The sequence below is a fragment of the Streptomyces sp. NPDC127106 genome, from assembly GCF_042677605.1.
In the GTDB taxonomy this organism is placed as follows: domain Bacteria; phylum Actinomycetota; class Actinomycetes; order Streptomycetales; family Streptomycetaceae; genus Streptomyces.
Window position 1 is genome coordinate 367334 of the sequence record NZ_JBHXTC010000002.1, and the last position, 49718, is coordinate 417051.

The 49718-nt window shown below is 73.0% G+C and carries 49 protein-coding genes; 28 read left to right on the forward strand and 21 right to left on the reverse strand.

The features are described 5' to 3' along the window. Positions 1 to 115: 115 nt before the first annotated feature. From ACFVGY_RS04340 to ACFVGY_RS04350, 3 genes are all read right to left on the reverse strand, one after another. Positions 116 to 1561 carry a glyceraldehyde-3-phosphate dehydrogenase gene (locus ACFVGY_RS04340; protein WP_385670716.1) on the reverse strand — a complete coding sequence of 482 codons (1446 nt, stop codon included), beginning with the start codon at positions 1559 to 1561 and terminating at the stop codon, positions 116 to 118. 651 nt (positions 1562 to 2212) lie between these two features. Beyond that, the gene (locus ACFVGY_RS04345) at positions 2213 to 3424 is read right to left on the reverse strand and encodes an aromatic amino acid transaminase (RefSeq protein WP_385670718.1); all 1212 of its coding nucleotides are present in this window, start codon (positions 3422 to 3424) and stop codon (positions 2213 to 2215) included. A 44-nt stretch (positions 3425 to 3468) separates the two neighbouring features. Continuing rightward, positions 3469 to 4458 (reverse strand): EamA family transporter, encoded by a 990-nt coding sequence (locus ACFVGY_RS04350; protein WP_385670720.1) that lies wholly within the window; start codon positions 4456 to 4458, stop codon positions 3469 to 3471. Between the two features lie 122 nt (positions 4459 to 4580). On the opposite strand from ACFVGY_RS04350, the gene ACFVGY_RS04355 reads away from it, so the two are divergent. Beyond that, positions 4581 to 5039 carry an Lrp/AsnC family transcriptional regulator gene (locus tag ACFVGY_RS04355; protein WP_360633737.1) on the forward strand — a complete coding sequence of 153 codons (459 nt, stop codon included), beginning with the start codon at positions 4581 to 4583 and terminating at the stop codon, positions 5037 to 5039. Here the strand turns inward: ACFVGY_RS04355 and ACFVGY_RS04360 are convergent. Together ACFVGY_RS04360 and ACFVGY_RS04365 are read right to left on the reverse strand one after the other, a co-directional pair. Continuing rightward, on the reverse strand, positions 5021 to 5665 hold the full coding sequence (locus tag ACFVGY_RS04360; RefSeq protein ID WP_385670722.1) for a hypothetical protein: 645 nt from the start codon (positions 5663 to 5665) through the stop codon (positions 5021 to 5023). The genes ACFVGY_RS04355 and ACFVGY_RS04360 overlap by 19 nt on opposite strands. Beyond that, positions 5662 to 7443 carry a hypothetical protein gene (locus tag ACFVGY_RS04365; protein ID WP_385670725.1) on the reverse strand — a complete coding sequence of 594 codons (1782 nt, stop codon included), beginning with the start codon at positions 7441 to 7443 and terminating at the stop codon, positions 5662 to 5664. The genes ACFVGY_RS04360 and ACFVGY_RS04365 overlap by 4 nt, the downstream gene beginning before the upstream one ends. Positions 7444 to 7855: 412 nt before the next feature. Here ACFVGY_RS04365 and ACFVGY_RS04370 point away from each other — a divergent pair, with 412 nt between their 5' ends. The 3 genes from ACFVGY_RS04370 (at position 7856) to ACFVGY_RS04380 (ending at position 11182) form a co-directional block, all read left to right on the forward strand. Further along, complete coding sequence (locus ACFVGY_RS04370; RefSeq protein ID WP_385670728.1) at positions 7856 to 8002, forward strand: hypothetical protein; 147 nt, start codon at positions 7856 to 7858, stop codon at positions 8000 to 8002. A gap of 313 nt (positions 8003 to 8315) precedes the next feature. Beyond that, complete coding sequence (locus tag ACFVGY_RS04375) at positions 8316 to 10427, forward strand: discoidin domain-containing protein (protein ID WP_385670731.1); 2112 nt, start codon at positions 8316 to 8318, stop codon at positions 10425 to 10427. A gap of 125 nt (positions 10428 to 10552) precedes the next feature. Next, entirely contained in the window at positions 10553 to 11182 is a 630-nt protein-coding gene (locus tag ACFVGY_RS04380) for a TetR/AcrR family transcriptional regulator (protein ID WP_385670734.1), read from the forward strand. Between the two features lie 141 nt (positions 11183 to 11323). Here ACFVGY_RS04380 and ACFVGY_RS04385 read toward each other — a convergent pair whose 3' ends face one another. Continuing rightward, the gene (locus ACFVGY_RS04385) at positions 11324 to 11605 is read right to left on the reverse strand and encodes a hypothetical protein (protein WP_360633720.1); all 282 of its coding nucleotides are present in this window, start codon (positions 11603 to 11605) and stop codon (positions 11324 to 11326) included. A 118-nt stretch (positions 11606 to 11723) separates the two neighbouring features. On the opposite strand from ACFVGY_RS04385, the gene ACFVGY_RS04390 reads away from it, so the two are divergent. Both ACFVGY_RS04390 and ACFVGY_RS04395 read left to right on the forward strand, forming a co-directional pair. Beyond that, a complete protein-coding gene (locus ACFVGY_RS04390) occupies positions 11724 to 13013 on the forward strand; it encodes a VWA domain-containing protein (protein ID WP_385670737.1) in 1290 nt (429 codons plus the stop codon). Continuing rightward, positions 13013 to 13849: a hypothetical protein gene (locus ACFVGY_RS04395; RefSeq protein ID WP_385670740.1), complete on the forward strand. Its 837-nt coding sequence runs from the start codon at positions 13013 to 13015 to the stop codon at positions 13847 to 13849. The genes ACFVGY_RS04390 and ACFVGY_RS04395 overlap by 1 nt, the downstream gene beginning before the upstream one ends. A gap of 94 nt (positions 13850 to 13943) precedes the next feature. On the opposite strand, the gene ACFVGY_RS04400 is transcribed toward ACFVGY_RS04395, so the two are convergent. The 3 genes from ACFVGY_RS04400 to ACFVGY_RS04410 all read right to left on the reverse strand — a co-directional run bounded on the left by ACFVGY_RS04400 (position 13944) and on the right by ACFVGY_RS04410 (position 16619). Continuing rightward, positions 13944 to 14621 (reverse strand): DUF2278 family protein, encoded by a 678-nt coding sequence (locus tag ACFVGY_RS04400; protein ID WP_385670743.1) that lies wholly within the window; start codon positions 14619 to 14621, stop codon positions 13944 to 13946. Between the two features lie 85 nt (positions 14622 to 14706). Next, the gene (locus tag ACFVGY_RS04405; RefSeq protein WP_385670746.1) at positions 14707 to 16275 is read right to left on the reverse strand and encodes a hypothetical protein; all 1569 of its coding nucleotides are present in this window, start codon (positions 16273 to 16275) and stop codon (positions 14707 to 14709) included. 149 nt (positions 16276 to 16424) lie between these two features. Then, positions 16425 to 16619, reverse strand: coding sequence for a hypothetical protein (locus ACFVGY_RS04410; protein ID WP_385670749.1), 195 nt, complete (start codon positions 16617 to 16619; stop codon positions 16425 to 16427). A 367-nt stretch (positions 16620 to 16986) separates the two neighbouring features. On the opposite strand from ACFVGY_RS04410, the gene ACFVGY_RS04415 reads away from it, so the two are divergent. Both ACFVGY_RS04415 and ACFVGY_RS04420 read left to right on the forward strand, forming a co-directional pair. Beyond that, positions 16987 to 17946, forward strand: coding sequence for a fibronectin type III domain-containing protein (locus ACFVGY_RS04415; RefSeq protein WP_385670752.1), 960 nt, complete (start codon positions 16987 to 16989; stop codon positions 17944 to 17946). 84 nt (positions 17947 to 18030) lie between these two features. Then, positions 18031 to 20130 carry an ATP-binding protein gene (locus ACFVGY_RS04420; protein WP_385670755.1) on the forward strand — a complete coding sequence of 700 codons (2100 nt, stop codon included), beginning with the start codon at positions 18031 to 18033 and terminating at the stop codon, positions 20128 to 20130. A gap of 156 nt (positions 20131 to 20286) precedes the next feature. Here ACFVGY_RS04420 and ACFVGY_RS04425 read toward each other — a convergent pair whose 3' ends face one another. Beyond that, on the reverse strand, positions 20287 to 20472 hold the full coding sequence (locus ACFVGY_RS04425; protein WP_385670758.1) for a DUF5999 family protein: 186 nt from the start codon (positions 20470 to 20472) through the stop codon (positions 20287 to 20289). Positions 20473 to 20627: 155 nt separating this feature from the next. Here ACFVGY_RS04425 and ACFVGY_RS04430 point away from each other — a divergent pair, with 155 nt between their 5' ends. Both ACFVGY_RS04430 and ACFVGY_RS04435 read left to right on the forward strand, forming a co-directional pair. After that, positions 20628 to 21065 carry an SRPBCC family protein gene (locus ACFVGY_RS04430; RefSeq protein WP_385670761.1) on the forward strand — a complete coding sequence of 146 codons (438 nt, stop codon included), beginning with the start codon at positions 20628 to 20630 and terminating at the stop codon, positions 21063 to 21065. Positions 21066 to 21127: 62 nt separating this feature from the next. Beyond that, a complete protein-coding gene (locus ACFVGY_RS04435) occupies positions 21128 to 21955 on the forward strand; it encodes a hypothetical protein (protein WP_385670764.1) in 828 nt (275 codons plus the stop codon). On the opposite strand, the gene ACFVGY_RS04440 is transcribed toward ACFVGY_RS04435, so the two are convergent. Next, positions 21952 to 23181, reverse strand: coding sequence for an acyl-CoA dehydrogenase family protein (locus ACFVGY_RS04440; protein ID WP_385670767.1), 1230 nt, complete (start codon positions 23179 to 23181; stop codon positions 21952 to 21954). The genes ACFVGY_RS04435 and ACFVGY_RS04440 overlap by 4 nt on opposite strands. A 192-nt stretch (positions 23182 to 23373) precedes the next feature. Here ACFVGY_RS04440 and ACFVGY_RS04445 point away from each other — a divergent pair, with 192 nt between their 5' ends. Continuing rightward, positions 23374 to 24018, forward strand: coding sequence for a TetR family transcriptional regulator (locus ACFVGY_RS04445; protein ID WP_385670770.1), 645 nt, complete (start codon positions 23374 to 23376; stop codon positions 24016 to 24018). 90 nt (positions 24019 to 24108) lie between these two features. Here the strand turns inward: ACFVGY_RS04445 and def are convergent, their stop codons facing one another. Then, positions 24109 to 24672: a peptide deformylase gene (def, locus tag ACFVGY_RS04450; protein WP_385670772.1), complete on the reverse strand. Its 564-nt coding sequence runs from the start codon at positions 24670 to 24672 to the stop codon at positions 24109 to 24111. A 123-nt stretch (positions 24673 to 24795) separates the two neighbouring features. Here def and ACFVGY_RS04455 point away from each other — a divergent pair, with 123 nt between their 5' ends. The 6 genes from ACFVGY_RS04455 (at position 24796) to ACFVGY_RS04480 (ending at position 30189) form a co-directional block, all read left to right on the forward strand. Next, complete coding sequence (locus tag ACFVGY_RS04455) at positions 24796 to 26034, forward strand: MurT ligase domain-containing protein (protein WP_385431801.1); 1239 nt, start codon at positions 24796 to 24798, stop codon at positions 26032 to 26034. Positions 26035 to 26065: 31 nt separating this feature from the next. Further along, the gene (locus ACFVGY_RS04460) at positions 26066 to 26794 is read left to right on the forward strand and encodes a type 1 glutamine amidotransferase (RefSeq protein WP_385670775.1); all 729 of its coding nucleotides are present in this window, start codon (positions 26066 to 26068) and stop codon (positions 26792 to 26794) included. Positions 26795 to 27002: 208 nt separating this feature from the next. After that, complete coding sequence (locus ACFVGY_RS04465) at positions 27003 to 28028, forward strand: 6-phosphofructokinase (RefSeq protein ID WP_385670778.1); 1026 nt, start codon at positions 27003 to 27005, stop codon at positions 28026 to 28028. Positions 28029 to 28122: 94 nt separating this feature from the next. Then, entirely contained in the window at positions 28123 to 29082 is a 960-nt protein-coding gene (locus tag ACFVGY_RS04470) for a cytochrome c oxidase assembly protein (protein WP_385670781.1), read from the forward strand. 32 nt (positions 29083 to 29114) lie between these two features. Beyond that, the gene (locus tag ACFVGY_RS04475; protein WP_360633659.1) at positions 29115 to 29273 is read left to right on the forward strand and encodes a hypothetical protein; all 159 of its coding nucleotides are present in this window, start codon (positions 29115 to 29117) and stop codon (positions 29271 to 29273) included. Between the two features lie 205 nt (positions 29274 to 29478). Beyond that, on the forward strand, positions 29479 to 30189 hold the full coding sequence (locus ACFVGY_RS04480) for a lysophospholipid acyltransferase family protein (protein WP_385670893.1): 711 nt from the start codon (positions 29479 to 29481) through the stop codon (positions 30187 to 30189). A gap of 87 nt (positions 30190 to 30276) precedes the next feature. On the opposite strand, the gene ACFVGY_RS04485 is transcribed toward ACFVGY_RS04480, so the two are convergent. From ACFVGY_RS04485 to ACFVGY_RS04515, 7 genes are all read right to left on the reverse strand, one after another. Further along, positions 30277 to 31938 (reverse strand): alpha/beta hydrolase, encoded by a 1662-nt coding sequence (locus tag ACFVGY_RS04485; RefSeq protein WP_385670784.1) that lies wholly within the window; start codon positions 31936 to 31938, stop codon positions 30277 to 30279. A 205-nt stretch (positions 31939 to 32143) separates the two neighbouring features. Further along, positions 32144 to 32968, reverse strand: coding sequence for an urease accessory protein UreD (locus ACFVGY_RS04490; RefSeq protein WP_385670787.1), 825 nt, complete (start codon positions 32966 to 32968; stop codon positions 32144 to 32146). Further along, positions 32965 to 33660 carry an urease accessory protein UreG gene (ureG, locus tag ACFVGY_RS04495; protein ID WP_385670790.1) on the reverse strand — a complete coding sequence of 232 codons (696 nt, stop codon included), beginning with the start codon at positions 33658 to 33660 and terminating at the stop codon, positions 32965 to 32967. The genes ACFVGY_RS04490 and ureG overlap by 4 nt, the downstream gene beginning before the upstream one ends. Positions 33661 to 33692: 32 nt before the next feature. Next, on the reverse strand, positions 33693 to 34367 hold the full coding sequence (locus ACFVGY_RS04500) for an urease accessory protein UreF (RefSeq protein ID WP_385670793.1): 675 nt from the start codon (positions 34365 to 34367) through the stop codon (positions 33693 to 33695). Next, positions 34367 to 36088, reverse strand: coding sequence for an urease subunit alpha (locus ACFVGY_RS04505; protein ID WP_385670794.1), 1722 nt, complete (start codon positions 36086 to 36088; stop codon positions 34367 to 34369). Before ACFVGY_RS04505 ends, ACFVGY_RS04500 begins: the two co-directional genes overlap by 1 nt. Further along, positions 36081 to 36392 carry an urease subunit beta gene (locus ACFVGY_RS04510; protein WP_385670797.1) on the reverse strand — a complete coding sequence of 104 codons (312 nt, stop codon included), beginning with the start codon at positions 36390 to 36392 and terminating at the stop codon, positions 36081 to 36083. The genes ACFVGY_RS04505 and ACFVGY_RS04510 overlap by 8 nt, the downstream gene beginning before the upstream one ends. A 14-nt stretch (positions 36393 to 36406) precedes the next feature. After that, entirely contained in the window at positions 36407 to 36709 is a 303-nt protein-coding gene (locus ACFVGY_RS04515; RefSeq protein WP_385670799.1) for an urease subunit gamma, read from the reverse strand. 313 nt (positions 36710 to 37022) lie between these two features. Here ACFVGY_RS04515 and ACFVGY_RS04520 point away from each other — a divergent pair, with 313 nt between their 5' ends. Further along, positions 37023 to 37406: a VOC family protein gene (locus ACFVGY_RS04520; RefSeq protein ID WP_385670802.1), complete on the forward strand. Its 384-nt coding sequence runs from the start codon at positions 37023 to 37025 to the stop codon at positions 37404 to 37406. Between the two features lie 38 nt (positions 37407 to 37444). Here the strand turns inward: ACFVGY_RS04520 and ACFVGY_RS04525 are convergent, their stop codons facing one another. Further along, on the reverse strand, positions 37445 to 37894 hold the full coding sequence (locus tag ACFVGY_RS04525; protein WP_385670804.1) for an ATP-binding protein: 450 nt from the start codon (positions 37892 to 37894) through the stop codon (positions 37445 to 37447). 196 nt (positions 37895 to 38090) lie between these two features. Between ACFVGY_RS04525 and ACFVGY_RS04530 the strand changes: the two genes are divergently transcribed. Continuing rightward, a complete protein-coding gene (locus ACFVGY_RS04530; protein ID WP_385670806.1) occupies positions 38091 to 38975 on the forward strand; it encodes a helix-turn-helix domain-containing protein in 885 nt (294 codons plus the stop codon). A 12-nt stretch (positions 38976 to 38987) separates the two neighbouring features. Next, positions 38988 to 39209 carry a DUF397 domain-containing protein gene (locus tag ACFVGY_RS04535; RefSeq protein WP_385670809.1) on the forward strand — a complete coding sequence of 74 codons (222 nt, stop codon included), beginning with the start codon at positions 38988 to 38990 and terminating at the stop codon, positions 39207 to 39209. A gap of 4 nt (positions 39210 to 39213) precedes the next feature. Here the strand turns inward: ACFVGY_RS04535 and ACFVGY_RS04540 are convergent, their stop codons facing one another. After that, the gene (locus ACFVGY_RS04540) at positions 39214 to 40377 is read right to left on the reverse strand and encodes an 8-amino-7-oxononanoate synthase (RefSeq protein WP_385670812.1); all 1164 of its coding nucleotides are present in this window, start codon (positions 40375 to 40377) and stop codon (positions 39214 to 39216) included. Positions 40378 to 40531: 154 nt separating this feature from the next. Here ACFVGY_RS04540 and bioB point away from each other — a divergent pair, with 154 nt between their 5' ends. The 8 genes from bioB to mug all read left to right on the forward strand — a co-directional run bounded on the left by bioB (position 40532) and on the right by mug (position 49454). Then, complete coding sequence (gene bioB / locus ACFVGY_RS04545; protein ID WP_385670815.1) at positions 40532 to 41803, forward strand: biotin synthase BioB; 1272 nt, start codon at positions 40532 to 40534, stop codon at positions 41801 to 41803. Continuing rightward, positions 41796 to 43109: an adenosylmethionine--8-amino-7-oxononanoate transaminase gene (locus ACFVGY_RS04550; RefSeq protein ID WP_385670818.1), complete on the forward strand. Its 1314-nt coding sequence runs from the start codon at positions 41796 to 41798 to the stop codon at positions 43107 to 43109. Before bioB ends, ACFVGY_RS04550 begins: the two co-directional genes overlap by 8 nt. Further along, positions 43109 to 43831 carry a dethiobiotin synthase gene (gene bioD, locus ACFVGY_RS04555; RefSeq protein WP_385670821.1) on the forward strand — a complete coding sequence of 241 codons (723 nt, stop codon included), beginning with the start codon at positions 43109 to 43111 and terminating at the stop codon, positions 43829 to 43831. The genes ACFVGY_RS04550 and bioD overlap by 1 nt, the downstream gene beginning before the upstream one ends. Before the next feature lie 377 nt (positions 43832 to 44208). Next, complete coding sequence (locus ACFVGY_RS04560) at positions 44209 to 45549, forward strand: hemolysin family protein (RefSeq protein WP_385670824.1); 1341 nt, start codon at positions 44209 to 44211, stop codon at positions 45547 to 45549. Continuing rightward, positions 45546 to 46571 carry a hemolysin family protein gene (locus ACFVGY_RS04565; protein WP_385670827.1) on the forward strand — a complete coding sequence of 342 codons (1026 nt, stop codon included), beginning with the start codon at positions 45546 to 45548 and terminating at the stop codon, positions 46569 to 46571. Before ACFVGY_RS04560 ends, ACFVGY_RS04565 begins: the two co-directional genes overlap by 4 nt. Positions 46572 to 46600: 29 nt before the next feature. After that, the gene (locus ACFVGY_RS04570) at positions 46601 to 47392 is read left to right on the forward strand and encodes an SGNH/GDSL hydrolase family protein (protein WP_385670830.1); all 792 of its coding nucleotides are present in this window, start codon (positions 46601 to 46603) and stop codon (positions 47390 to 47392) included. A 71-nt stretch (positions 47393 to 47463) separates the two neighbouring features. Next, the gene (gene purB, locus ACFVGY_RS04575; protein WP_385670833.1) at positions 47464 to 48897 is read left to right on the forward strand and encodes an adenylosuccinate lyase; all 1434 of its coding nucleotides are present in this window, start codon (positions 47464 to 47466) and stop codon (positions 48895 to 48897) included. Next, complete coding sequence (gene mug, locus ACFVGY_RS04580) at positions 48894 to 49454, forward strand: G/U mismatch-specific DNA glycosylase (protein WP_385670896.1); 561 nt, start codon at positions 48894 to 48896, stop codon at positions 49452 to 49454. Before purB ends, mug begins: the two co-directional genes overlap by 4 nt. Positions 49455 to 49718 lie beyond the last annotated feature (264 nt).

The following is a 49718-nucleotide window of genomic DNA, read 5'->3' on the forward strand; positions in this document are numbered from 1 at the left end:
CTCGCCGCGACCGCCTCCGCGGCGCGCGGGGCCCCCCCGGCCCCGCGCGCGGGCGCCCCCCCCACAGACCCCGCCGGCGCCCCCCCCCCCCGTCGATCGTCCTGCTGCCGGACCGTCAGGCGCGCGGCGCCGGGAAGGTCGGGTACTCGACGCCCGAGACGTGCTGGACGACGCGGATGACCTGGCAGGAGTAGCCGAACTCGTTGTCGTACCAGAGGTACAGGATCGCGTTGTCGCCGTCGACCTTGGTGGCGCCGGCGTCCACGATGGAAGCGTGGCGCGAGCCGACGAAGTCCATGGAGACGGCGTCGGGGGCGGTGGTGAAGTCGATCTGGCGCTTCAGCGGCGAGTGCAGCGAGACGTTGCGGAGGTAGTCGAGGACCTCCTCGCGGGTGGTCTCGCGGCCCAGGCGCAGGCTGAGGATGGCGATCGAGACGTCCGGGACGGGGACGCGGATCGAACTGCCGGTGATCGGGGCCTTGAGGTCCGGCAGCGCCTTGGCGACGGCGGAGGCGGCACCGGTCTCGGTGATCACCATGTTGAGCGGCGCGGAGCGGCCGCGACGGTCGGCCTTGTGGTAGTTGTCCAGCAGGTTCTGGTCGTTGGTGAACGAGTGGACGGTCTCCACGTGGCCGCGCAGCACACCGTACTCGTCGTCCATGGCCTTCAGCGGCGGGACGATGGCGTTGGTGGTGCAGGAGGCGCAGGACAGGATGCGCTCGTCCGGCTTGATCATGTCCTGGTTGACGCCGTGGACGATGTTCGGGACGTCGCCCTTGCCCGGGGCGGTCAGGACGACCTTGTCGATGCCGGGGCGCAGGTGCTTGGAGAGGCCCTCGCGGTCGCGCCACTTGCCGGTGTTGTCGATGAGGATGGCGTCCTTGATGCCGTACGCCGTGTAGTCGACCTCGGAGGGGTCGTTGGCGTAGATCACGCGGATCGCGTTGCCGTTGGCGACGATCGTGCTGTTCGCCTCGTCGACGGTGATCGTGCCCTGGAACTGGCCGTGGATGGAGTCGCGGCGCAGCAGCGAGGCGCGCTTGACCAGGTCGGCCTCGCCACCCCCGCGGACGACGATGGCGCGCAGGCGCAGGCCGTTGCCGGAGCCGGCCTTCTCGATCAGGAGACGGGCGACGAGGCGGCCGATGCGGCCGAAGCCGTAGAGGACGACGTCGCGGCCGGTGGAGCGCTCCAGCTTGTTCTCACCGGTGGCGCCGGCGACGGCCTCGGCGGTGAAGTCGGCCACCGACAGACCGCGGTCGTCGGTCTTGTAGGTCGCGGCGAGCATGCCGATGTCGATCTGCGACGGGCCGAGATCGAGGGTGGTGAGAGCCTGCAGGAACGGCATCGTCTCGGTGACCGAGAGCTCCTCGCCGTCGATCTGCCGGGCGAACCGGTGGGTCTTCAGGATGCTGACCACCGACTTGTTCACCAGGGAGCGGCTGTGCAGCAGGATCGTGACATCCCGCTCGCGGTGCAGCTTCCCGATGATCGGGATCATCGACTCCGCGATCTCCTCGCGGTGGTTCCAGTTGGTGAACGAGTCGTCGTTGACAGTCACAGGCTTATCTTTCGAGCTAGGCGGCGCTCATATGCTAACCCCCTCATAGTTTGATCATTCAAGAGGTACCCCTGTGGGAATCGACCACCCGGCGGTACGAGTGCACCCGGCGGGCCGATTGCCCCGCTATGTCCGCCTGGAACGCGACTTTCATCCGGTTTGTTCGCGAGCACTGATTCCGCGGTGCGGCGGAGGCCCCGCTCGGTCCGTGGAACGCCGCAGGCAGTCCAGAGCCGCGACGGCGCCTCCCGCCGGCCGCCGTCGACGGTCAGGGGCCCGTGGCAGCGGCTCCGCGCGGGGCTGTCGGCCCGGGGCGGTGGAGCAGGGCCCGGAGGCCGGGCCGCTGCCGGACGCCCCCGAGGGCGGCGACGGCGGCCCACGAGACGGGCCGGGGCGTGGGGCCGAGGAGGGCCTCGGCGGAGAGGCGGCCGGGGCCGGTGAGGGAGGGGCGAAGGCGAGGAGTGCGGGGCGGACACGGCGAGGAGCGGCCCGAGGGCGCCCGACACCGTGCCGACCCCGTGCGCGACGGTCAGGCCGTACGCGGGGCCGACGGCGGAGCGGGCACCGCGACGCACGGCACAGCCACAGCGCCCGCCCGCGGCCGGGCCACGCTCGCCGTCAGCACGGCGAACAGGAGACCCCGTTGCGGTCCTAGCCGGCGTGCACGGCGGACTCGGGCTGCTCGGCGAGGACGGCTGCGATGCCGTTGGCCAGGCAGGGGATGCGGTCCGCCGGGATGCCGGCGATGTTGATGCGGCCCGCGGTGGTGCCGTAGATGGCGAAGCCGTTGCGCAGGCGGAGCATCTGGTGCGGGCTCAGCGGAAGCATCGAGAACATGCCCTTCTGCCGCGCCAACGACGCGGCCCGGTCGGCCCAGCCGAGCGACGCCAGCTGCCGGGCCAGACCGCTGCGGTTGGCCTCGATGCGGCCGCGCATCTCGTCCAGCTCGGCCCGCCACAGGGCCCGCAGCCCGTCGTCCTCCAGGACCGTCGCGACCACCGCGGCCCCGTGCTCCGGGGGCATGGAGTACAGGGTCCGGGCCGCGTTCTGCAGGGCCGTCTCCACGTGGCGCAGCGACTGCCGGGAGGAGCCGATGACGATCGCGCAGCCGGTGCGGTCGGCGTAGAGCCCGAAGTTCTTCGAGCAGCTGATGGCGACGAGCATCTCCGGCACCCGCTCCGCGAGCATCCGGGTGGCCGCCAGGTCCGCCTCCAGGCCGTCGCCCAGCCCGTGGTACGCCAGGTCCACGAACGGCACCCACCCGACCTGCACGGCCAGGTCGGCAAGGGCCTGCCAGGTTTCGGGGGTCGGGTCGACGCCGGTGGGGTTGTGGCAGCAGCCCTGGAGCAGCACGACGTCGTCGCGGCGGGCCTGCCCCAGGTCCCGCAGCAGGCCCTCGGTGTCGGGCCGGCCCTCCGCGTCGAGCCAGGCGTAGGTGCGCACGGTCAGCCCCGCGGCCTCCAGGATGGGCCGGTGGTTCACGTAGGCGGGGTCGCTGATCCACACCGTCGTGCCGGGCCGGGTCCGGCAGACCAGGTCGGCCAGCAGGCGCAGCGCACCGCTGCCCGCGACGGTCTGGACGGCGACGGCCCGCTCGGCGGCGCCGCCCTCGCCCAGCACCATGGACAGCATCGCGTGGTTGAAGGCCAGGTTGCCGGAGAGCCCGCGGTACTCCTTGGAGAAGGAACGTTCCGCCAGCCGTATCTCGGCCTCTCGCACCGCCGCCATGACCGGGGTCCCCCCGGTGTCGTCGCGGTAGACGCCGAGGACGAGGTTCAGGCGCTCGGGCCGGACGTCGGCGCCGTACGCCTCGGTCAGGTCCCACAGCGGGTCGACGGGCGGCGGGAGGAGGAGCTCAAGCATCTGCGGGAACCTCGGACGGGGATCGGCGGGTCGGGGGGCTGGGGTCAGCGGGCGGAGACGGGGTGGGGCAGGGTGCGGGGCCGCCGGTTGGCGAGGAAGACCCCCGCGGCGATGAGCGGCACTCCGAGGAGCACGGCGAGCGTCGGCGATTCGCCGAGCAGCGGAACGGCGAGCAGGACCACGAGGACCGGGCTGAGGCTCCCGACGGCGGAGCTGCGCTCCGCGCCCAGCCGGCGGATGGCGAAGGCGTACAGCAGGCCTGCGCACAGCCCGACCCCCAGCCCCTGCACGACCAGGAACAAGGCGATGTCGGAGCCCGCAGCGGACGGCAGGCCGCTGGGCAGCACCCCGGTCAGCACCAGCAGGGCCATCACCACGAACGAGGGCAGGCAGAGCAGGCCGATCGAGCCGACCGGGTCGAGCTCCACCTCCTTCAGCCCGACGGTGTACAGCGCCCACAGCCCACTGGCGGCGAGCAGGATGCCGGCTCCGGCCAGGACCGAGCCGTTCACGGGGAACACGTGGCGCCAGACGAGGGCGATCACACCGGCCGCGATCAGCGCGAGCCCGGCCGCCTGGGTGCCGCGGGGGGCACCGCGCCCGCCGGCGATCATGAGCGCGGCGACGAACAGCGGGACCATGCCGGGCACGATCGAGCCGACGAACGCGGCCGAGGTCAGGGAGCCGCCGTACATCGCGGCCAGGAAGAACGGCACTCCCGCCCCGCAGGCGATCTTGAGCGCGGCGGCCGGGCGCACCGCGGCGAGCGCCCGCCGCCGGCGCCACAGGGCGGGGGCCAGGACGACGAGCGGGACGCCGAAGCGCAGCAGCGCGGCGTCAGCGGGCAGCAGGGAGGAACTGCTCAGGGCCCGCGCGCTCAGCGCGAAGGCGGCCCAGATCAGCACGGTCAGGACCAGCGCGATCATGCCCTGCCCCTGCGGGGAGAGCCCGCGGAGGCCCGCGGTGCGCTCTCGCGGGGCTGCGGCTGCCGGCGCGGGCACGGCGGGCACGGTCTTCACGGCGACCACGGTCATGTCCTCCAGATCCAGGGGCCGGATCCGGCCACATGGCAACGCTAGAGCTTTTGCCGGGGCAGCCGATTGCCAGTTCTGCCGCTCAGGAATAGCTTGGGGGCAGAATCTGCCAAGGAGTGACCATGGACGCAGTCGATCTGCAGATCATCCGCGAGTTGCAGGCAGACGGCCGCCTGTCCAACCAGGAGCTCGCCGACCGGGTCCGGCTGTCGCCTTCGCCCTGCTTGCGCCGGGTGAGGAGGCTGGAGGAGGCCGGTCTGATCCGCGGCTACACGGCCATGGTCGACCAGGTCGCGTACGGCCTGCCGATCACCGTGTTCGTCCGGATACGGCTGGAACGCCACACCGCGGAGGCCGTGCGCGTCTTCGAGGAGCACGTCGCCGTCATCGAGCACATCCAGGACTGCTACCTGATGGCCGGCAGCAGCGACTACCTGCTGAGGGTCGTCATCGAGAGCCTGGAGGCGTACGAGGCCCTCGTCCGCCACCGGATCCACGCCATCCCGGGCATCGCCTCGATCGAGTCGAGCTTCGCCTTCGGCAGCGTCAAGCAGTCCAGGGTCTACCCCGCCCCGAAGTGAGGTGGCTGCGCGGGCGGCGGCGGCGCCTGCGGCGGCAGCAGCTCGATCGGGGAGCGCAGGCGCCGGCCCAGGGGCAGCGCCAGCCGCCCCTGCCGGGTGGCGACCGGGATCCCCCGGACGGCGAGCTTCGCCTCGATGTCGCACTGCCCGCTGTGCAGCTCGGTCAGCCGCGCGCTCTCGACGGCCGCGACCAGGGCGCGGAGGTGGAAGACGACGGTCAGCTCCACCTCCACCGTGCTGACCGGGGCGCCGTCCACCAGCACCTCGACGCTGGGGCGGTGGGTGGAGGTGATGCTGTGCGTGGCCAGTGCGACCAGTTCCGGGGCCTCCGGGGACAGCCGGGTCCGGTGGGCGGCGGCCCGCAGCTCGGAGTGCTTGGCCCAGCCGTGGGCCAGCAGCGAGAACAGGTCGAGGTCGAGGAAGCCGTTGACGACGCGGGCGAGCTCGGACTCCACGGCCCGGTCCGCCGCACCCGTGAGGCCCTGCCGGTCGGGCAGCGTGCCGGCGGCGGCGTGGTGGTCGTGCAGGGTGCCGGCGATGGTCTCGACGGACTCCTCGGACTGCTGCCCGAGCAGGAACACCCGCACGGTGAGGGGCGCGACGTCGGGCGCGGGGGCGGCGGTCATGTGTCGTCCTCCTTCTCCAGCACGGTCTGCTCGCCGGGATCCGGGTGCGGCTCCAGCCGGATCGTGTGCGAGCCGGCCGCGTCGTCCTCGTCGGCGAGTTCGGCCAGGGAGGTCACCGCCGGGGCGGGCCGCAGCCGGGTGCTGACGTGGCCCCCCACCCGACGCGGGCTGCGGCGGCGGTGGTACAGCCGCGAGACTCCGAAGGCACCGATCAGGGCGACGCCGACGAGGCCCGTGCCGACGACCAGGCCGACGGGCACGACCCCCTCCGCGTTGGGCGGGCCGTCCGACGACGTCGGGTCGGGCGACGGGCGGCCGTCTGTGGGCGTGGGCCCGTCCGTCCCCTCGATGGTGAAGGTGGGCGTCAGGGCGGATTCCGGTGTCGGCTCCGTGGGGGGTGGCAGCGGAGGCGGGGTGTCCGTCACCCGGAACGGGGCCTCGTCAGCCACGCCCGGATCCGACTGGCACTCGGCCCGCACCGTGTAGTCGCCCTCGGGCACGTCCGCCGCCAGGACGAGCTCCATGGTGAACCCTCCGTCGCCTGAGGCCTTGACCGGTTGTCCTGTGGATCCGCGGTCCCACAACACGTTCACCAAACGACAGTTGAACCCGGAACCGGTCACGATGACGGGATCCCCGCCTGCCGGCCCCGCGGTGGGAGTGAGCACCACGTCCGGTGTCTCAGGCGGTTCGACGGTCGGTCCGGCTGTACGGCTCGGCTCGGGGGACTTGCCCGGCTCGGCAGACTCGGACGGCTCGGGGGAGTCGCTCGGCTCGACAGACTCGGACGGCTCGGGGGACTCGGACGGCTCGACAGACTCGCTCGGCTCGACAGACTCGGACGGCTCCACAGACTCGCTCGGCTCGACAGACTCGGACGGCTCCACAGACTCGCTCGGCTCGACAGACTCGGACGGCTCGGGGGACTCGGACGGCTCCGCAGACTCAGACGGCTCCACAGACTCAGACGGCTCGGCAGACTCGCTCGGCTCGGGGGACTTGGGGGGCTCGACCGTGAACGGTGCCTCGGCGTAGATCAACTCGTATCCGACGCAGCTGGCCCGCACCTTGTGGTCGTCGCCCGGGGCGGCGTCGGCCGGCACCTTGATACCGGCCGTGAACGTGCCCCGCTCCGGGTCCACCGTGGCCGGCTTCACTCCGTCCAGCCGGTTGCCGTTCCACGTCAGCCGGACCTTGCCGCTGCCGTTGACGGTGCAGTAGTCGAAACCCGAACCGGTGACCCGGACAGGGGTGTCCGCGGGACCGGCGGTCCGGTCCAGGGCCAGGGCGGGCACGGGAGTTGGTTTCACGTTGAACCGAGCCGTCGCCGTGAGGGAGGGTTTGGCCGTGCACGTGGCCGTCACGCTGTACTCGCCGGCAGAGGCGTCCGACGGCGCCGTGACGTCGGTCTCGAACTCGCCCGTGTCCAAGTCGGCCGTGATGACGCTGGGACCGCCGCCGCCCGGGGCGATGCGGACCTCGACCACCGCCGCCCTGTACTGCGTCGGCTGCGGCGCCGGCGCCGGCGTCTGCGTCTTGTACACGTCTCCCACGGCGCCCTGCACAGGGCTGCGGCAGTCCTCGAACCCGTAGCCGCGAACCCCCACCCGGCTGCCGGGCGGACCCGTGGTCGGGTCCAGCTCGATCCGTGCCGTCGCCCGGGCCGGGAGCACTGTCGCGGCGGGCACCGCGGGGACGGCGGTACCGCCCCACGCGACCGCCGCGCAGGCCAGCACCGCGGCCCATGACCGGATGGCCCGCAAGGTGAAGGGGAACATGACTCTCCGACACCCATTGTCCCCCGCAGGGCCGCGCCCGTCGCCTCCAGGCAAGCGCCGCACCAACCGGACTCGAGGGCTCGGGCAGGCGCGGGAAGATCCCGTGCGGAAGGGCGGCGACCGTGCGCGGTGGGACGTGCAGGCGCTGCCCCCCTCCTTGTTCGTCAGCCCCGGGCGGCGTACCGGCCGATCCACAGCTCTCGACCCGTCAGCGTTTCCGGGCCCGCTCTCCGGGGGCATGCACCGGAAGTCCGGCCGCACGCAGTTCCCGGGCGCGCTGCATCCACGCGCACGGCTCGGGCCTCCTCGTCGGGGGCTGCGGGGCCGGGGAGATGTCCTGCATCCGCGCAGCCCGGCAGGGCGGGCACGGGCCGCGGCCAAGGGCAGGCCATGCAGGAAGTCCAGGCAGCAGGTGGACTTGACGGCGGTCGCCGTCCACAGCAGCAGCCAGCCCGGCCGGCCGACCGACCGACTGCTCCGGGCTCATGTGCGCGGCGAACCCGCGCAGTTCGCCACGACTGCGTGCGCCGTGCACGCCGTCTGCTGCCTGGCGTTCTGATGGTCAACGGCCCTGGCCTTGTGCCGACGCCTGGGCAAAGACCGGCAGGGTCCGCCCACGCCCCTTCGCCCCGGACCGGCCCGGGTGGTGGCCGGGGTTGCGCTCCGGCGTCCGACGGGACGTCTCCGCAGGCCCGGCGGGGGCCGGTGGGACCTGATTCACCATCAGGTCAGTTGTCCCGGACTCTTGACTCTCCCGGCGGCAGTGGCGATCCTCGTCGCAAAATCGCGCGGGACATGACAATCACCGGCCTCGGGCGGTCTGCGTCCTCGACCGCGCCCTCCGCCTCCCGATGACGTGAGTGGTGATGACCATGACCCGACTACCACCCGGCCGCAGCAGGCCCCGCGCGGTCCTCGCGATCCTCCTCGCCGGCCTGTTGGCCGTGGCCCTCGGCCCGGTGTCCGGCGCCTCGGCCGAACCCGCTGCCGGTGCCGCCGACGCCGCAGGCGCCGCCAGTGCCCCGGCCGAGACCGGCTGGTGGGTCCCGACGGCCCGGCCCGGCCCCGACTCCCAGATCAACGTCACCGGCGAGCCCTTCAAGGGCACCGACGCCCAGGGCCGGGTCCGCGGCTTCGTCGACGCCCACGACCACATCATGTCCAACGAAGGCTTCGGCGGCCGGCTCATCTGCGGCAAGCCGTTCTCGGAGCAGGGCATCGCCGACGCGCTCAAGGACTGCCCCGAGCACTACCCCGACGGCACCCTCGCGATCTTCGACTTCATCACCAAGGGCGGCGACGGCAAGCACGACCCCAACGGCTGGCCGACGTTCAAGGACTGGCCCGCCCACGACTCGCTCACCCACCAGCAGAACTACTACGCGTGGATCGAGCGGGCCTGGCGCGGCGGCCAGCGGGTCCTCGTCAACGACCTCGTCACCAACGGGGTGATCTGCTCGGTCTACTTCTTCAAGGACCGCGGCTGCGACGAGATGACCGCCATCCGCCTGGAGGCGCAGAAGACGTACGACATGCAGGCCTACATCGACCGGATGTACGGCGGCCCCGGAAAGGGCTGGTTCCGGATCGTCACCGACTCCGCGCAGGCCCGCGACGTCATCCAGCAGGGCAAGCTGGCCGTCATCCTCGGGGTGGAGACCTCCGAGCCGTTCGGCTGCAAGCAGATCCTGGACATCGCCCAGTGCAGCCGGGAGGACATCGACCGCGGCCTGGACGAGCTGCACCGGATCGGCGTGCGCAGCATGTTCCTGTGCCACAAGTTCGACAACGCGCTCTGCGGGGTGCGCTTCGACGAGGGCGCCCTCGGCACCGCGATCAACGTGGGCCAGTTCCTCTCCACGGGAACCTTCTGGAAGACCGAGCAGTGCACCGGCCCGCAGCACGACAACCCGATCGGGCTGGCCGCCGCTCCGGCCGCGCAGAAGGAGCTTCCGGCGGGCGTGGCCGTGCCCTCGTACTCCTCCGACGCACGGTGCAACACCCGCGGGCTCACCGAACTCGGTGAGTACGCCCTGCGCGGGATGATGAAGCGCAAGATGATGCTCGAGATCGACCACATGAGCGTCAAGGCCGCGGGCCGCGCCCTGGACGTCCTGGAGTCCGACTCGTACCCGGGCGTGATCTCCTCGCACAGCTGGATGGACCAGGGCTGGCTGGAGCGCCTGTACAAGCTCGGCGGCTTCGCCACCGCCTACATGGGCGGTGCCGAGGGCTTCAGCGCGGAGGCCAAGCGCAATGCCGCGCTGCGCGACAAGTACGGCGTGGGCTACGGCTTCGGCACCGACATGAACGGCGTCGGCGGCTGGCCGGGCCCCCGCGGGGCCGACGCCCCGAACCCGGTCCGCTACCCGTACCGCAGCACCGACGGCGGCTCGGTCATCGACCGCCAGACCACCGGGCAGCGCACCTGGGACTTCAACACCGACGGCGCCGCGCACTACGGCATGGTCCCCGACTGGATCGAGGACATCCGGAACGTCGGCGGCCAGGAGGTGGTGGACGACCTCTTCCAGGGCGCCGAGTCCTACCTGCGCACCTGGGGGGCGTCCGAGAAGCACAAGGCCGGCGTGAACCTGGCCGCGGGCGCGGCCTCCTCGGCCAGCTCCACCGAGTGGAACCCGTTCGTCAGCTACGCGGCCGGGCGGGCCGTGGACGGCGACCGCGGATCGCGCTGGGCGAGCGGCTGGAGCGACGGTCAGTGGCTGCGCATCGACCTCGGCTCCCCGCAACTCGTCAAGCGGGTCACCCTCGAGTGGGAGCGGGCGTACGGCCGGTCCTACCGCATCGAGGTGTCCTCCGACGACGCGAACTGGCAGACGGTCTGGTCCACGACCGCGGGGGACGGCGGCCTGGACACCGCGCAGTTCGCCGGGGTGCCGGCCCGCTACGTACGGATCCACGGCGTCGGCCGCGGCACCCAGTGGGGCTACTCCCTCTACGAGGTCGGCGTCTTCAGCAGCTGACGGCGCCGTCCGGCGGAGGCACCCCGCTCCCCCGGGCCGGGGCCGGCCGGATCCGCAACCGATCCGGCCGGCCCCGGCCGCCTGCGCAACCGCGCACACCTCCTGCGGAAGGAGACGTACCACCCATGCCACGGATGCCGTTGGCCGAGCGGCGCCGGCAGCTCACCGAGGCCGCGATCCGCGCGATGGCCCGCGACGGCGTCGCCCGGACGACGACCCGCTCCATCGCCGCCGAGGCCGGCGTGTCGCTGAGCGTCTTCCACTACTGCTTCGACTCCAAGCAGGCCCTGCTGGAATCGGTCATCGAGACGATCACCGACCACTACCTCGGGGTGGTGAAGGACGCGATCCGGCCGCGCGCCACCCTCCACGAGACGGTACGGGCCGGGTTCCGGGCCTACTGGGACCACGTCCGCGCCAGTCCGGCCGAGCACATGCTCACGTACGAGCTCACCCAGTACGCCCTGCGCCAGCCCGGGTTCGAGCACCTCGCGCGGCGCCAGCACGAGCTGTACTGCGCGGCGTACGCCGACCTGATCGGGCGGGTCAGCGGCGGGCCGGGCTTCGAACTGAGCGTCCCGGTCCCCGTGCTGGCCCGCTACCTGGCGGCGATGACGGACGGACTCACCCTCAACTTCCTGGTCCTCGGCGACGACCGCGCCGCGGCGGAGATCCTCGACATGGTGACCGAGCACGTCTCCGGGCTGGTCCGGGCCGGGGATCCGGCGGAGGCGGTACGCACCCCCACCGGCTGACCGGCGGGGGTCGGGGACGGACCGCTGGCCAGTACCGCGTGGGGACACGTTCTGGCGCATGCGCACGGGTGTCCGCACGCTGACGGCCTCCAGCCCGAGGAGGACTCCGCGGCCTCCCGCGGCCCGTGCGTGCCGCTCCGCTCAGTACGGCCTGGGCGACATCACCAGCGGCTGGGCGGCGTCGGGCGCTTCCAGGACGCAGCGGGGGACGCCGGGGCCCGGTGTGGCCCGTACGACCACCGGCGTCGGCGGCACGGTCGGCAGCTCCACGTGGACGAAGACGGGCCGGTCACCGTGGGTGGTGGCGTGACCGGTCTCCTTGCCGTCGACGAGGACCTCCACCTCCACCCGGTGGCCGGTTTCGATGGTCGCGCTGACGGAATGCCCGGCATGGTCGATGTGGAAGTGATGGCGTCGTCTCATGGGGTCGCCTCCGGGCCGGACACACGGGCACATCACCCCCTGTTCCAGGGTAGTCGCGGGCGGTGCGGCCCGCAGCGGACGGTTTGGATTGCCACTCGATCCTCAATACGATCCGGCGATGATCACAAGAAAATGGGTGGCGGCCGGGGCGTCCGGCCTGCTCGCCGCGCTCGCGGTCGGGCTGTTCCCGGCGAGCGCGGCGGCCGGCGAACCCGTGGGGAAGGATTCGCCCAAGGTCGAGCTGGTGCTGGACGTCAGCGGCTCGATGCGCGCGACGGACATCGACGGCACGTCCCGTATGGCTGCGGCCAAGCAGGCCTTCAACGAGGTCCTGGACGCCACGCCGGACGAGGTGCAGCTGGGGATACGCACGCTCGGAGCGACCTACCCGGGCGACGACCGGCAGGTCGGCTGCAAGGACACCAAGCAGCTCTACCCCGTGGGCAAGCTGAACCGGACCGAGGCCAAGACGGCCGTGGCGACCCTCGCCCCCACGGGCTGGACCCCGATCGGCCCGGCACTGCTGGGCGCGGCCGAGGACCTCAAGGGCGGGAACGCCACCCGGCGGATCGTGCTGATCACGGACGGGGAGGACACCTGCGCCCCGCTCGACCCGTGCGAGGTGGCGCGTGACATCGCCGCCCAGGGCATCCACCTGGTCATCGACACGCTGGGCCTGGTCCCCGACGCCAAGACCCGCGACCAGCTGGTCTGCATCGCGGAGGCCACGGGAGGCACCTACACCTCGGTGCAGCACACCGCCGAACTCTCCGGCCGCGTCAAGCAGCTCGTGGACCGGGCGGCGGCCCCCGTCGTCACCCCGGTGGCGACCGAGGGCGCCAAGCAGTGCCAGGGCGCCCCGAAGCTGGGCGCGGGCCTGTACACCGACCGCGAGGCCTTCGGCGAGCACCGCTGGTACCAGGTGGACGTCAAGCCCGGCCAGGAGCTGCGCGCCTCGGTGAGCCTCGGCGTCGACCGCGCCGTCAACAACGACTACGGCGTGCTGCTGCGGGCGACGACCATCCACGGCCGCGAGATCGTGCGCGGCTCGGAGGCGGGCGACGGCCGCACCGACGTGATCTCGACGGGGCTGCGCTACCCGAAGGCCGAGTCCGACGGGGACGAGGACGGGGGCACGGCCGGTGACGGCAAGCCGGCCGTGGAGACCGTCTGCCTCCAGGTCAGCAACTCCTTCTCGGCGCCCGCCAACGTCAAGACGACCCCGGGCATGCCGGTGGAGCTGACCGTCGACGTGGTGGACGGCCCCGACGACGCCGCCGACGCGGCCTCGTTCGGGCTCGGCCGCGGCTGGTGGCTGCTCGGCGTCCTCGTGCTCGCGGGTCTCGTCGCGGGCCTGGTGTGGGGCTGGCTCTCCCGCTGGCGCGTCTCGGTCTGGAGGACCAACTGATGCGAACCGTACGGATGGTGACCGCCGCGGTGCTGGCCGCCGGCGGTGTCCTGGCCGCGGCCGTCGCGGCCTCGGCCGACACCCCCACGGCGAGTGCGAGCGCGAGCCCGAGCGGGGCCGCCGCCGGCCCGACGGAGGCCGGCACGGCCTTCCGCACGGCCACGCCGGTCAAGCCGGGCCAACTCGCCACGGCCGAGGCGTCCACGGGTGACTACCTGTACTGGGTGCTGCCGCTGGACTCCGGGCAGCGGGCCACGGTCCGGGCGACGGTGAAGCTGCCCGAGGCGGCGTCCCGCCACGCGGCGTCGACCTGGCGCCTCGACGTGTACGACGGCCTGCGCCGCCGGCAGCCGTGCACGTACGCCGCGCAGGCCGCGGCGGCGGCCAAGGAGGCCGCGGCGGTCGAGTTGTCCTGCACGCTGCGCACGGTCCGCCCGGGCGCCGAGGCATGGGCCAACGACCCGCTGCCGGGCAGCTACTACGTGCGCCTGACCGCGGTGGACCTGGCCCAGGAGGACCTCGGCCGGAAGGTGCGGGCCGAAATGCGTGCCGACGTGAGCGACACCGGGGGTGCGTTCGCCTCGGACGGCGCGGTGGCCGAGCCGCTCGTGCCCGGCATCACGGCCCGCGCCGCGGCGGTCGAGGCGGCTAAGAAGGAGGGGAAGCAGCCGCCGGCCGCCGTCGGCGAACCGGAGGGCGGCTGGTCGAGCGGCCGCTGGTCCGACCGCTGGATCTGGACTGCGGCGGGCGGCGTGCTCGCCGCCCTGGCGGGTGTCTTCGGCCACTCCCTCACCCGCGGCCGGGGCCGCCCGCAGCAGGTCCCGCCCCGCGGCTGACCCGCGGGCGACCCGACCCCCGTCCCCCGCCCCGGTCGGCGGCTCCCCGGCACCGTGCCGCGGACCGCCGCCCGGGGCGGGTGTGTTGTCGCTCCTAGACCGCGGCCGGCGGCGGGAGGGGGTGGCCGTCGTCGTCGGTGGCGTCGGCCTGGGTGGAGAACCGGGACAGGAAGACGTCGTAGAGGCCGTCGCCGCGGCGGGTCATCGTGGCGCCGTCCTGCCAGATGCCGTTCTCCTCCCACCACTGGCTGCCGTACGGATCGCCCTGGTTCTGGTGGACGTTGTGCATGCCGAGCCCCGTGTCGAAGGGCTCTCCGAAGACGAGGACCGGCCGGCCGGGCACGAGGATCGGCTCCAGTGCGGCCGAAGCCTCCAGGTGGCTGCCCGCGGTCCACGGGCGGGCCGGGCTGATCCGCTCCCGGATCCGCTGGATCCAGGCCGGCGGGCGCGGCAGGAAGAGGCAGCCCGGGTGGTCCGCGAGGGCCGGGTGGCGCAGGTAGTCGACGGCCCCCGACCCGGAGGCGCGGGCCAGGTCGTGGTAGCCCGGGGCGGGCGCGTCCACGGGTTCCAGCACCGAGGGGTGCAGGGTGAGCACCTTCCACTCGACGCCGACCGCGGACTTCTTGCTGTCCACGTCGACGGCGACCTTGTAGCGGCCGGCGGGCGCGTCGACCTCCAGGTTCACGTGGAACCAGCGGCCCTGGTCGTCGGGCCGGTCGCGGAAGTGGCGGTGCAGGGTCCCCGACAGCACGCCGTAGTTCTCGAAGGGCATGCTGACAGTGAACCACCCGCCGGTGCCGCGCGCGGACGGTGCGGGCGTGCCGGTCGCCCCCGCCCGCGCCGCCCGCGCCCTGCGGTCAGTTCCCGTCGCGGACGGCGACGATGCCGTTGAAGACCCCGACGTACGCGGTGCCGTCGGGGCCGAGGGTGATCGGGGCCCAGTTGTTGTCGTACAGCGGTCCCGTGCCGGTGAGCTGCCGCCAGCGGCGCTCCCCGGTGCGGAAGTCCACCGCGGTCAGGTACCAGGCGTCGATGCCCCAGGCGTGGGGCTCCTTCTCGTAGAAGTACAGCAGCCCGTTCCCGGTCGAGAGCTTCGGGACGACGGAGGGCGCGCGGACCGGGCTCTGCCACACGGTGTCGCATCCGCTGCCGTCCGCGCGGACGTCGATCCGGCTGACGCCGCCGACGACGGACCGGCCCAGCAGCAGGCTGGTGGGGTTCTCGTAGCCGTAGTTGTTCTCGACGACGATGCTGTTGCCCCAGGTGATCAGGGAGTTGTCGGTGGTGGAGGCGCCGGACCCGAAGACCGGGACCTTGCAGACGAGCCGCCGGTCGGCGGGCACGTCGGCGCCGCGGCGGAAGACGAGGACGTTCATCCGGTCGTCGGCGTTGTCGGTGATCGCGACGTAGCCGTCGCCGAAGAGGTCCGGGGTGGTGCCCGAGCCCTGGTTCACGGAGCCGGGCTTGGTGCCCGTACCGCGGTCGTAGGTCTGGCGCCACTGCACCTCGGGGGTGCCGTCGGGGGCGGCCCGAAAGCTGTACAGGGCGTGGTCGCTGACGATGGACACGCCGTCCTCGGCGACGGAGAAGGAGTTCTGGATCTCCTCGCCGTCGAGCCTGATGTGGCGGACGGTCCCCGTTGCCGGATCCACGGTGCCGACCCGGCCCTGCCGGGTGACCCACCAGATGCGGCCGTCCCAGTCGGGCATCACGGAGGTGACGGGGTCGCAGGTGCCGCTGGGCCGCAGGTTGGTCCAGCCGGCGCAGTCGTGCGGGACGACACCGGTGAGGTCCCAGTCGTTCTCGACGGTGAACTTCCAGCTGCCGTCGGGGTCCTGCGCGTGGGCGAGCCGCAGGACGTGCTGGCGGGAGTCGGCGAGCACGGCCCGGTCCTGGTCGTCCAGGTAGAAGTAGGCGCCGCCCGAGGTGTCCTTGAAGATCTTCGAGAAGTCGAGGGTGGTGATCGCCTCGACGGTCGAGGACCGCTGCGGGAGCCGGTGTTCGGCGAGGGTGGCGAGCGTACGGGGCTCCAGCAGCTTCACCCGGAAGCCGGAGAAGGTGCCGCACACCGTCACCAGCCGGCCGCCCGTGTCGAAGGTGGCGGTGGCGCACTCGCCGCCGAGGGCGGCGATCCGCTCGCTGGTCACCTGCGGGTTCCGGCCGAGCGGGCCGGACCAGGGGGAGGTGGCGCTGCCGGCCGCGTCGGAGTGCATGCCGCTGCGGCCGTTGGGCGCGAGGTGGGGGTGCTGGGGCGGGGCCTGGCCGGGCAGTGGGGCGGCGGGGGCCGGGTTGCCCTCGTACTTCTCGACCAGCCGGTGGCCGGGGGCCTTGGGTATCTCCTCGGCCTGCGCCGGGGCGGCCCCGTACAGGACGGTCGCGGCGATCAGGGCCGGGACCGCGGCGCAGTGCAGCGCTCTTCGCATCATCCGGGCTTCCTCCGTTCTTCTCGGTCGTGTTGACAATGCGTCTGATGTCGCGCCGCCGCCCGACGCTAGAGCGCCCGGCCCGAGGAGTCCATGGAGGGACGGGATGATTCACGTAGGCGCAACAGTCGCCGGCAGGGCCGCGCCGGGGGTCACGGATCGATGCCGGAGACCACCTGGGCGGTGGCCGTCAGTCCTTCGTGGATGGTCGCCGCCACGCTGCTGCTCGCGAGCTGGAAGCCGAGCAGGACGCAGATGAGGGCGTGCGAGAACTTGAGCCCGCCGCTGCGCATGAAGATCCATGCCAGGACGAGGAGCAGGACTGCCACGGAGAGCGAGATCACCATCAGAACCTCCTTGTGTGCGGCGCCATGGTGGCGCAGGAGGGCGTGCGGCCGGGCGAAACGCGTGTCCGCCGTCCGGGTGTTGACCGTCCGTGACGGCCGGTCGGTGCTTGACGATCTCGTTGCAGCTCGCCGGTGCCGACCTGGTGGGGGCACTGGTCCGGCAGGCCCCCGACCGGTCGGGCTCCGGGGGCGGGACGGGGGTGGGGGCCGCGCCAGAGGGGATCGGAGGGGTGGCCAACCGGCACAAGGCGCGTGCGGCAGCCCCCGGACCGCCTGCCGCACGGGTCTTGCCCGGCCGGCCGCCCCCGTGCCATATATGTCTAGACCTTTACCAGAACACGAGGAAGCGGAAGCCGAGGAAGGCCCCGTGCGACCCCCCGCCCCCCTGCCCGCCCTCGGCCTGGCCGCCGCCTGCGCCGCCTTCGGGCTCACCGCCTGCGCCGCCGCCGACACCACACCCCCGGCCGCCCCCGCCGGGATCACCGCCCAGGCCGGCAGCGCCACCTCCGTACACGTGATGTGGCAGGCGGCTCCCGCCGCCGAGGGGGTCACGAACTACCAGGTCTTCGAGGGCGGCCGACTGGTGCGCGAACTCCCGGCGGACCGGACCATGGTGGACATCACCGGCCTCACCCCGCAGACCGCGTACGCCTTCACGGTCCGGGCCCGCGACGCCGCCGGGAACTCCTCCGCCCCCAGCGCCCGGGCCGCGGCCACCACCCCGGCCGCCCGGGCCGAGGACCGCGAGCCCCCCGCCGCCCCGGCCCGCACCACGGCCCGGGCCGAAGGTCCCCGCTCGGCCGTGGTCACCTGGTCCGCCGCCTCCGACGACACGGGCGTGACCGCGTACGACGTCTACCAGGGCGGCGTCCGGATCCACACCGCCGGCCCCGCCGAGACCGCCACCACCCTCACCGGCCTCCAGCCGGACACCGCCTACAACTTCACCGTCCGGGCCCGCGACGGCGCGGACAACTCCTCGCCGGACGGCCCGGCGGTCGAGGTCACCACCGCACCCGCGCCCGGCCGCGGCCCCGGTACCGCACCCGCGGACTTCACGGCCGCCGCCTCCCCCGGCGGCGTCACCCTCGCCTGGACCGCCCCCGACACGGGCCGCCCGCCCACGGAGTACGAGCTCCACGTCAACGGAAGGCCCGTCACCGTCATCCAATTCGGTGCCGGTGCCGTGTCCGGCGGCCGCGCCGAGCACCGGCTCACCGTGGCCGAACCGCCCGGCACGGTCTGGGAGCTGAAGCTGCGCGCCCGCCTGCCCGACGGCCATTGGGGGGCGTTCTCGGCGCAGCGGCGCATCGTACTGGCCGGGTGAGAACGGAGGCACCCGTACCGGTGACGTGACAGCGATACGGACGGAACGGCACGTCGAGTAAGGAAGATCACGCACAATACATCCGTGTTCGGAGAGTACTCGTTCAACAACAGACGGGCGGATTCCGCGGACGGCGATCCCGGTCCAGCGGGAAACCAGGCACCGGGCAGACTGCCGCCGGAACCAGCCGGCTTCATCGGCCGGGCGGACGAACTCGCCGGGCTCCACTGCCTCTTGCGCACGCACAGGCTGATCACCCTCACCGGCGTGGGCGGCGTGGGAAAGTCCCGCCTCGCCCTGCGCGCCGTCACCGACGCCGAACAGTCCCGGCCCGACGGGGTGTGGTGGGTGGACCTCTCACCGCTGCGCGATCCTTCCCTGCTCACCATGACCGTCGCCCACGCCGTCGGGCTGGCGGACCACTCGGCGCGCCCGCTCGACGAGGAGCTGTGCGCGTGGATGGCCGACCGGGAACTCCTCCTCGTCCTGGACACCTGCGAGCACATGGTGGCCGAGTGCCGCCACCTCGTCGGCGAACTCCTGCAGTCCGCACCGGGCCTGACGGTCCTGGTCACCTCCCGGGAACCCCTCGCCAGCCCCTGCGAGCAGGTCGTGGAGATCTGCCCGCTGCCCTGCGAGGGTCCCGACAGCGACGCCCTCGCCCTGTTCCGGGCCGCCGCCCTCGCCGCGACCCCGGACGCCGCGGCCGCCTTCGCCGACCCCGGCCGGGCCGCCCTCGCCGCCCAGGTGTGCCGGCGCCTCGACGGGATCCCGCTCGCCCTGGAACTCGCCGGGGCGCGGCTGCGCACGTGGACGCTGGAGCAGACGGCGCAGCGCCTCGGCGCGCGGTTCGACGTCCTCTCCGACAACCGGACGTCCACGCTGATGCCGCGCCACCGCACGATGCGCACCGCGATCGGCTGGAGCCACGAGCTGTGCGAGCCGGTGGAGCGGCTGCTGTGGGCCCGGCTGTCCGTCTTCACCGGCGACTTCGACGTGGCCGCGGCCCGGACGGTGTGCTCGGGCGGCCCGCTGTCGGCGGCCCGCGTGGAGCGGGTGCTGGCCGGGCTGGTGGCCAAGTCCGTGGTCCGGCGGACGCAGGAGCGGGGCGCGGGCGCCCGCTACCGGATGCTGGACACGATCCGCGAGTACGGCCACGACTGGCTGGCCGAGCTCGGCGAGGTGGACACGGTCGCCGACCGGCACGCGCACTGGTACGCGGCGCTCAGCCGGGCCGCGGACCGCGGCTGGATGGGCCCGCGCCAGGTGGACTGGTACCGCAGGATGACCATCGAGCACGCGCAGCTGCGCACGGCCCTGGAGCACTTGCTCGGCACCGACCCGGGGGCCGCGCTGGAGACGGCGGGGGCCCTGTGGTTCTTCTGGTTCTCCTGCGGGCACGTGCACGAGGGCCGGGGCTTCCTGGAACGGGCCCTGCGGGCCGCGCCGCAGCAGGAGCCCGGGTACGCCCAGGGGGTGTGGGCGCTCGGGCTGACCGCCGTCCTCCAGGGGGACATGGACACTGCCCGCGTGCGCGGCGAGGAGTGCGCCCGGCTCGCGGAGCGGCTCGCGGACCCGGAGGCCCGGCTGCGGGCCGCCCACCTGCTCGCGGTGTCCGTGATGCTGCCGGGGGACCCCGCGCGGGCGCTGGAGCTGGCGGGTCCCCGGGCGCGGGCCCGGACCGGGGGGCGGGAGGACGGCGCCGGCCTGCTGCTGTGCCGGCTCGTGACCTCCTACGCCCTGTGCGACCTCCAGCGGTACGAGGAGGCGGCCGAGGAGGCCCGGGGGCTGCGCGAGGCGTGCGCGGACCTGGACGAGCGGTGGCTGCGGGCGTACGCGGACTACGTGCTGGCCGTCGCGGCCCTCGGGCTGGGGCATCACGAGGAGGCGTCCCGGCACGTGCGGGCCATGCTGTCGGGGAAACGGCTGCTCGGCGACCGCATCGGCATCGCGCTCGGCCTGGACCTGCTCGCGGCGGCGGTCGCGGCGCTGGGCGACGGGGAGCTGGCGGCCCGGCTGCTGGGGACGGGGCACGCCTGGTGGCGCACGGTGGGGCAGCCCCAGATGGGCTCACCCTCGCTGACGGCCGTGCGGGAGCTGGGCGAGCGGCAGGCCCGCGCGGCGATCGGCGACGCGGCCTTCGAAAGCGCCTTCCGGGGCGGCGCGGCGGCGCCCACCGGCTGACCGGCAGCCGGTGGGCCGCGGATTTCCTGTGCTGCTGTCGTGGGCTCCCGTCAGTACGGGAGGGTTCTGCCCGACGGTGTGCGCAGGTCCAGGTCTCGGGGTGCGGGCTTGGGGACGGGCTTGCGGATCAGCTGTTGGCGCATGCGGCCTCCTCGCTCAGACCAGGGCCGGGCGGCGGGGTTCCACCACGCGGCCGTCGGGGAGCAGTTCGCCGGTGTCGTCGAAGAGCACCAGGCCGTTGCAGAGCAGGCTCCAGCCCTGTTCGGGATGGGAGGCCACAATGCGGGCGGCGTCGTGGTCCGGACTGTCGGCGGACGGGCAGGGGGGCTGGTGGGAGCACATGGCGCACCTCCTCGCTGTGTGGCGCGGGAGGGCCGGTGGTCACCCGGTCGATTCCGCGATCCACGGTGGCCGTGAGTATTACTGATCGCCACCCTCGGACGGAACCCATATCGGCGGTCCAGTTCAGGGTGTGTATGCCCGGCTACCATGCGCTCATGCCCGGTATCCGGATCATTCACCGTACGTGTCTGCCGGCGGCGGAGGCGTGGCAGCGGCTCACGGACTGGGAACGGCACGGCGCACAGGTCCCGCTGACCCGGACGATCATGGAGACGGCGCCGCCCACGCACGTCGGAACCCGCTTCACGGCCCGGACGGGAGTGGGCAGGATCACGTTCGACGACCCGATGGAGGTCGTGGTGTGGCAGCCCCCCGCCGGGGCGGGGGCGGGACGGGCCCGACTGGTCAAGCACGGGCGCACGGTCCGGGGCTGGGCGGAGATCGAGGTCCGCCCGCTGGCCGCGGGCGGTGCGGAGGTCCGCTGGCGGGAGGAGCTGCGGGTGCGGGGGCTTGGCCGGGTGTTCGACCCGCTGGTCGCGGCGGCGGGCAGGCTGCTGTTCGCACGGGCGGTGAACCGCCTGCTGCGTACCTGACATTCCGGGCTAGGGTTCCGTGATCACCGACCCCGTGTCACCGCCGGACCGAGGAGAATCCCGTGGCCACTCCGCCCCCGCAGCACGGCGCAGGCCCGTACCCGCCGTACGGCCCGCAGCAGGGCTCCCCCTTCGGCCCGCCCGCCGGGCCGGGCCCGCACACGCCGCCCGCCCCCGGCCCGTACGCGGTGCCGCAGCAGCCGGGCCCCTACGCCGCTCCGCAGCCGCAGGCGGGCCCGTACGCCGTCCCCCACCCGGGGCAGCAGGCGGCCCACGACTGCCGGCTCTGCGGATCGGTGCCCGCCGCCCCCGGCACGGTGCGCGGGCACCAGGGCATGCTCGTCCTGATGCGGTTCCTGCGGACGGAGGGCCCGCTCTGCCGCGACTGCGGGCTCGCCACCTACCGGCGGATGCAGTCGGACACCCTGTGGCAGGGCTGGTGGGGGCCGCTGTCGCTGTTCATCACACCCGTCACGTTGCTGATGAACCTCGGCCCCCGGGCTGCCTACTACCGGCTGGCTTCCCCGTCCGGGGCCATCCTGCGTCCGCTCGACCCGGGCCGGCCCCTGTGGCGGCGCCCGCCGGCGCTCCTGCTGATCGTCGCGGCCGTGCTGGTCTCCTTCGCGCTGCCGACCCTGGTGGTGGTCGGCATCCTGGCCGGGGGCGGCGACGACAAGCCGGCGCCGCTGATCGTCGGCAGCTGCGTCCGCAACGAAGGAGACCTGAAGAACCAGAAGCTGCTGGTCACGGACTGCGGCTCGGCCAACGCCGAGTACCGCGTCAGCAAGCAGCCCACGGGGGACGAACAGTGCGGCCCCCGGGACTACCTCGCCAAGCCGGAGTACAGCGCCGACGGCACCTCGCTCCACTGCCTGACGCCCCTGCGCTAGCGGATCGGCATCCCGGAGAGGGTGCGGGCGATCACCAGCCGCTGGATCTCGCTCGTCCCTTCGAAGATCGTGTAGATGGCCGCGTCGCGGTGCATGCGCTCCACCGGGTACTCGCGGGTGAAGCCGTTGCCGCCGAGGATCTGGACGGCCTGCGCGGTGACCTTCTTGGCCACCTCGCTCGCGAACAGCTTCGACATCGACCCCTCGGCCGAGGTGAACGGCCTGCCCGCGACGGCCATCCAGGAGGCGCGCCACACCAGCAGCCGGGCCGCGTCGATCTGGGTGCGCATGTCGGCGAGCTGGAAGGCGACGCCCTGGTTGTCGATGATCGGGCGGCCGAACTGGGTGCGGGTCCGCGCGTAGTCGAGGGCCACCTCGTACGCGGCGCGGGCGGTGCCCACCGCCATCGCGCCGACCGCCGGGCGGGAGGCCTCGAAGGTGGCCATGGCCGCGTTCTTCAAGCGGTCGCCGTCCACCGCCTTCGCCTTCTCGCGGGCCCGGGCGAGGCGCTCGTCCAGCTTCTCCTTGCCGCCGAGCAGGCAGGACCCGGGGATCCGCACGTCCTCCAGGACCACCTCGGCGGTGTGCGAGGCGCGGATGCCGTGCTTCTTGAACTTCTGGCCCTGGGAGAGGCCGGGGGTGTTCGGCGGGATGATGAAGGAGGCGTGGCCCTTGGTGCCGAGCTCCGGGTCGACGACGGCGACGACGATGTGGACGTTCGCGATGCCGCCGTTGGTCGCCCAGGTCTTGGTGCCGTTCAGGACCCACTCGTCCGCGGCCTGGTCGTAGACGGCCCGGGTGCGCATCGAGCCGACGTCGGAGCCGGCGTCCGGCTCGGAGGAGCAGAAGGCCGCGACCTTCACGTCGTCCGGGGTGCCGTACATCTGCGGGATCCAGGTGCCGATCTGCTCCTCGGTGCCGTTGGCGAGGACGCCGATGGCGGCGAGGCCGGTGCCCACGATCGACAGGGCGATGCCCGCGTCGCCCCAGAACAGCTCCTCCATCGCCATGGGGACACCGAGGCCGGTCGGGTCGAAGTACTGCTGGGCGTAGAAGTCGAGGGAGTAGATGCCGACCTTGGCGGCCTCCTGGATGACGGGCCACGGGGTCTCTTCGCGCTCGTCCCACTCCGCGGCCGCGGGCCGGATGACGTTGGCGGCGAAGCCGTGGATCCAGTCACGCACCTGCTTCTGGTCGTCGTTGAGCTCCATGGTGAACTCCGCCATGTCCCCTCCAACTGTGCATCCACCAGTGCGTTACTGGCGGTAACCTCGACGGTGGCGACAGTCTGTTACCGGCGAGTAGCGACTGTCAAGCGAATCCGGCCCGCGGCGCAGCCGGTTCGGCGGGCCGGGTGCGCGGGGTGTTACGTTGCGTGGGCGTCACGCACCATCGCAAGGGCGGGGAGAGAACACGTCATGGAGACCACGCAGCAGGCCGGCGAACCGGGCACGGCCGAGCGCCGCCGGCGGGAGCTGCTCGAAGCGGCCGACCGGGTCGTCCTCAGGGACGGCCCCAAGGCATCCATGAATGCCATCGCGGCGGAGGCCGGCATCACCAAGCCGATCCTCTACCGGCACTTCGGCGACAAGGCCGGCCTCTACCAGGCCCTGGCCGTCCGGCACACCGATGGCCTGCTCGACTCGCTGCGGGCCGCGCTCGACGCGCCCGCCGAGCGCCGCGAGCGGGTCGAGTCCACCCTCGACACCTACCTCGCTGCCATCGAGGCCCGGCCGCAGGTCTACCGGTTCCTGATGCACCCCACCGAGGACTCGCACAGCGCCGAGCACGGCTTCGACGTCGGCCGGCACTCGGCGCCGCTGCTGCGGCGGCTCGGCGAGGAGCTGGCCGAGGTGATCAGCGAACGCGTGGACCTCGGGCCCGACGGGGACCGGCTGGCCCGCATCTGGGGGCACGGGATCGTCGGCATGATGCACGCGGCCGGGGACTGGTGGCTCGGCGAACGCCCCTGCCAGCGCGCCGACTTGGTGTCCGGCCTGACCGACCTGCTGTGGGGCCGGCTGGCCACGGCCGGCGACCGGGCCGACGGGCCCGGCTTCTAGCCGCCGCGGCCTCGGGACCTCCGCCCGCCGCCCGCACGGCGGCGGTCGGCCGGTGCTCGGTCGGCCGGCGGGTCGGCCCGGCGGGACGGATCAGGCGTCCAGGACGTGCCCGCCCCGCGCACCCCACGGCGTCCTGCGGATCGCGCGGCGCAGCCGCCGGGCCCGCAGCCCGGTGACCCGCTCCGCGTAGACCGTGCCGTCGAGGTGGTCGCACTCGTGCTGGAGGCAGCGGGCGAAGAACCCGGTGCCGGAGATCCGCACCGGCGCGCCGGACGAGGTGACGCCCTCGACGACCGCGCGGTCGAACCGGGCCGTGCCCGCCTCCAGGCCGGGCAGCGACAGGCAGCCCTCCGGGCCGAGGAACTCGTCCCCGTCGGCCTCCACCAGGCGCGGGTTGACGATGTGGCCGACGTGCCGGACGTCCTCGTCATCGGGGCAGTCGTAGACGAAGACCCGTTGCCCGACGCCGATCTGGTTCGCGGCGAGGCCGACGCCCTGGGCCGCGTACATCGTGGCGAACATGTCCTCGATCAGCCGGTCGAGGGCCGGGCCGAACTCGGTGACCTCCGCGCAGGCCGAATGGAGCACCGGCTCGCCCAGGAGGCTCATGGTGCGGACGGTGCCGGTGGTCCCGGGGATGACGCGCTGTCGCATGGCCGTAAGGGTACGACGGGCGAATATATGAGGAGATCCGCGGCAGCCTGGGGGCGCCGCGGTCAGGGCCCCGGCAGGTACTGGATAGGCTGGGGCCGGTCGACGCAAGGAGGACAAGGGACGATGGCAGGCAACACAGAGCCGCTTTCGCCGCGGGCCAAACTGGCCGTGACGGCAGGCAGGGCCGCGGCGGCGGTGTCGCGGGCCGCGGGACGCGGAAGCGGATCGGTGATCGGCGGCAAGGTCGCACTCAAACTCGACCCCGATCTCCTCGGAGCTCTCGCGCAGCATCTCGACGTCGTCCTCGTCTCCGCCACGAACGGCAAGACCACGACGACCCGGCTGATCGCCGAGGCCCTGCGGGCCAGCGGCCCGGTGGTCTCCAACGCCCTCGGCGCGAACATGCCGGCGGGCATCACCTCCGCCCTCGCGGGCGGCTCGGACGCCAAGTACGGCGTCATCGAGGTCGACGAGAAGTACCTGGCCGGAGTGGCCCGGGACGTCACCCCGAAGGTGATCGCCCTGCTGAACCTCTCCCGCGACCAGCTGGACCGGGCCGCCGAGACCCGCATGCTCGCGGAGAAGTGGCGCGAGGGCCTCACGGGCTCCAAGGCCGTCATCGTCGCGAACTGCGACGACCCGCTGATCGTGTGGTCGGCCTCGTCCTCGCAGAACGTGGTCTGGGTCGCCGCCGGCCAGGAGTGGAAGGACGACGCCTGGTCGTGCCCCTCCTGCGGCGGTGTGATGCAGCGCCCCGGCGACGACTGGTTCTGCGGCGAGTGCGGCTTCCGCCGCCCCACTCCGACTTGGGTGCTCTCCGGCGACCACGTGCTGGACCCGCACGGCTCGGCGTGGCCGATCCACCTCCAGCTGCCGGGCCGCGCCAACAAGGCGAACGCGGCCACGTCGGCCGCCGTGGCCGCCGTCTTCGGGGTGCCGCCGCAGGTCGCGCTGGAGCGGATGTACCAGGTGCAGGCTGTCGCCGGCCGCTACGACGTGGTCTCCTTCCAGGGCCGTGAGCTGCGGCTGCTGCTCGCGAAGAACCCGGCGGGCTGGCTCGAAACGTTTTCGCTGATCGACCAGCCCCCGGCCCCGGTGATCCTGTCGGTGAACGCGCGCGGCGCCGACGGCACCGACACCTCCTGGCTGTGGGACGTGGACTACCCGCGCCTCGCCGGCCACCCGATCTTCGTGATCGGCGACCGCAGGCTGGACCTGGCGGTCCGCCTCGAGGTCGCGGGCCTGGACTTCCGGGTCTGCGAGACCCTCGACGAGGCCGTGCAGCTGGCGCCGCCCGGTCAGATCGAGCTGATCGCCAACTACACCGCCTTCCAGGACGTGCGCCGCCGGGTCGGCAACTAGAACCGGGATCGGAACCGCAGAGGACATGAGCATGAGCGACAACAGCCTGCGTCTGGTGTGGGTCTACCCCGACCTGCTCAGCACGTACGGAGACCAGGGCAACGTTCTCGTCGTGGAGCGCCGGGCGCGCCAGCGCGGCCTGGACGTGCAGCGCGTGGACGTGCGCAGCGACCAGCCCATCCCCACTTCCGGCGACATCTACCTGATCGGCGGCGGCGAGGACCGCCCGCAGCGGCTGGCCGCGGAGCGCCTGCTGCGCGACGGCGGTCTGGAGCGGGCCGTCTCGAACGGGGCGATCGTCTTCTCCGTCTGCGCCGGGTACCAGATCCTGGGCAACGAGTTCGTCAACGACATGGGCGAGCGCCAGCAGGGCCTGGGCCTGCTGGACGTCGTCACCGTGCGCGGTGAGGGCGAGCGGTGCGTCGGCGACGTGCTCGCCGACATCGACCCGCAGCTGGGCCTGCCGCAGCTGACCGGGTTCGAGAACCACCAGGGCGTCACCCACCTTGGCCCGACGGCCAAGCCGTTCGCCCGCACCCGGCTGGGCCGCGGCAACGGCACCGGCGACGGCACCGAGGGCGCGTACAACGAGACGGTGTTCGGCACGTACATGCACGGCCCCGTCATGGCCCGCAACCCGCTGATCGCGGACCTGCTGCTGAAGCTGGCCCTCGACGTCAACGCGCTGCCGCCCGTCGACGACCGGTGGTACGACGCGCTCCGTGCGGAGCGCATCGCGGCGGCCACGCAGCCCGCGTAGCCCCTCCACGGCCCCGCAACCTGCGCGTGGGCCTGCGTTCGGCCCGGATTCCCCTGGCGGGATCCGGGCCGACGTGCGTTCGCACGACGATCATGACCAGCATGTGGAGGATGGTTCAGCGGGGTGCCGATCCGCTAGTAGGGTGACGGGTAGTTCCAACCGGACGACGTGGTCCGGTCGTCGGCCCACGTTGCAAAGGTTTCTTGCCATGCGCATTGGCGTGCTCACCTCCGGCGGCGACTGCCCCGGCCTCAACGCCGTCATCCGTTCCGTCGTCCACCGCGCCGTCGTCGACCACGGCGACGAGGTGATCGGCTTCCACGACGGTTGGAAGGGCCTGCTGGAGGGCGACTACCGCAAGCTCGACCTCGACTCGGTCGCGGGCATCCTGGCTCGCGGCGGCACCGTCCTCGGCTCCTCCCGCGTCCAGCCCGCCCACCTGCGCGACGGCGTGGAGCGGGCCCGCGGCCACGTGGCCGACCTGGGCCTCGACGCGATCATCCCGATCGGCGGCGAGGGCACCCTGAAGGCCGCGAACCTGCTGTCGCAGGCCGGGCTGCCGATCGTCGGCGTCCCGAAGACCATCGACAACGACATCGCCTCGACCGACGTCACCTTCGGCTTCGACACGGCCGTCGGTGTCGCCACCGAGGCCCTGGACCGGCTGAAGACCACCGCCGAGTCCCACCAGCGCGTGATGGTCGTGGAGGTCATGGGCCGCCACACCGGCTGGATCGCCCTGCACTCCGGCATGGCCGCCGGCGCCCACGCGATCGTCGTGCCGGAGCGCCCCTTCGACATCGAGGAGCTGACGGGGATCGTCGGCGAGCGGTTCTCCGCGGGCAAGCGCTTCGCGATCGTCGTGGTCGCCGAGGGCGCCAAGCCGCGCCCCGGCAGCATGGAGTTCACCGAAGGCGGCACCGACCAGTACGGCCACGAGCGCTTCGCCGGCATCGGCAACCTGCTCGCCGTCGAGCTGGAGCGGCGCCTGGGCAAGGAGGCCCGCCCGGTCATCCTGGGCCACGTCCAGCGCGGCGGCACCCCGACCGCGTACGACCGGGTCCTCGCCACCCGCTTCGGCTGGTACGCGGTGGAGGCCGCGCACCGCGGCGAGTTCGGGATGCTGACGGCGCTGCGCGGCACCGACATCGTGATGGTGCCGCTCGCCGAGGCCACGTCCACCCTCAAGACCGTGCCCGCGCAGCGGTACGACGAGGCGCAGACCGTTCTGTGACCTTTTCCCCTCTTGTGGAACCGCCCCCGGACGCAGCTGCGTCCGGGGGCGGCACTACTGTGGTGGGGCACCACAGGTCAAGAGGAGTGGACAGATGGATCACAGCGGTCACGGCATGGACATGCACAACATGGACCTGCCGCCGTTCACCCTCGGGCGCGGCCTGGAGTTCTCCTTCGACGCGTTCTTCCTGATCGGCTCGCTGGTGGGCCTCGGCCTGTACCTGTGGGGCGTGGTGCGGCTGCGGCAGCGCGGGGACGCCTGGCCGGTGGGCCGGGTGGTGGCCTTCACCACCGGCGTGCTGAGCGTGGCCCTGGTGATGTGCACCAAGCTGAACGACTACGGCATGGTCATGTTCAGCGTGCACATGGTCCAGCACATGGTGATCAGCATGCTCTCCCCCATCCTGCTGCTGCTGGGCGCCCCGGTGACGCTCGCCCTGCGCGCGCTGCCGCCGGCGGGGCGAGGCCGCAAGGGGCCCCGCGAGCTGCTGCTGATGCTGCTGCACAGCCGCTACATGCGGATCATCACCCACCCGGCGTTCACCATCCCCATGTTCATCGCCAGCCTCTACGCCCTCTACTTCACCCCGCTCTTCGACTTCCTCATGGAGAGCAAGCCCGGGCACATCGGGATGATGGTGCACTTCCTCGCCGTCGGCCTGGTCTTCTTCTGGCCAATCATGGGCGTGGACCCGGGCCCGCACCGCCCCGGCTACGTGATGCGGATGCTGGAGCTCTTCGCCGGAATGCCGTTCCACGCCTTCTTCGGCATCGCGCTCATGATGGCGAGCGAGCCGATGATCGGGACGTACCGGAACCCGCCGGCGTCCCTGGGCATCGATCCGCTGCTCGACCAGCAGTGGGGCGGTGGCATCGCGTGGGCCTTCAGCGAGATCCCCTCGGTGCTGGTGCTGATCGCCCTGATGTACCAGTGGTACCACTCCGAGCAGCGGGCGGCGAAGCGCGCCGACCGGGCCGCGGACCGCAACGGCGACCGGGAGCTGGAGGCGTACAACGCCTACCTCGCCTCCCTGCGCGCGCGTGGCCAGTAGCGCCGGACCCGCTTTCGGGGCCACCATGGGGCATGACCGGTTCCGTTAAGGCGATGGCCGTCATGACCTTCGCCGCCCTGGTGGCCGTCGCGACGTACTCCGTGGCCCTCGGCAGCAATGGCTGGCTGTGGTTCGGCTGGGTGGTGCTGGGCGTCCTCACGGCCGGAATGGCCGCTGCCGGCAACAACTGAGCGGCGCTGCGACGCCCTCCCGGCACGCCGCCGACGGGTCTGCGGCGCTGGACCGGGCACGTCCCGGTCATCCCGGTCATCCCGGGCGTGGAACCGGTGCGTTCCCGCGGCGTCCGTGGTCCCGTGTGGCGTGCGCGACCCCTCCGACCCGGCGACTGCTGTCCGTACGATGGCGGTGACGACCGGACATCGACGGGAGCGCCTGGTGTTCTACCACTTGCTCAAGCACGTGTTCCTCGGCCCGCTGCTGCGGCTGCTGTTCCGGCCGCGGATCGAAGGGCTGGAGAACGTACCGGCCGAGGGGGCCGCGATCGTCGCCGGCAACCACCTGTCCTTCTCCGACCACTTCCTGATGCCCGCGATCCTGAAGCGGCGGATCACCTTCCTCGCCAAGGCGGAGTACTTCACCGGGCCGGGGCTGAAGGGCCGGCTGACCGCGTTCTTCTTCCGCAGCGCCGGGCAGATCCCGGTCGACCGGTCGGGTCGGGACGCCGGGCAGGCCGCGCTCCGCGAAGGGCTGGCGGTACTGGCCCGGGGCGAGCTGCTGGGCATCTACCCGGAGGGCACCCGCTCGCACGACGGGCGGCTGTACAAGGGCAAGGTGGGGGTGGCGGCGATGGCGCTCGGCGCCGGGGTGCCGGTCGTCCCGTGTGCGATGCTCGGCACCTTCGAGATCCAGCCGCCCGGGAAGAAGATCCCGAAGATCCGGCGGGTCACCATCCGCTTCGGCCGGCCCCTGGACTTCTCGCGGTACGCCGGGATGGAGGGCGAGCGGGCGGTACTGCGGGCGGTCACCGACGAGATCATGTACGCCGTCCTCGGCCTGTCCGGCCAGGAGTACGTCGACCGGTACGCCGCCGAGGTCAAGGCCGAGGAGGAGGAAGCGCGGAAGAAGGCCCGGCGCAGAACACGCTGAGCCCTCTCCCCCTGTACGGGTGCGCTCTGCGGCGGCGGGGGTTCCGCCGCCGCGGAGCGCAGTGCAGTGCAGTGCAGTCCGCCGGGACTACCGGACGGCCGGCAGCTCCTCGCGCGCCGGGAAGTCCGACGCGGGGGCCTTCGCGAGCGACGTCGCGGCGGCCGGGGCCGGCGCGACCGGGGCGGCGTGCGGACCGCACACCACGTCCTTGGCGTCGACCTTGCCCTGCAGCAGGTAGGCGTCCACCCGCGTGTTGATGCAGGGGTTCACCAGGCTGGTGACACCGTGCGAGCCGGCGCCCTGCTCGGTGATCAGGCGCGAGCCGGCGAGGCGGCGGTGCAGCTCGACACCGCCCTTGTACGGGGTGGCGGCGTCACGCTCGGCCTGGACGATCAGCACCGGCGGCAGACCGCGCTTGGCGCCGACCTCGATCGCATTGTGCTGCTTGGACTTCCAGGTCGCGCAGGGCAGGTTCATCCACGCGTTCGACCAGGTCAGGAACGGGTACTTCTTGTGCAGCTCCGTGTTGTCCCGGTTCCACTTCGCCCAGCTGGTCGGCCACTTGGCGTCGGCGCACTCCACCGCGGTGTACACCGCGTTGCTGTTCTCCGAGGCTGCGTTGCCGGCGGTGTCGGACAGGTCCGGGGTGATGGCCTCGACCAGCGGCTTCTCGTCACCGGCGGCCCAGGCGCTGAAGGCCTGCGCGACCGGGACCCACGAGGAGTCGTAGTACGGGGCGCTCTGGAAGAAGCCGATGAGCTCGGCCGGGCCGGCGACGCCGCCGAGCGGATTGGCCTTGGCCTGGGCGCGCAGCTGCTGCCACTTGGCCTCCACCTTGGCGCGGGTGTCGCCGAGGTGGAAGGCCGCGTCGTTCTTCGCGACCCAGTCCTGCCAGTCGTTCCAGCGCATCTGGAAGGCGACGTCCTGGCCCAGGTTGGCCTCGTACCAGATGTTGTCCGTCGACGGGTCGACCACGCTGTCGACGATCATGCGGCGCACGTGGGTCGGGAACAGGGTCGCGTAGACCCCGCCGAGGTACGTGCCGTACGACACGCCGAGGAAGTTCAGCTTCTTCTCGCCGAGCGCGGCCCGGATGACGTCCAGGTCGCGCGCGGTGTTCGGCGTGGTCATGTGCGGCAGCATCTCGCCGCTGCGCTCCTTGCAGCCGTCCGCGTACTCCGCGGCGAGCTTGCGCTGGGCGGTCTTGTCGGCCTCGGTGTCCGGGACCGGGTCGGCCTTCGGAACCTTGACGAACTCCTGCGGGTCGACGCACGAGATGGGCGTCGAGTGGCCCACGCCGCGGGGGTCGAAGCCCACGAAGTCGTACGCCTTGGCGGTGTTCACCCACAGCGGGGAGCTGGTGGTGGACCGGCGCGGGAAGCGCATGCCGGAGCCGCCGGGGCCGCCGGGGTTGTAGATGAGCGCGCCCTGGCGCTCCTCCTTGGTGCCGGTGCTGACGGCGCGGTCGACGGCGATGTCGATCGTCTTGCCGAACGGCTTCGCGTAGTCGAGCGGAACCTTGACCCAGCCGCACTGGATGGGGGCGGCGAGGCCCCAGTCGGCGGGACAGTCCTTCCACTGGATACCGGTGCGGGCGGCCCGCGCGGCGGCGAACTGGACGCCGAGCGCCTCCGGGACCGTGCTGCTGCCCGTGGTCGCCGCGGCGGCCGGCGGGGCCAGCAGCAGACCGGCGGCCAGTGCTCCGGTGATCAGAGTGGCAGCGCTCCCCAGCGCTGCTTTGTGTATCACGTGGTCGTTCCCCCTGGATCAGGCCCGGCCCGAGACGGCCGGGTCACGTCGGGTTGGTCGTGCGTCGGTCGTGCGCATGTACAGGGGATCTTTTCGCCTGACCTACACCTGACAACAGGTCAAGGTCACGTTCTTTGCCAACCCGATAACCGGCACGGCATGTACCGCTCAGCGGTGTCTGGTTCGTCCCAGCTTCGCCCGGCGGTCACCAGCCGTACGTGCGACACGCCGCATCGAGCAGACCGCGCAGCCGCAGCGCGTCCGGCGCAAGCGCCGTGACCAGCACGGCGGGTCCGGCCAGCGGGGTGACCACGGCCTGCTCCCCCAGCACCGCGGCGGGCGGCGCCTCCCGGGCGAACCGCGGGTCCACCACCAGGAGCTGACCCACCGCCCGATGCCCCGCGAGCCCCGCCGGGCCGTCCCAGCCGCCGGGCGCCCCCGGGCCGCAGGCGAGCTCCTGGTCCAGCAGGGGGCGGCCGTCCCGGACCACGGTGAGCCGGCTGCGGAGCAGGCCCGGCTCCTCCCCCGTACGGCCCAGCACCTGCTCCTCCCGCAGCAGCAGCCGGGCGTCCGGGGCGAGTTCGGCGCGGGTGCGCACCCGCAGGTCGCTGCCGCGCACCGAGACGAGCGGCTCGGGGAGCCAGCGCACCGCCGCGCCCTCGGCAGCGGTGATGCGCACGTCGTAGCGCGCGGGCTCGCCACCCCGGCCGGGCAGCGCCAAGGTGGCCGCCGCCGAGGCCAGGGCGAGTCGTGCCCCGGGTCCGACGTCGGCCTCCACCGCGAGGTGGTCGCCGCCCAGTGGGGCACTCATGGCGCCCACCAGCATGACGCCCGCCTCGGCTCCGCTGCCCCGGGTGCGGCGCAGCGCGAGCGGCCCCTCGCCGGTGAGCACGGGCAGGGCGGTGCCGCCGCGGCCGTCGGCGGCGGCGCGGATCCGGGCGGTGGCCCGCAGCCCGGCCGGGGGTGGGGCGGGCGGGACCGGGGGTGCGGCGGAACGGACCGGGGGTGCGGCGGGGGGTGCGGTGGTCACCGTACGGCCCAGGCGGCGACCCGCTCGCGGACCCAGGCGGCCACCGGGGCGACCCCTTCCGCGCCGCGCAGCGACTGGAAGGTGACGGGAAGGGCGCCGCGCTGCTCGGCGGCGTCGCGGGCCATCCGGTCCAGGTCGGAGCCGACGTGCGGGGCGAGGTCGGTCTTGTTGACGACGAGCAGGTCGGCTGTGGTGACGCCGGGGCCTCCCTTGCGCGGGATGTCGTCGCCGCCCGCCACGTCGATGACGAAGATCTGGGCGTCGACCAGTCCTCGGGAGAAGGTGGCGGTCAGGTTGTCCCCGCCGGACTCGACGAGGACCAGGTCGAGCGGGGCGGTCTGGCGGTGGGCTTCCTCCAGTTCCTCCACCGCCTCCAGGTTGGCGGAGATGTCGTCGCGGATGGCGGTGTGCGGGCAGGCGCCGGTCTCCACGGCGGTGATCCGCTCCGGTGGCAGCACGGCCTCCCGCAGCAGGAACTCGGCGTCCTCGCGGGTGTAGATGTCGTTGGTGACGACGGCCATGGACAGTTCGGCGCGCAGGGCCCGGCAGAGTGCGGCGACGGTGGCCGTCTTGCCGGAGCCGACCGGTCCGCCGAGTCCGATGCGCAGGGCGCGGCGCGAGCCGTCCGACCGGCGGGGCTCGGCGCTGTGGGTGTGGCGCTCGGGGTAGGCCGTGCCGTGGTCGAGGTGCATGGGATGGGTCTCCCGGGGGTGGGTGGAGGTGGTCAGGAGGCGAAGAGCCGTACCGGCCAGCCGGCATGGACCTCGGCTGCGATGTCCAGCAGCGGCGAGGAGGCCGCGGGCAGGGCGTCCGGGCCTTCGCGTCGGGCGCGGTGCGCGGCCCGCGCGGCCCGGTCGGCCACGTCGTCGAGCTCGGGGGCGAGGCGGGCCAGGACGCCGCTCGCCTCGAAGGGGTCGAGGCCGAGCAGCCGCACGGTGGCGGTGGCCGGCCCGCCGACGCTCTCGTACGCCGCCACGTGCGCGGCGTCCAGCGGCCCGAGCCCGGCCGCCCGGGCGGTGAGCCCGAGCACCACGGGCTGGTGCGCCCCGCGCGGGAACGCCGTGGCAAGGGCGTCGAGTTCGGCGGCGGGCCAGGTGGCGCGGGCCGCCCGCAGCAGTTGCCGGCCGAGTCGCCGGGCGACGGTGCGCAGTGCGGGCGAGGGGGTGCGGGCGTCGGCGGCTGCGTCGAGCACGGCCGGGTCGAGGCCGAGGGCGGCGGCCGCGGCGAGGGCGGCGGTAGTGAGCCCGGCGGTGTGGAGGCGGCCGCGGCAGAAGTCCTCCAGGGACGCGGCGTCGTGGATCCGGCCCGCCTTGCAGGCGGCCTCCGCTCCGCCGGAGTGGGCGTGCCCTCCGGCGGGGAATCGGCCGTCGGCGAGGACGAGCAGTGCGGCGCGGCCCATCAGAAGAGGAAGTACCGCTGGGCCATGGGGAGTTCCGCGGCCGGTGCGGGCTCCACGGCCTCGCCGTCGATCGTGACGGTGAAGGTGTCGGCGTCGACCTCGACCCTCGGCATGGCGTCGTTGTTGCGCATGTCCGCCTTGGTCACCTTTCTGGTCGTCTCGATGGCGACGAACCCCTTCCCGAGCGCGAGCCGTTCGGGCAGGGCGTCGTCGAGTGCGGCCTGCGCGGTGAAGTTCACGGAGTTCCGCGCCGGGGCCAGGCCCCGGCCGCCGAACATCGGGCGGGGCAGCACCGGCTGCGGGGTGGGGATGGAGGCGTTGCCGTCGCCCATCTGTGCGTAGGCGATCTGGCCGCCCTTGATGACGGTCTCGGGCCGGACCCCGAAGAAGGCCGGGTTCCACAGCACGAGGTCCGCGAGCTTGCCGGTCTCCACGGAGCCGATCTCGCGGGCGAGCCCCTGGGCCACGGCCGGGTTGATCGTGTACTTGGCGACGTAGCGGCGGGCCCGGTGGTTGTCGGCGGGCCCGTCGCCGGGCAGGAATCCGCGCCGGCGCTTCATCACGTGGGCCGTCTGCCAGGTACGCAGGACGACCTCGCCGACGCGGCCCATGGCCTGGGAGTCGGAAGAGATGATGGAGATCGCGCCGAGGTCGTGCAGGACGTCCTCGGCGGCGATGGTGGAGGGCCGGATCCGGGACTCGGCGAAGGCCAGGTCTTCGGGGACGGCCGGGTTGAGGTGGTGGCAGACCATCAGCATGTCGAGGTGCTCCTCGACGGTGTTGACGGTGTGCGGCCGGGTCGGGTTGGTGGAGCTGGGCAGCACGTTCGGCTCGGAGACCACGGTGATGATGTCGGGGGCGTGGCCGCCGCCCGCGCCCTCGGTGTGGTACGCGTGGATGGTCCGTCCGGCGACGGCGGCGAGGGTGTCGCCGACGAATCCGGCCTCGTTGAGGGTGTCGGTGTGGATCGCGACCTGGGCCCCGGTCTCCTCGCAGACGCCGAGGCAGGCGTCGATGGCGGCCGGGGTGGCACCCCAGTCCTCGTGGATCTTGAAGCCGAGTGCGCCGCCGCGCAGTTGGGCGTGCATGGCCTCGCGGGAGGTGGTGTTGCCCTTCCCGAGCAGGCCGATGTTGACCGGGTAGGCCTCCAGGGCCGCGAACATGCGGGCGAGGTGCCAGGAGCCCGGGGTGATGGTGGTGGCCTTCGTGCCCTCGGCGGGTCCGGTGCCGCCGCCGACCAGGGTCGTGATGCCGGAGGCGAGGGCCTCCTCGACGACGGTCGGGGAGATGAAGTGGACGTGGGCGTCGATGGCCCCGGCGGTGACGATCTTCCCGTTGCCCGCGATGACCTCGGTCTCGGGGCCGATGACGAGGGCGGGGTGGACGCCGTCCATGGTGTCCGGGTTGCCGGCCTTGCCGATGCCGCAGATCCGGCCGTCGCGGATGCCGATGTCGGCCTTGACGATGCCCCAGTGGTCGAGGACCACGGCTCCCGTGATCACCGTGTCGGGGGCGCCTTCGGCCCGGGAGGTGCGGGCCTGCCCCATGGATTCGCGGATGACCTTGCCCCCGCCGAACACGGCCTCGTCGCCCGAGCGCCCCGGGCCGCCGCAGAGGTCCTCCTCGATCTCGACGAAGAGGTCGGTGTCGGCCAGCCGGATCCGGTCTCCGGTCGTCGGCCCGAAGAGGTCGGCGTACGCCCCTCGTTCCAGCTCAGCCATCGAGCGGCCCTCCCGTCTCCCCGCGCAGCCCCCACACGGTGCGCAGTCCGCCGAGCGGTACGAGTTCCACCTCGACCGGGATGCCCGGCTCGAAGCGGACGGCGGTGCCCGCGGCGATGTTGAGCCGGAGCCCGCGGGCGGCCGCGCGGTCGAAGGCGAGGCCGGGGTTGGCCTCGGCGAAGTGGTAGTGCGAGCCGACCTGGACGGGCCGGTCGGCGGAGTTGAGCACGGTCATGCGGGTGACGGGGCGGCCCTCGTTCAGGCGCACCGGGCCGTCCCCGTGGACGATCTCGCCGGGGATCATGCGGCTGCTGCCCTTCAGACGATCGGGTCGTGGACGGTGACGAGTTTGGTGCCGTCCGGGAACGTCGCCTCGACCTGGACGTCGTGGATCATCTCGGGGATCCCCTCCATCACGTCGGCGCGACCGAGCACGGCGCGGCCGGAGGCCATGAGCTCGGCCACGGTCCGTCCGTCGCGGGCCCCTTCGAGGATGTGCGACGTGATCAGGGCCACCGCCTCGGGGTGGTTGAGGAGGACTCCGCGCGCCTTGCGCCGCGCGGCCACGTCCGCGGCCACGTGGATGAGCAGTCTTTCCTGCTCGTGCGGTGTGAGGTGCACGCGTATCACCAGCTTCCAGGACAGGATCGAGCGAGGGGCGAGCCGAACCCTAACGGCCGTCAACACTCTGTTGACCTGCGCATTTCCGAGCCAAGCGGGTCTTGCCCCATGCTGAGGAAGGCTTTCCGTCCCGAGCACCGGCGCTTTGCCGGCGGATGGGTGATCATTGACGGAACGCCGCGACCGCCCACGCTAGGCGGCGCGCTTTTCCGTCGCGTTAACCCACGTTTCGGGCAGGCACCCGGTTCACCCTCCGGGACGGCTACGGCCGGTTCCGTATACGGGCGTCCGGGAGCCGCCCCGGAGGAGTCGCATGTTCCGCAATCCGGTACGCCACATCACCTTCGACGCCCTGGAGCCGTACGGACTCGCGTCGTTCTGGTCCGCCGTGACGGGCTTCCCGATCCACCCGGACGATGTCGAGGGCGACGAGGAGATCCTGCTGGACCCGGGGCAGCCGGGGGTTCCGGGCCTGCTGTTCATCCGGGTTCCGGAGGCCAAGTCCATGAAGAACCGGCTTCACTTGGACATCCAGCCGCAGAACGGCACCCGCGACGAGGAGGTCGAGCGGCTGATCGGGCTCGGGGCGAGGCTCGTCGACGACCGGCGCCGGGAGGACGGCACGGGCTGGGCGGTGCTCGCCGACCCGGAGGGCAACGAGCTGTGCATCGAGCGGAGCGCCGCCGAGCGCGGCTAGTGCGGCGGCCGCGCGGCGGGCACCGCCGCGGGTCGGCGTCAGCACGTGCCGGCGGTACGGGCCGGGGCCCCGACCGGCCAGGGCAGAGCGATCCACACGGTCTTGCCGCCGTCCTCGGTGGGGCTGACCGAGAGCCGGCCGCCCGCCTCCGCGGTGAGCCAGCGGATGATGACCATGCCCCGGCCGTTGTCCTGCTGGACGGCGGCCGGGAGCCGCCGGGGCCACCGCGGGTGGCTGTCGGTGACCCCGACCCGGAGGCACTCGCCCCGCTCCAGCCGGACGTCGACGGTGAAGGTGGGTGACTGCCCGAAGGTGTGCTGTACGGCGTTGGTGGCCAGCTCCGACACGATCAGCCGGACGCTGTCGGCGGTGTCGGCGTCGTCCGCCAGCCCCCATTCGAGGAGGACGTCTGCGACGTAGCGTCGGGCGGTGGCGACCGAGGCGGGATCGCTCGGCAGAGTGACGGATGCTTCCTGGTGGTCTGCCATGGCGACGGTCCCTTTCCCACCGGGGCGGACCGCCCCGGATCTGTGCTGGACGCCAGAGTGCCACCCATCGTCCCGTGGGAGCCGCCGTTCACCCAAGATATGCATATATCTGTCGCTCAATGCGGTGAACTCTGCTACGGAAGAGCTTATTTGGACGGCAGACTGGTGCGAGCTGTGCCGGTGGAAGGAGGCGGGTATGCAGCATGGCCCCGCGGTGCGTCGGCGCAAGCTCGGCGAGGAACTGCGCGCCCTGCGCGACCGTACCGGACTCACCAGTGGCGAGGCGGCGCGCATCATGGGCTGGCACCAGTCGAAAATCAGCCGCATCGAAACCGGCCGGAGCGGCGTGAAACCGGAGGACATCAGCCGCCTGCTCGATGCCTACGGAGAGGTCGTCAGCCCCGAGCAGCGCGCCCTCCTGGAGGCGCTGTCGGTCTCGGCCGCCGGTCCCGGACCGGGCGGCGGCAACGGTCGCGGCCGCCAGTGGTGGCACGACTACCGAGGCCTGCTCCCGCAGGAGTACCGGGACTTCATCAGCCTGGAGGCGGGAGCCCGGGCGGCCCGGACCGTGGAACTCTCCGTGGTGCCCGGCCTGCTGCAGACCGCCGAATACGCCCGGGCCGTGACCCGCGCGGCACTGGGCGGGCTGCCGGAGCCGAAGGTGGACGCGCTGGTCGACGTACGACTGGCCCGGCAGGCGGTGCTGCGGGCCGATCCGCCGCTGGAGCTGAGCGCCGTACTGGACGAGGCGGTGCTGCGGCGGCAGATCGGGGGGCCCGGGGTGATGGCGGCGCAGCTGCGGCACCTGGTGGAGGTGGCACGGTTGCCCCAAGTGCGGCTGCAGGTGCTGCCGTTCAGCGTGGGGGGCCATCTCGGCCTGACCGGACCGTTCGTCATCTTCTCATTTCCGAACATTGCCGATCTGGATGTGGTGGTACTCGACCATTTGACGAGTAGCCTCTATCTGGAGCGGAAGGAAGACCTCGAGGCGTACAGCGCCGCGTTCCGCACCATCCAGGCGCACGCCCTCCCGCCCCAGGACTCGTCGGATCTCATCAGCTCCCTGGCTGACGACGCGTAAGGAGGCACCCCCGTGTCCGCAACCCCCCTCTCCCCCGGCGGACTTCTGAACAGAGCGCGCTGGCGGCGGAGCAGCCGCAGCACCGGAATGAACAACTGCGTGGAAACGGCCGTCCTCGGGGGCGGTCTGCTGGCCGTCCGCGACTCGAAGCGGACGGCCGGCCCGGCCGTGCTCTTCACCGGGCCGGCCTGGGCGGGCTTCCTCGCCTCGGTACGGGCGGACGTGCCCGTATGACGCCCTAGGCCCCGGCCGGGGCGGTCCGCAGGATCGTCTCGACGGCCCGATCGATCTCGTCCCCCGTGAGATCGGCCCGGGCCGTCAGCCGCAGCCGGGAGATGCCGTCCGGCACCGACGGCGGCCGGAAGCACCCCACGGACAGTCCCGCCTCGCGGCAGTCGGCGGCCCAGCGCAGTGCCGCCGCGGCCGACGGGGCACGTACCGACACCACGGCCGCGTCCGGCCGTGCCGCGGTCAGGCCGGACGCGGTGAGCCGCCCGTACAGCAGGCGGGCCACCTCACGGGCCTGCCCGGCGCGTTCCGGTTCGCGCCGCAGCAGGCGCAGGCTCGCCAGCGCCGCGCCCGCGGCGGCCGGGGCCAGACCGGTGTCGAAGATGAAGGTCCGGGCCGTGTTGACCAGGTGCCGGATCACCTTGGCGGGGCCGAGGACGGCACCCCCCTGGCTGCCCAGGGACTTCGAGAGGGTCAGCGTGGCGACGACGCCCGGCGCGCCCGCGAGCCCGGCGGCGTGCAGCGCGCCGCGCCCGCCCTCGCCCAGCACGCCCAGGCCGTGGGCGTCGTCCACGACCAGCGCCGCGCCCTCCTCCCGGCAGGCCGCGGCATAGCCGGCGAGCGGCGCCGCGTCCCCGTCGACGGAGAACACCGAGTCGCTGACCAGCAGCGCCCGGCCCTCGTGGGCGGCGAGCGTCTTGAGCGCCGCGTCCGGGTCCGCGTGCGGGATCACCGCGGTCGCGGCGCGCGAGAGCCGGCAGCCGTCGACGATGGAGGCGTGGTTCCCGGCGTCAGAGACGACGAGGGTGCCCCGGTCGCTGAGCGCGGTGACGGCCGCGAGGTTGGCCGCGTAGCCGGAGGACAGCACGAGCGCGGCCTCGAAGCCGCAGAAGTCCGCGAGCTCCCGCTCCAGTTCCCCGTGCAGCTCGGTGGTGCCGGTGACCAGGCGGGATCCGGTGGCCCCCGCGCCCCACCGGGCCGCCGCCCCACAGGCTCCGCGGACCGTCTCCGGATGCCGGGACAGGCCCAGGTAGTCGTTGCTCGCGAGGTCGAGCAGCGGCGAGTCGGCGGGACGCGGACGCAGGGTCCGCACGAGCCCCGCCTGCTCTCGGACCCGTTCGGCGGCATCGATCCACGCGAACACGTCCTCGGGCTCGCGGCGGTGCTGGGGCATCTGGATCCTCGCGTTTGTCGGCTGTCCACAGGCGTCGCCCGACCCTAACGGCCGACACCCGAGTGTCTGGTGTGGCGATACACACACTCCGTTCCGGCCATGTTGTGCGATCTCTCCTTGGCCGGGAGTGGTCGCGTGGTCCAGGATCGCCCTCATGGATCTGCTGAACACCCTGGTGGACAAGGGGCTGCGGCGCGAGCTGCCGACCCGCGACGAGGCCCTCGCCGTCCTGGCGACCTCTGACGACGAACTGCTCGACGTGGTGGCCGCGGCCGGCAAGGTGCGCCGCCGGTGGTTCGGGCGTCGGGTCAAGCTGAACTACCTGGTCAACCTGAAGTCCGGGCTCTGCCCGGAGGACTGCTCGTACTGCTCCCAGCGCCTGGGATCGAAGGCGGACATCCTCAAGTACACCTGGCTGAAGCCTGACGAGGCCTCGCAGGCCGCCGCGGCCGGTGTCTCGGGCGGCGCCAAGCGCGTGTGCCTGGTGGCGAGCGGGCGCGGCCCGACGGACCGCGACGTGGAGCGCGTCGGCAAGACCATCGAGGCCATCAAGGAGCAGAACGAGGGCATCGAGGTCTGCGCCTGCCTGGGCCTGCTGTCGGACGGTCAGGCCGAGCGCCTGAAGGCGGCGGGCGCCGACGCCTACAACCACAACCTCAACACGTCCGAGTCGACGTACGACCAGATCACCAAGACCCACACCTACGCGGACCGGGTCGACACCGTGCAGAAGGCGCACGCCGCGGGCCTGTCCGCCTGCTCCGGCCTGATCGCGGGCATGGGCGAGACGGACGAGGACCTGGTCGACGTCGTCTACTCGCTGCGCGAGCTGGATGCGGACTCGGTGCCGGTCAACTTCCTGATCCCGTTCGAGGGCACGCCGCTGGCCAAGGAGTGGAACCTCACCCCGCAGCGCTGCCTGCGCATCCTCGCGATGGTGCGGTTCGTCTGCCCCGACATCGAGGTCCGGATCGCGGGCGGTCGCGAGGTGCACCTGCGGAGCATGCAGCCGCTCGCGCTGCACCTGGCGAACTCGATCTTCCTCGGTGACTACCTCACCAGCGAGGGCCAGGCCGGTCAGGCCGACCTCGACATGATCGCCGACGCGGGCTTCGAGGTGGAGGGCGCCGGTACGCAGACCCTTCCCGCGCACCGCGTGGCCGCCGCTGCGGCCGCGGCCCACGGACCGTGCGGTTCCGCGGCTGCGGAGGCCGGCTGCGGCTCGGCGTGCGGCGGCTGCTCGGGCCACGCGCACGAGCCCGCGGCCGAGGCCGCCGTCGAGGCCGGTGCCGGTGCGGAGCCCGTCGTCGGGGCCGGGGCCGAGGCCGAGCCCGCCCTCGCGCAGGCACCGGCGGGCGAGGTCCGCTCGGACCTGGTGACGGTGCGCCGCCGCGGCGCGGGGACGGGCCTCGCCCCCAATGCCTGACCCACACGTGCCGCTGCCGGCTGCCGAGCTGCTCGCCCTGGACCGGCAGCACGTCTGGCACCCGTACGGCCCGATGCCCGGGCGGCAGGAGCCGCTGGTCGTCTCCTCCGCCTCGGGGGTGCGGCTGCGGCTCGCCGAACCCTCGCAGGGACAGGACGAGCTGGTCGACGGCATGTCCTCCTGGTGGTCGGCGATCCACGGCTACAACCACCCGGTACTCAACGAGGCCGCGGCCGACCAGCTCGGACGCATGTCCCACGTGATGTTCGGCGGGCTCACCCACGAGCCCGCCGTCCGCCTGGCGGCGAAGCTGGTCGAGATCACCCCGGCCGGCCTGGAGCACGTCTTCCTCGCCGACTCGGGCTCCGTCGCGGTCGAGGTCGCGGCGAAGATGTGCCTGCAGTACTGGCGTTCCACCGGCCGGCGCGCCAAGACCCGGCTGATGACCTGGCGGGGCGGCTACCACGGGGACACCTGGACGCCGATGGCCGTCTGCGACCCCGACGGCGGCATGCACGAGCTGTGGTCGGGCGTCCTGCCGCGCCAGGTCTTCGCGGACGTCCCGCCGGGCGGCTTCGCCGCGCCGGTGGACCCCGCGTACGTCGCCCACCTGCGCTCCGTGATCGCCGCGCACGCCGACGAGCTGGCGGCGGTCATCGTGGAGCCGGTGGTCCAGGGCGCGGGCGGCATGCGCTTCCACAGCCCGGGCTACCTACGGGTCCTGCGCGAGCTGTGCGACGAGTACGACGTCCTGCTCGTCCTGGACGAGATCGCGACGGGCTTCGGCCGCACCGGCGCCCTGTTCGCGGCCGACCACGCCGGGATCACCCCGGACGTGATGTGCCTGGGCAAGTCCCTGACCGGCGGCTACCTGACGCTGGCGGCCACGCTGTGCACGGAGCGGGTGGCGGCCGGCATCTCGCGGGGCGAGGTGCCGGTGCTCGCCCACGGGCCGACGTTCATGGGCAACCCGCTCGCCACCGCCGTGGCGCTGGCCTCGGTCGAGCTGCTCCTCGGCCAGGACTGGCAGCGCGAGGTCAAGCGCATCGAGGCGGGGCTGCTGGAGGGCCTCGCCCCGGCCCGGGAGCTGCCGGGGGTCCGCGACGTGCGCGTGCTGGGCGCGATCGGCGTGGTCCAGCTGGACCACGAGGTGGACATGGCGGCCGCGACGGCGGCCGCGGTCCGCGAGGGCGTCTGGCTGCGCCCCTTCCGCGACCTGGTCTACACGATGCCGCCGTTCGTGACGGGCGACGCCGACGTGACCCGGATCTGCCGTGCGGTGTGCGCGGCGGCGGAGGTGGGCTGATGTCCGTGATCGTGGTGTCCGGGACGGGCACGGAGATCGGCAAGACCGTCGTCACCTCGGCGATCGCGGCGGCCGCCGCTGCGGCCGGCCGGTCGGTGGCGGTGCTCAAGCCCGCGCAGACGGGGCTGGAGCCCGGCGTGCCGGGGGACGCGGCCGATGCGGTCCGCCTGGCCGGGCCGACCGTCACCGCCGTGGAGCTGGCCCGCTACCCGGAGCCGCTGGCCCCGGACACGGCGGCGCGCCGTGCCGGGTTGCCGACGCTCTCACCGGCCGAGATCGCGGAGGCCGCGGAGAAGCTCGCCGCCTCCCACGACCTCGTCCTGGTGGAGGGGGCGGGCGGCCTCCTGGTCCGCTTCGACGAGGCGGGGCACACCCTCGCCGACGCGGCGCGGTTGCTGGACGCCCCGGTCCTGGTGGTCGCGCCCGCGGCCTTGGGAACGCTGAACTCCACGACCCTGACGGCCGAAGCCCTGCGGGCCCGGCGGCTGACCGCCCTCGGCGTGGTCATCGGCAGCTGGCCCGCCGACGCCGACCTGGCCTGCCGCTGCAACCTGGCGGACCTGCCCTCCTCGTCCGGGCTCCCGTTGCTGGGCGCGGTGCCGGAGGGCTCCGGAGCCCTGGCCCCGGAGGAGTTCCGGGCCGCGGCCCCGGCCTGGCTGGACCCGTCGCTGGGGGGCACGTGGTCGGCACGGTCCTTCCAGGCCGCCTGGCCGGCCCGGTAACCCCAACAGGCCCGGCAGCCCCGGCAAGCCCGGCAGCCCCGGCAAGCCCGCCCGTACGGGCACGCCACACCTCGCCGTGACACCGAGCGCCCCGTCCCCGGACGGGGCGCTCCGCGTTTTCCGTCGCCCAGCGGCTCGGCCCGGCGGGATCCAACGGAATCCGGCGATCACTCCACCGAAAGGATGACGCCCCCACTTTGCCTTTCCTTTACCATGGTGGGCATCCGGCTGCACTCCGACGAGATCCCGTGAAAGGTGTGAGCGTCCGCCCATGGACGAGCCCCCAGTAACCGACATCGCCGCACCCGACACCGCCCCGCGCGACACCGCGCGCTGCCCCTCCTCCTGACTGACCATGGGACGGAGGTGACGGACCGATGACCGAAGTGCTCCTGCTCGTCGTGGCGCTGCTGCTCTGCCTTGCCTGCGGCGCGTTCGTCGCGGCCGAGTTCTCCCTGACCACCGTCGAGCGCAGCGAGCTCGAACAGGCCGCCGAGCGCGGCGAGCGCGGCGCCGAGAGCGCGCTGGCCGCCGTGCGCAGCCTGACCTTCCAGCTGTCCGGCGCCCAGCTCGGCATCACGGTGACCGGCCTGATCATCGGCATGATCGCCAAGCCGTCGATCGCCGCCCTGCTCCAAGGACCGTTCGAGGCCATGGGCCTGTCGGCCACCGCCGCCTCCTCGACCGCGCTGGTCCTCGGCACCGTGCTGTCGACCGTCGTCCTGATGGTCGTCGGCGAGCTGGTGCCCAAGAACTGGGCGATCTCCTCCCCGCTGGCCATCGCCAAGCGGGTGGCGACCATGCAGCGCGTCTTCAGCCGGGCGTTCCGCCCGTTCATCAGCCACCTGAACAGCACCGCGAACCGGCTGGTCCGCCGGCTCGGGCTGGAGCCGGCCGAGGAGCTCGCCTCCGCGCGCTCCCCGCAGGAACTGGTGGCCCTCGCCCGCCACTCCGCCAAGGCCGGCGCCCTGGAGCGGGAGGCCGCCGAACGCTTCGTACGGACCCTGAACCTCGCCGACCTCACCGCGGAGAACGTCATGACCCCGCGCGTCCAGGTCACCGCGCTCGACGTGCAGACCACCGCGGGGGACGTGGCCAATGCGACCCTGGCGACCGGCCTGTCGCGCTTCCCGGTGTACCGGGGCAGCCTCGACACCGTCGTCGGCACCGTCCACATCAAGGACGTCCTCGCCCTGCCCGCCGAGGCCCGCCACCGCCACCCCGTGGCACAGCTGCTGCGTCCGCCGCTGTTCGTACCGGAGTCGCTGACCGTGGACCGGCTGCTGGACCGGCTGTCCGGCAAGCAGACCATGGCCGTCGTCATCGACGAGTACGGCGGCACCGCCGGCGTGGCCACGCTGGAGGACATCATGGAGGAGGTCGTCGGCGAGGTCCACGACGAGCACGACCCGCTCGAGACCCCGGACCTGGCCCCGGCCGGCAAGGACGGCGCCGGGCGTCAGCTCTACTCCGCCGACGGCGCCGCGCGCACCGACCAGCTCCGACAGATAGGGCTGCGCGTCCCGGACGGCCCGTACGAGACCCTCGCCGGGCTGATGGCGACCGGGCTGGGCCGGATCCCGGCCGTCGGCGACAGCCTGGAGCTGGAGGGCTGGCAGCTCGACGTGGTCGATGCCGCTGGGCGGCGCGCCGCGCGCGTGCTGCTGCACGCTCCGGCCGGCCCCCGGCAGGACCCGGGTGGGGAGGCTCGGCGATGACACTGCTGCAACTGCTGATCGGCCTGGCGACCCTCGTCGTCAACGCCTTCTTCGTCGGCGCCGAGTTCGCGCTGATCTCGGTCCGGCGCAGCCAGATCGAGCCGTACGCCGAACAGGGCGACCGGCGGGCCCGCTCCGTGCTGTGGGGCCTGGAACACGTCTCCGCCCTCATGGCGGCGGCGCAGCTGGGCATCACCTTGTGCACCCTGGTGCTGGGCGTGGTGGCCGAGCCGGCGATCGCCCACCTGCTGACCCCGCTGTTCGACCTCGTGGGCATCCCCTCCGGGCTGACGCACGCCATCTCGTTCGTGGTGGCGCTGGCGCTGGCGACGTACCTGCACATGCTGTTCGGCGAGATGGTCCCGAAGAACGTGGCCCTGTCCGAGCCGGTGCGCACCGCGCTGCTCCTCGGCCCTCCGCTGGTGGCGACCACCCGGGCGCTGCGCCCGGTGATCTTCGCGGTGAACGCCTTCGCCAACGTGCTGCTGCGGCTGCTGCGGGTCGAGGTGAAGGACGAGGTCTCCGCGACGTTCTCCGACGACGAGCTCGCGCGGATCGTGAAGGACTCCAGCGAGGCGGGGCTCATCGACGACCGCGCGAGCGAGCGCCTGCACGACGCCCTGGAGCTGGGCCGGCGGCCGGTCACCGACGTGGTACTGCCCTCGGACCGGGTCGTCGTGGCCCAGGTGGGCATCACGCCGTCCGAACTGGAGCGGCTCTCGGCCTCGTCCGGGTACTCCCGCTTCCCGGTGACCGACCCGCAGTTCAGGATCCTGGGATACCTGCACGTCAAGGACGCTCTGGACGCGGTCGGGCCGGAGCGGGAGGAGCCGTTCCCGGTGTCGGCGCTGCGGCCGATCGCACAGGTGCGGGCGGAGACCCCGCTGGACGACGTACTGACCGCGATGCGGCGCAGCCGGACGCACCTGGCGGCGGTCCTCGGCCCGGACGAGACGATGGCGGGGCTGGTGACGATGGAGGACGTGCTGCGCGAGCTGTTCGGGCGCCCGGCCTCCGCGTGATCCGTACCGCGCGGTAGCATCGCAGCGCCATGGGGATCAATGCGTCTTACACCAGTTTCGTCGCGGTCGGCGACTCGTTCACCGAGGGCATGTCCGACCTCCTGCCGGACGGTTCCTACCGGGGCTGGGCCGACCTGCTGGCGGCCCGGCTCGCCGCGCGTGAGCCGGGCTTCCGCTACGCCAACCTCGCGGTCCGCGGGAAGCTGATCGGGCAGATCGCCACCGACCAGGCCCCCACGGCGGCGGCGATGCGCGCCGACGTGGTGACGCTGGTGGGCGGGCTCAACGACGCCCTACGCCCCAAGGTCGACATGGGCCGGGTCCGCGGCCACCTGGAGGAGGCCGTCGGCCTGCTGGCCCCCTCCTGCAAGACGCTGGTGCTCATGCGCTCGCCGGGGCGGCAGGGCCCGGTGATGGAGCGCTTCCGGCCCCGGATGGAGGAGCTCTTCGGCATCGTCGAGGAGCTCGCCGCCCGATACGGCGCCCTGGTGGTCGACTTGTACGGGGCCCCCGTGCTCGGCGACCCGCGGCTGTGGGACGTGGACCGGCTGCATCTGACGGACGAGGGCCACCGGCGGGTGGCCGAGGCCGTCTGGCAGACTCTCGGACTGCCGGCGCAGGAGGACTGGCGCGCCGTGCTGCCGCCTGCCGAGCAGCCGGGCTGGGGCGTGCGCCGCTCCCAGGACCTGAGTTTCGCCCGGCAGCACCTGCTGCCGTGGATCGGCCGCCGGCTGACCGGCCGCTCCTCCGGGGACGGCCGCCCGGCCAAGCGCCCGGAGCTGCTGCCGTACGAGGCCTCTGCGGCAGAGCGGCTCTCGTAGCAAGGCACAATCCGGGGCGGGCGTCCGACCTGCGCAATCGCACAGCAGCGGCCCCAGTAGAATCCCTACACGTGACAGCCAAGCCCCGCATCCCCAATGTCCTGGCCGGCCGCTACGCTTCCCCGGAGCTCGCCGTCCTGTGGTCCCCCGAGTACAAGGTCACGCTGGAGCGGCGGCTGTGGCTCGCCGTGCTGCGCGCCCAGAAGGACCTCGGCATCGAGGTCCCGGACGCCGCCCTCGCCGACTACGAGCGCGTCCTGGAAACCGTCGACCTCGCCTCCATCGCCGAGCGCGAGAAGGTCACCCGGCACGACGTGAAGGCCCGCATCGAGGAGTTCAACGCCCTCGCCGGCCACGAGCACGTCCACAAGGGCATGACCTCCCGCGACCTCACCGAGAACGTCGAGCAGCTGCAGATCCGGCTCTCCCTGGAGCTGGCCCGCAACCGCACGGTCGCCGTCCTGGCCCGCCTCGGCAAGCTGGCCGGCGAGCACGCGGAGCTGGTCATGGCCGGCCGCTCCCACAACGTCGCCGCGCAGGCGACCACCCTCGGCAAGCGCTTCGCCACCGCGGCGGACGAGCTGCTGGTCGCCTTCGACCGGCTGGAGGACCTGATCGGCCGCTACCCGCTGCGCGGGATCAAGGGCCCGGTCGGCACCGCCCAGGACATGCTCGACCTGCTCGGCGGCGACGCCGCCAAGCTTGCCGAGCTGGAGCAGCGGATCGCCGACCACCTCGGCTTCGGCCAGGCCTTCACCTCCGTCGGCCAGGTCTACCCGCGCTCCCTCGACTACGACGTGGTCACCGCCCTGGTGCAGCTGGCCGCCGCCCCGTCGTCCATCGCGAAGACGATCCGTCTGATGGCCGGCCACGAGCTGGTCACCGAGGGCTTCAAGCCGGGCCAGGTCGGCTCCTCCGCGATGCCGCACAAGATGAACACCCGCTCCTGCGAGCGCGTGAACGGCCTGATGGTCATCCTCCGCGGCTACGCCTCGATGACGGGCGAGCTGGCCGGCGACCAGTGGAACGAGGGCGACGTCTCCTGCTCCGTGGTCCGCCGGGTCGCGCTGCCGGACGCCTTCTTCGCCTTCGACGGCCTGCTGGAGACCTTCCTGACGGTCCTCGACGAGTTCGGCGCCTTCCCGGCCGTCGTGGCCCGCGAGCTCGACCGCTACCTGCCGTTCCTCGCGACCACCAAGGTCCTGATGGGCGCGGTGCGGGCCGGCGTCGGCCGCGAGGTCGCCCACGAGATCATCAAGGAGCACGCGGTGGCCTCCGCGCTCGCGATGCGCGAGCAGGGTGCCGAGCGCAACGAGCTGCTGGACAAGCTGGCCGCGGACGAGCGGATGCCGCTGGACCGGGCCGAGCTCGACGCCCTGATGGCCGACAAGCTGTCCTTCACGGGCGCCGCCGGCGCCCAGGTCTCGGCGGTGGCCTCCCGCATCGAGGCGATCGCCAAGCAGTACCCGGAGGCCGCCGAATACGCGCCGGGGTCGATCCTCTGACCCGCGAGGAGCTCGAAGCCGCCCGCGACCGCGTCGTCCCCGACGTGGTCGCGGGCGGTCTGCGCGTGCTGTTCTGCGGAATCAACCCGAGTCTCCTCTCCGCCGCGACGGGGCACCACTTCGCCCGTCCCGGCAACCGCTTCTGGCCCGTCCTGCACCTGGCCGGTTTCACGCCGCGCCGCCTGGCCCCGGCGGAGCAGGAGGAGCTGCTGACCTACCGGCTCGGCATCACCAACGTCGTCGCCCGTGCCACGGCGCGGGCCGATGAGCTGAGTGCGGAGGAGCTGGTCGAGGGCGGCCGCATCCTGAGGGCGAAGGTGGAGCGCCTGCGCCCCCAGTGGCTCGCCGTCGCCGGTGTCACCGCGTACCGCACGGCCTTCGGGGAGAGGCGAGCGGCCATAGGCCCCCAGGAGCAGACCATCGGCTCCACCCGCATCTGGGCCCTGCCCAACCCCAGCGGCCTCAACGCCCACTGGACCGCGGAGACCATGGCCCGGGAGTACGCCCGCCTCCGCGCGGCCGCCGAGTCCGCACCCGAGGCCGAGCCGGACGCCTAGGCCGTCGCTTCCGGCTCCTGCCTGACCCGCGCCGCCCGGCACCGCACCTCGCCGCGTTGTCGAGGCACCCGAGTACGTCCAGTCATCGGGAGCCTCTCCGCCTTGCGATGCACGGCACCGGACGACGCGGGCTTCACCGGCAAGCTCCGAAAGAGATGTCCTAGAAGATTGATGAAAATGTTGGGTTCTGGCCCCGCCGTGTCAGCGGCGGGGCCAGACTCGTTTTCGTGGTTCAAGGGGAGTGGGTCGGGGAGACGGTCGGGC

Coding starts and splice junctions, on each gene's coding strand:
- ACFVGY_RS04445 (WP_385670770.1), top strand. CDS start 23,374: ATGGAGACCACGCAGCAGGCCGGCGAACCGGGCACGGCCGAGCGCCGC.
- ACFVGY_RS04525 (WP_385670804.1), bottom strand. CDS start 37,894: ATGGCAGACCACCAGGAAGCATCCGTCACTCTGCCGAGCGATCCCGCC.
- ACFVGY_RS04390 (WP_385670737.1), top strand. CDS start 11,724: ATGATCACAAGAAAATGGGTGGCGGCCGGGGCGTCCGGCCTGCTCGCC.
- ACFVGY_RS04465 (WP_385670778.1), top strand. CDS start 27,003: ATGCGCATTGGCGTGCTCACCTCCGGCGGCGACTGCCCCGGCCTCAAC.
- ACFVGY_RS04540 (WP_385670812.1), bottom strand. CDS start 40,377: ATGCCCCAGCACCGCCGCGAGCCCGAGGACGTGTTCGCGTGGATCGAT.
- bioB (WP_385670815.1), top strand. CDS start 40,532: ATGGATCTGCTGAACACCCTGGTGGACAAGGGGCTGCGGCGCGAGCTG.
- ACFVGY_RS04425 (WP_385670758.1), bottom strand. CDS start 20,472: ATGTGCTCCCACCAGCCCCCCTGCCCGTCCGCCGACAGTCCGGACCAC.
- ACFVGY_RS04380 (WP_385670734.1), top strand. CDS start 10,553: ATGCCACGGATGCCGTTGGCCGAGCGGCGCCGGCAGCTCACCGAGGCC.
- ACFVGY_RS04350 (WP_385670720.1), bottom strand. CDS start 4,458: ATGACCGTGGTCGCCGTGAAGACCGTGCCCGCCGTGCCCGCGCCGGCA.
- ACFVGY_RS04355 (WP_360633737.1), top strand. CDS start 4,581: ATGGACGCAGTCGATCTGCAGATCATCCGCGAGTTGCAGGCAGACGGC.
- ACFVGY_RS04510 (WP_385670797.1), bottom strand. CDS start 36,392: ATGATCCCCGGCGAGATCGTCCACGGGGACGGCCCGGTGCGCCTGAAC.
- ACFVGY_RS04410 (WP_385670749.1), bottom strand. CDS start 16,619: ATGGTGATCTCGCTCTCCGTGGCAGTCCTGCTCCTCGTCCTGGCATGG.
- ACFVGY_RS04560 (WP_385670824.1), top strand. CDS start 44,209: ATGACCGAAGTGCTCCTGCTCGTCGTGGCGCTGCTGCTCTGCCTTGCC.
- ACFVGY_RS04360 (WP_385670722.1), bottom strand. CDS start 5,665: ATGACCGCCGCCCCCGCGCCCGACGTCGCGCCCCTCACCGTGCGGGTG.
- ACFVGY_RS04470 (WP_385670781.1), top strand. CDS start 28,123: ATGGATCACAGCGGTCACGGCATGGACATGCACAACATGGACCTGCCG.
- ACFVGY_RS04430 (WP_385670761.1), top strand. CDS start 20,628: ATGCCCGGTATCCGGATCATTCACCGTACGTGTCTGCCGGCGGCGGAG.
- bioD (WP_385670821.1), top strand. CDS start 43,109: ATGTCCGTGATCGTGGTGTCCGGGACGGGCACGGAGATCGGCAAGACC.
- def (WP_385670772.1), bottom strand. CDS start 24,672: ATGCGACAGCGCGTCATCCCCGGGACCACCGGCACCGTCCGCACCATG.
- ACFVGY_RS04505 (WP_385670794.1), bottom strand. CDS start 36,088: ATGGCTGAGCTGGAACGAGGGGCGTACGCCGACCTCTTCGGGCCGACG.
- ACFVGY_RS04455 (WP_385431801.1), top strand. CDS start 24,796: ATGGCAGGCAACACAGAGCCGCTTTCGCCGCGGGCCAAACTGGCCGTG.
- ACFVGY_RS04550 (WP_385670818.1), top strand. CDS start 41,796: ATGCCTGACCCACACGTGCCGCTGCCGGCTGCCGAGCTGCTCGCCCTG.
- ACFVGY_RS04405 (WP_385670746.1), bottom strand. CDS start 16,275: ATGATGCGAAGAGCGCTGCACTGCGCCGCGGTCCCGGCCCTGATCGCC.
- ACFVGY_RS04500 (WP_385670793.1), bottom strand. CDS start 34,367: ATGGGCCGCGCCGCACTGCTCGTCCTCGCCGACGGCCGATTCCCCGCC.
- ACFVGY_RS04345 (WP_385670718.1), bottom strand. CDS start 3,424: ATGCTTGAGCTCCTCCTCCCGCCGCCCGTCGACCCGCTGTGGGACCTG.
- ACFVGY_RS04395 (WP_385670740.1), top strand. CDS start 13,013: ATGCGAACCGTACGGATGGTGACCGCCGCGGTGCTGGCCGCCGGCGGT.
- ACFVGY_RS04530 (WP_385670806.1), top strand. CDS start 38,091: ATGCAGCATGGCCCCGCGGTGCGTCGGCGCAAGCTCGGCGAGGAACTG.
- ACFVGY_RS04475 (WP_360633659.1), top strand. CDS start 29,115: ATGACCGGTTCCGTTAAGGCGATGGCCGTCATGACCTTCGCCGCCCTG.
- ACFVGY_RS04400 (WP_385670743.1), bottom strand. CDS start 14,621: ATGCCCTTCGAGAACTACGGCGTGCTGTCGGGGACCCTGCACCGCCAC.
- ACFVGY_RS04565 (WP_385670827.1), top strand. CDS start 45,546: ATGACACTGCTGCAACTGCTGATCGGCCTGGCGACCCTCGTCGTCAAC.
- ACFVGY_RS04385 (WP_360633720.1), bottom strand. CDS start 11,605: ATGAGACGACGCCATCACTTCCACATCGACCATGCCGGGCATTCCGTC.
- ACFVGY_RS04570 (WP_385670830.1), top strand. CDS start 46,601: ATGGGGATCAATGCGTCTTACACCAGTTTCGTCGCGGTCGGCGACTCG.
- ACFVGY_RS04375 (WP_385670731.1), top strand. CDS start 8,316: ATGACCCGACTACCACCCGGCCGCAGCAGGCCCCGCGCGGTCCTCGCG.
- ACFVGY_RS04440 (WP_385670767.1), bottom strand. CDS start 23,181: ATGGCGGAGTTCACCATGGAGCTCAACGACGACCAGAAGCAGGTGCGT.
- ACFVGY_RS04520 (WP_385670802.1), top strand. CDS start 37,023: ATGTTCCGCAATCCGGTACGCCACATCACCTTCGACGCCCTGGAGCCG.
- ACFVGY_RS04460 (WP_385670775.1), top strand. CDS start 26,066: ATGAGCGACAACAGCCTGCGTCTGGTGTGGGTCTACCCCGACCTGCTC.
- ACFVGY_RS04365 (WP_385670725.1), bottom strand. CDS start 7,443: ATGTTCCCCTTCACCTTGCGGGCCATCCGGTCATGGGCCGCGGTGCTG.
- ureG (WP_385670790.1), bottom strand. CDS start 33,660: ATGCACCTCGACCACGGCACGGCCTACCCCGAGCGCCACACCCACAGC.